This is a genomic window from Pseudomonas sp. F8002 (genome assembly GCF_013385495.1).
In the GTDB taxonomy this organism is placed as follows: Bacteria; Pseudomonadota; Gammaproteobacteria; order Pseudomonadales; family Pseudomonadaceae; genus Aquipseudomonas.
On sequence record NZ_JACAPW010000004.1, the window covers coordinates 111,967 to 159,328 of the forward strand.

The following is a 47,362-nucleotide window of genomic DNA, read 5'->3' on the forward strand; positions in this document are numbered from 1 at the left end:
CACGCCCTCCGGCGAAGCCCTGCTCAAACATGCCGAAGCCATGGAAAACGTGGCGCTGCTGGCTGAAGAAGAACTGACCCATTCCGCCGCGCCCCTGGGCAAGATCCGCCTGGGGGTGGCCGAGGGTTTGGGCGTGATGTTCCTGGCCAGTCGCATGGGCGGCCTGTTCGAACGCTACCCGGGCCTGGAAGTGGAACTGCTGGCAGTGCCACGGTTTGTCAGCATCCTCAACCGCGAAGCGGAAATCAGCATCCACCTCGAACGCCCCAGCGTCGACCAACTGGTGACCCGCAAACTCACCGACTACCGCCTGGCGCTCTACGCCAGCCGCAGCTACCTGGACCGCACACCGCCTATTGAAAAACGCGAGGACCTGGCGGTGCACGCCTGGATCGATTACGTCGATGATTTGCTGTTCAGCCAGGAATTGAAATTCCTCAGCAGCTTCTGCCGCAACCCCAAAGTGGTGTTCCACAGCACCAGCGTGATCGCCCAGCACCAGGCGGCGCGCTCGGGGTTGGGAATTGCCGTATTGCCGTGCTTCATGGCGGCGAGCGACCCGGACCTGGTGCCGCTGCTGCCGGCGGAGAGCATCCAGCGCAGCTACTGGATCAGCTCCCGGCGCGAGCTGCACAAGTCGGTCAGGTTGCGGGTGTTGTGGGATTACCTGGTGGAACTCTGCGCGCGGGAGCAAGGGGTTTTGCTGGGGGAGGGTTAGAGCTTCACCACCTGATGCACCTGCTCACCACAGGCACGGATCTCCTTGATCATTTTTTCAAACGGCGCGCTGACAATTTCATCGTGGGTCAGCCAGCGTATTTTCTGCGTCAGGACGTAGTGATAACGCCAGTCGCCCTTGACGCGCTCACCCGTCAGGTCCAGGTCGTACCACGGCGAGCGTACCTGGCAAGCCTTGATGTCCTTGTCGATCTGCCCACCCGACAGTGTGATGGTGTAATCCAGCGTCTCGGGGTTGCCTATGTACAAGTCGGCCAGTTGCCCATTGCGGCGGTAGTTGAGCAGACCGTCCCATTTCTCTTGCAGCAAGGCATCGTTGTAGATGTGGTCGTTGCCCAGCGGTTCCAGGGGCCGCATGTCCGTCAGGGTGGCGCTGACCTTGTAGCTGGCCGGGATCAAGAAGGCGGTGGCGGGGCGCTCGACCTGGCAGTCGGTGATCTGTTTGCCGAAGTTGTCGCAGATGTTCTGGTCGCTGGCGGTGGCGCCTTGCTGGCGGTCGGCGACGCTCAGTTGCATCAGCGGCATGCCGCGAAAATCAACGGTGGCCGAGACCCGGGCGGTGCCCTGGGCGTCGAAGCGCTCCTGTTTGTCGAGGATCAACGTGGGGGCGGCGGGTTGCAGCGGGATGTGTTCTTCACGTACCTGGCCCTCGGCGTTGGTCACCAGCACCCAGCGGTCCTGGATGTCGGGCAGGGTCTGGCCGGGGGCGAAGATCGGGTTGGTCGGGTCCAGCCACCACACCTGGCCATCGACTTCGGCGCGGACGATGGCGTGGTTCGGTGCGCCGGTGCCGGGAATCAGCAGCGGGTTAACCACATCGCCACGGCTGACCCAGGCGGGCTCGGCCTTGATTCCGCTGGCCTTGAGCATGGCCGCCAGCAGCGTCGAAAGGTCTTTGCAGTCGCCGTAGCCGTGCTGTTCGATCTCCGCCAGGCTGAAGGGTACATAGCCGCGATCCGAGGCGCGCCAGTCGCCCAGGTAACGGTAGTGGTCGTTGATGTGCTGCATCAGGCCGGCCACCTGTTGTGCCGGTGGCAAGCCGCGAACGGCGGCCACGGCGGCGGCGCCCTGGGGCGGCAGCTTGGCGCCGAGGATCTGGTTGTAGCGTTCGGCAAAGCCGCCGAAGTACTGCTGGCGATCCAGGGAGCTGCCGACTTCGATACGCGGGGCGTGGCGTATGTAGGCGTTGGCGGATTCATTGATGTAGCTGAGGTAGGTCGGGGCCTTTTGCACCACGTCCAGGGTCTTGCGATTGGCCGATGGCGTAATGTTGAAACCCTCCATCAATTCGCTGCGCCACTCGATCGGCCGCTCGGCGGTGAAGCGTGCCTTGAAGTGGTCGCGCCGTGCGGCGTTGGGGCCGAACTGCAAGGCGTAGTAGAACTCGGTCATCAGCGGTTTGGCCGGGTGATGTTCGCGCACCGTGTAGCGGATTTGCGTGCCGACCCGCAGGTTGGGAAACGCCAGCGAGGTCTGTTTTTCCCGGGAGAAACCCTGGTCCGGGTTGGGGGCGGTGCGGGTGTCGATTTGCGTCGGGTCCAGGGGCACAGGTTTGCCGCCGGGCTGGGTGGACTCGGCCTTGATCAGTTCGAAGCCGTCTTCTTCCTGGTAGCTGAAGTCGATCCGCGAGAGCATTTCGCGGCCGCTTGGCTTGAGGATGGTGTAGTGAAAGCGGGTAGTGCAGTCGACGCTGGCGTCGCGGTTGAAGTGGCAATGCAGCTCGGTGTCGCTGGCCAGTGGGGCTTCGGCCATTGGTTGCAGGGCGGCAAGCGCGCTGTGACTGGCAAGCCCCCAGCTGATGCAGATCAGGGGACGGTAAAACGAAAAACGGAGCATGGGCGCCTCAGGTGGAACATTGACACAAGTACCCTAGGGGTACCGAGAAGGCGCCGGATGATAATGGATCGCAACACGAATGCCTAGCATTGTCCGACAATTAATTTCGCTGTAAGGCCCGATCTAGAGCCTTCGTTAATGTTTTAAGGATTATTTTTCGAGTTCAAACTCGACGCTTCCCAGCCGCTCACCGTTCACCAGCACGTGAACCGCATGCTTGCCGGGATAGTGCTTGCGCGTGGTCAATTCACGGATATGTTGGCCACGGCTGATGGCGTGATGTTCTCCGGCACCCAGGGTAAATGCCTTGAGCTTGAACACCTTGGACGCGCTGTGACCGGCGCTTTTCACATAGTCGATGGCGTAGTCGACCACCAGCTTTTGCGACGAATCGGCAGTGGACTCCAGGCTGAAGGACAGGTTGATCCGCTCCCCCAACTTGATCGCCGCCGGCTCGACCTTGAGTTGATGGATCTTCACTTCGGCCCTGGCCCCGGCGCCCATGATCGTCAGCGCCCGGGTGTTGCCTTGCTTGATCAGGCTGCGCAGCGCGTGGCGGGCGATCCACGCGGTGTGGGGGTTATCCAGGGACCAGCCTTCGATCAGGCCCAGCACCCAATCCGGATGGTCCTTGGTGATGTCGTTGAGGTGGTTGGCCACCGACTTGCGCACGTAGAGGCTGCTGTCGGCCTTGAGATTGTCGAGGATCGAAGCGCACAGGTTCGGATCGGCCTGCACCTCGGCCAGGCGAAACGACCATGGCAGCCGTGGCCGTGAACCTTCGCTGGCGAGGCGTCGCACGTGTTCGTTGTCATCCAGCGACCATTGCTGCATTACGGCCAGGGTGCGCTTGAAATCCCTCAGCAGGAAATGCCGCACGGCAAACTCGGCGGAGCCGAAGGTGGTGAAGTACTTGAGGGCAGCCATGGAGCGCTTGAAATCATCGCCGCCGTAGCTGGCAACGTAGTGGGGCAGGAACAGGCTGACAAAGGCGCTGTTCAGCCGAGGGGCAAGGGCATACAGCAACTTCAGGGTTTGCGGATAATCCAGCGGGATCACAGCGTTGAGGCTTTCACTGACCCGCGCCATGCGCTGCATCACCGACAGGTCTGCCAACCCGGCCTTGGCGTGTTTGAGAAAACCCTTGGCGTCGAACGCCGGGTACACCGCGGTCATTTCGCTGGCGATGTGTTGCAGGCGTTCGGCGTTGAAGATTTCCTTCAGGGCCGGGGCGCTTTGGTCGGTCATGGGCAAGTCCGCGGTTAGCCAGAGATGCCCACGAGGCTAACCATCAGTGCCTAGAGATACCAGCGATATTCCCGCGCATGAATCTCCTGCTGGAATGCCAGGTGATCCTGGCGTTTGTTTTCGCAGTACACGTCGACAAACTCGGCGCCCAGGCCTTCGCGCAACGCCGGCTGATGCTGCATGGCGCGCACCGCCTCCAGCATTTCCAGGGGGAAGTCCGCGCCGCTGTTGCGGTCTTCGTTCAGCGGGGCGATGGGCTCCTTCGCTGCTTCAAGACCATGCTCAAGCCCCACCAGAATCGCCGCCAATACCAGATACGGGTTGGCATCGGCACTCGCCAGGCGATGTTCGATGCGCAGGTTGCGCGGGTCGGATTCAGGGATTCGCACGCACGCGTCACGGTCTTCAAAGCCCCAGCACGCGCGGGTTGCCGCGTTGACCGTGCCACCAAGGCGGCGGAAGGCGTTGTGGTTGGGCGAGAAGATTGGCATGCAGTGAGGCAGCAGTTCCAGGCAACCGGCCACCCCGTGGCGCAACGGTTGCTGCTGGTGGGCCGCCAGCAGGTTATTGCCCGCCGCATCGTACAGGCTGACGTGCACATGCATGCCGCTGCCGGGGTGTTGCAGGTAAGGCTTGGCCATGAAGCTGGCGCGATAGCCGTGCTTGAGGGCCACGCCACGGGTGCTGCGGCAGAACAGGGCGGCCCAGTCGGCGGCGCGCAGGCCGTCTTCCAGGTGGCCGAAATTGATTTCGAACTGGCCGGGGCCGAGTTCGGCGGTGATCACCGTGATGTCGATGCCCTGGGCCTTGGCCGTCTCGACCATATCGTCCAACACCGGCGCAAAGCGTGACAGGCGCTCGATGTGCAAGTTGGGCTGGTCGTCCGCGTCATCACTCAGCAGGTCGCGGGCAAATTGCGGCAGGCCGTCGCTGAGTTTTTTGTCGAACAGGTAGAACTCCAGCTCGAACGCGACCACCGGGTGAATGCCTTTGCTCTGCAGGCGTTCCAGCACCTTGGCCAGTACTTCCCGGGGTTCGAATTCGATGGGCGCTTCGGTGCCGTCGGAGGTAATCAACATCTGCCCCAGCGGCTGCGCCTCCCAGCTCACCGGCTTGAGGGTGCCGGGCACCAGGCGGCGGTTGGCGTCCGGGTCGCCGTCGTGGAAGCAATAGTCGCCGATCTTGAACAGGCCGCCCTGGGCACCCAGCAGCACCGCGTTCTGCGGCAGTTTCAACGGGCTGCCGGCGGCGACCTTTTCCAGCATCTCCACCGGGTAGCGCTTGCCGTAGAAATGCCCGGGAATGTCCAGGGCAATCAGGTCGACGTAGCGCACATCGGGATGGTTCTGGCGAAAGGTCCGGACTTCGGCCAAAAGCGTGGAAGCATGGCTTTTCACGGGTGTTGCTCCTAGTTGTAGACCCACAGCACGCGGGCTGGCAGGTCGGTCAGGTTGCCGTAGCGGCAGTGGGCAAAACTGGCCAGGTGGAAGCTGTCGCCGGGGCCCAGGGTGACCGATTCCGGCTCGCCCTCGACCCACAGCGTCAGCTCGCCCTCCAGCACGTAACCGGCCTGTTCGGCACGGTCGCTCATGGTTTGTTCGCCGCTGTTGGCACCGGGGGCCAGCAGGCTGTCGAGGATCGAGAACGCGCCGTGCATGCTCGGCGACACCAGGATGTCGGTGATGCCATTGGCGTAATACACCGTGCGCCGTTCGTTGGGGCGGGTGACCCAGTCCACCGCCTTGGGTTTGGACAGGCTGTAGAAATAGGTGGTGGGCACACCGAGCGCGTGGCTGATGGCCGTGAGGTCGGCCACGGTCGGGCGCGACAGGCCGCGTTCAACCTGGGACAGGAAACCCACGGAACGCTCGATCTTTTGCGCCAGTTGCGCCAGGGTGAGCTTCTTGTGCTTGCGCAGGTCGTGGATCAGGATCGCCAGGGCGTCGAGTTCTTCTTGCTTGTCCATGGGCGCTTCGTGAAATTCTTATCAGGAAATTTCATGAAAAATTACAGGATTAATTTCACGAGGGCAATGGGTATGGAGTTGGCAGAGCATTTACGCCGCCTGGAACAGGAGCTGCACCAATGCACCACCCGTGCAGATGCGGCGCGGTTGTCGGTGCTGCTGGCGGATGATTTCGTCGAATTTGGTGCCAGTGGCAATGTGTGGGGCAGCAAGGCCGAGGTGATCGAAGGGCTGCAGGATGAGGTGTTTTCAGTCCGTAGCATCAGTGACTTTGCAATGAAGGTGCTGGCCGAAGGCGTGGCGTTGGTGACGTATCGCTGCCAGCGCGCGGCGACGGATGCAAATGCGGCGGGGGAGTCGTTGCGCAGTTCGGTGTGGCGCGAAAGCGGCGGGCAGTGGCAGATGGTGTTTCATCAGGGCACGCCAACACGTCAGCGTGCACCTGTGTAAGCGCCGGCAGGTCAGGCCGTACGCTTGGCCTCGAACCCCGACAGGCTGACATCATCACGATGCCCGAGCAGCTCGGCCACCACCGAGGTCGGCGACTTGTGCTTGTAGGTGTTGTAGTTGTTGACCGAGTCGTGGAAGAGCTGGCGGGTGAACGCGACACGGCTTTCCAGGCTGGCGATTTCTGCGGTGGGTGACGAGGCATTTTGCGCCGCCGCCAATTGTTGTTCGGCCTCCTTGAATTGGCCGAAGGCTTTTTTGCAGCGATCGAGCAGGGCCACCAGTTCCCTGTAGGTGCCGAACACGTAGAGCGCGAGCAAGGTGACAACGGTCACGAAAATGATGATGACGTGGGTACCAGTCATTGGAATTCCTGAGCGGCTGGAAAAAAGAACCAATCTTATCTGATTAATCGCCGGCCCGGTCGCTGGCCGCCCATCCATCTGCCGCTTCCATCACGGCGCTGAATGATTCCACGCCGCTGCGGTCGGAATCTTTACGCGTCATTCATTGAAGGAAGTGCCCATGAAGTCCAAATCCCTTGTTGCCTGCCTGCTGGTTGCCGCGAGCCTGTCCGCCGCGAGTCTCACCGTCCAGGCCGCGGATACCCCGCAAAAAACCGTGCAGCCTTCGAATATCAATACCCGCGACCTCAAGACGGGAGACCGCGCGCCAGACATTCTGATGCGTAAGGAGTCGGCCATTGCCGACTGGAAGAAACGTGGCCTGAAGCAGCCGGAAGAAGACAGCCAGTGGGCCCGAGTGAACGACAAGTACGTATTGCTCAAAACCACCAACGGCACGATTCTCGACATCACGCCCGTTAAAAAATAAAGCGTTCAGCGGGATGGGTGATCACGCTTCATCCCGCTGCATTTGATTTTTGCATAAATGCATAAGCCAGCATTTTTTTCTTCTTGTTTTGCGTTAAGGTACGTCCGCTGCGGGCCGCAATGGTCCCTTTACCTTGACTGGAATGAGAGCAGGATGCTTGCCACAATAAGAAATTACCCGCGTACCGTGAACCTGTTGTTGTCGGCCACGCTGATCCTCACCCTGGCCAAGGCCATCACCTTCCCGTACCTGGTGATCTACCTCACCAACCACTTTGCCCTCGACATCAGCCAGGTCGGCCTGGTGATCGGCAGCTCGTTGATCGTCGGCTCGCTGCTGAGTGTCTACGGCGGTTTCCTGGTAGACCGCATCAACAGCTACAGGCTATTGCTCAGCTTGAGTGTGGTGTTTGCCCTGGGGTTTATCGGCACGGTGTTGGCCCGGGAAATCTGGTCATTCTACAGCTGCCTGATCCTGATCAACCTGGCGTACGCGGTGATCGACATCGCGATCAAGTCCGGGTTTGCCAGCCTGTTGCCGGAAGATGAGCGCAGCGAAGCGTTTTCCATCAAGTACACCCTGACCAATATCGGCTATGCCGTAGGGCCGTTTTTTGGCGCGATGGTGGCCAAGCTCGATATCAGCTTGCCGTTTATCCTGTCGGCGGTCCTGGGCTTCGGTTTTTTCCTGCTGTACTGGCGTTGGGGCGACCGCACGCTGGCCACGGTAGACACCACGCAAAAGCCGGTGTCGTTCCTCGCGGTGGGGCGTGTATTGCTGCGGGATCACCGACTGGTGTGCTTCACCGTCGGCGGCCTGCTCAGTGCCGTGGTGTTCGGCCAGTTCACCGCGTACCTGTCGCAGTACCTGGTGACCACCACTACCGCCGAATACACCTACACCATCATCAGCGCGGTACTCACCACCAACGCGGTGTTGGTGATTGCCCTGCAATACGCGATTGGCCGGCGCATTTCCCACCGCTACCTGAGCCAGTGGCTGATCTTCGGTCTGGGCATGTTCATGCTGGGGGTGATTGGCTTTGCCCTGGCGAGCAACGTGTGGTGGTGGATCCTGGCGATGGCGATTTTCACCGTGGGCGAAATCGTGGTGTTTCCGGCCGAGTACATGTTCATCGACCGCATCGCCCCGGACAACCTGCGGGGCATGTACTACGGGGCGCAAAACCTCTCCAACCTCGGTGCTGCCCTGGGGCCGGTGCTGTGCGGGCTGGTGCTGGCCAACCTGCCGGCCCACTACATGTTCTACCTGTTGGCAGCGTTCATTGTCGGGGGAGGGGTGTTCTATTTTATCGGGGCGTCGTTGAAAGCCCGCGACCTACTGTAGGAGCACGCTTGCTCGCGAAGGTCGTTAACGATAACGCGCCACGCCTGAATGAACGCGGTGCCCGGGCGTTTTTCGCGAGCAAGCCCGCTCCTACAAAGGGCGCAGCGGCAGGTCATCCAGCCTGAGTTTACCGACGGTGTTGCTCTGCAATTCGTACCGCAACTCGTCGACCATCTTTTCCACTTCCTGCGGGGTCTGCAGCTTGTTGACGCTGATCCCGGTGACCACCAAATCCACCCGGCCGCTTTCGGCGTCGAAGACCTTGAGCGTCAACGACGCGTCACGGCACAGGGTGAATTCGCAGGTCAGGGGCGACAGGGCCTCTTCGATGCAGTTGCGCAGTTGGGAGAGCGTAAACATCAGGGTTCTCCTCAGCGACGACGCAGCAACAGGCCCAGCAGCAGGCCGACACCGGCGACGATCGCAACCGTTGCCAGGGGTTTTTGCTTGGCGAAATCGCCGACGGTGTCCAGCGCGTCACCGTAGGTTTGCTGCAACTGGCCAGCGGCCTGGCGAGCGACACCCTCGGCCTGGAGACGTTCGTCACCGGTCAGATCACCCAGAAAACCTTGAGCCTTGCCGGCCACTTTTTCCACGGCGCCTTTGACTTGTTCGCTTTTCATGATGGATTCCTTAAAGGGCATGACATCTCAACGGCACAGGACCCGAAGCCCTGTGCCCACCCTTCAAGGTTAAGCAGTGCACCCCCGCGCAATAAGGCGAATTTGCACCGGTCGCACTAGTGCATTTGCACTCTATTTCGGCTTTTTAACCCGCAACTCACCGGCAAACAGCCCGCGCTCACGGGCCCACACGATGGCTGCACTACGGCTATGCACCCCCAGTTTGGAGTACACCGTGGCCACATGGTTACGCACGGTGTTGGGTGCCAGTTTCAGGCGCGAAGCGATTTCCTTGTCGGCCAGGCCTTCGCAAATCAACCCCAGTACGTCGCGCTCCCGGGCGGTCAGGTCGGTAAAGGAAATGTTCGGTACATTGGGGCTGTTGACGCTCTTGGCGTTGGCCAGTTTTTCAATCAGCGTCTGGCTGAACCATGAGGCGTCCTGCATCACTTCCTCGATCGCGGCCACCAGTTCCAGCTCGGAGCGCTTGCGTTCGGTGATGTTCATCAGCACCAGCAGGTAGCAGGGCACATCCTGGATACTGACGGTGTCGGCAGACAGCACACAGTCGATCAGCTCATTGCCTTTCTTGCGAATCTTCAGGTCGAGGCCGTCGAGGTTGCCGGCTTTTTCCAGGGTGGTGAACAGTTGCGTGCAGGCCTGGGGGCTGTCGATAAAGTCGATATCTTCGATGGATTTGCCGATCAGTTCTTCACTGGTATAGCCGGTGATGGTCATGAAGGCTTCGTTGATATCCACCACCTGGCGGTTGGCGGCGTTGCACACCAGGGTTGGCACCGGCGTCAGGCGGAACGACTTGGCGAAGCGTTCCTCGCTCTGACGCAGGGCGGTTTCGGCCTTGCGACGAGGCTCCAGGTCGGTGAAGGAAAACAGCATGCAGTCTTCCTCATTCATGTCCAGCGGCTGGCCGGCCACGATCACCAGTTTGCTGCCGCCTTCGGGCAGTTTCAGTTCGGCTTGCATCTGTGGAATGGTCGCACCTTCGCCCAGGCGCTTGACGGCCAGGTCCTTGTTTTCGGCCTGCTCCAACACGTCTAGCTCATACACCGAGCGGCCGATCACCTGGTCGCGGTTGTAGCCGGTCATCTCCAGAAAGCCCTGGTTGACCTTGATATAGCGCAGGTCGCTCAGGCGGCAAATCACCGCCGGCGCCGGGTTGGCATTGAAGGTCTTTTCGAAGCGCTGTTCGGCGCTGGCCCATTCGGTGGCGTCGCTCAGGATCAACACCAGCAATTCCGGCTCGCCCGACGCGTCGTCGAGCACCAGGCTGCGCAGGCGATGCACCCAGACTTTTTCCTCGTCGCCGGTGGGGGTGACTTCCACCACCACATCGCTGAACTCTTCACCGTCTGCCACCCGGCTCAGAGGATAATTCTCCAGCACCAACGGGTGGTTGTTGCGATACCGCAAGGCAAAGCGCGCGGCGTATTCCTTGGTGTTGGCACCCAGGTCTTCGACTTTATCCACGCCATGCATCTGCAGCGCGGCTTCGTTAGCCCAGAGGATGGTCTGGTCGGCCTCGGCGAGGATCACGCCGTCGGACAAGCCCGAGATGATCTGCTGCAGTTGGCGGCGGTTGGTTTCTTTGGCGAGGACGGCCTGGCTCATGGTTTCTCCTGGGGTGAGTCGCATGGGAAGTACGACACCTGAGGCTCAGGATAGTGCAGAGAAAGTGCCCGGCGCGGGGTGCGAATGCACCAGTGCGCCTAGTGCAATTGTGCCGAGACCGCAGGGCAGGTCCCTCGCCAAACTGGCCACCTACCCACTGTTCAAAGGATTTAACATGACCACTGTCTATGAAACCAACCGTTCGCTGTTTCGTGTGTCCTGGGGCTCGGTATTGGCCGGTAGTGCAATTGCCCTGGTGACCTATCTGGTATTGAGCGTACTTGGCACCGCGATTGGCGCCAGCGCGGTAGACCCGATGGCCGCGGGTAACCCGCTGAGCGGTTTCGGCACCGGTGCCGGGATCTGGCTGTTTGTCTCGACGCTGCTGGCAATCGGTGCCGGTGCATTCGTGGCCGGGCGTACTGCGCCGGATCGCGGCGGCCTGCACGGCGTGCTGAGCTGGACCATCACCACCTTGCTCACCACCTGGCTGCTGGCCGCGCTGGCCACCAGCGTTGTGGGAGCGGCGGGCAATGTCGTCGGCAAGGGCCTGTCGGCTGCCGGCAGCGGGATCGCCGCCGTGGCGCCGGGTATCAGCGACAGCGTCAAGCAGCAACTGAATGAGCAGGGCATCAAGCTGGACTGGAACAGCCTGCAAGGTCAGCTCGACACACTGCTCAAGCAGAGCGGCAAACCTGAACTGGACCCGGCCAACGTTGAGCAAAAAGCCGATCAGGCGGCGGCGGACGGCAAGCAGTCGGCCAACGATGCCGCGACCAACCCAGCCCAGGCTGGTGATGAATTGAAGCAGTGGTTCGAGCGGGTCAAGGCTTCCGGTGAGCCGGCGTTGAACGCGGCGGACAAGCAGGCACTGGTCAATATTGTTGCGGCCCGTACCGGCAAGAGCCAGGCTGAGGCCACCCAGATTGTCGACAACTACGCCCAGGCCTACCAGCAGGCCGTGCAGAAGGTTGACGAACTGAAGCAACAGGCTGAACAGAAAGCCCGTGAAGCCGGTGAAGTCGCGGCCAAGCAACTGTCCCGTGCTGCGTGGAGCACCTTGTTGATGTTGCTGCTGGGCGCAGCGTTGAGCTTCGGCGTGGGTCGCCTGGCGATTTCCACCCGTCGTGTACCGTTGGCCTGATCATGACCTGAGGTGATTTATGTGGCGAGGGAGCTTGCTCCCGCTGGGCGCTGCGAAGCGGCCCCAAAAAAGAGGGGAGCGCTACGCACTGGAGCGCCAGCCCGGTCCAGCGGGAGCAAGCTCCCTCGCCACGATGCTTCGCTGGCACCAAACATGCTAGTGTCAGCACTCCAACATCCACTGGCAGTGCCTGGCGATGCGCGACATCTACAGCGTCTTCAACTCCAACGGCGCCTATGAAACCGGGGCCCATGCCCACGACGAATTCATGCTGATGGTGCCCGAGCACGGCCTGTTGCGTTTCAAGGATGAAGAAAGCGGGCGCACCACCTCGGTGATCGACCGCCAGTTCGTACTGGTGCCGCCGCAATCCAGCCATTCCTCCTCGTCACTCACCGCCAGCCAGGGCCACGTGGCGTTCTACGTCGACCCCGACTACATGCACTACGCCTTGCGTGACCTGTCCGGTGATGCCAACCGCTTGCTGCGCGTGCCCACCCTGGGCATCTGGCAAACCTCCGCGCCGTTGCACCATCTGCTCCTGGCAAAAAAAGCCTTCAGCCAACCCGACCTGTACATCGACCGCCGCCGCCAGGTGGCCCAGGCCGATCACTTGCTGCTGCTCGAATGCCTGGCGATTTCCCTCAGCCAGCCGAGCCTGCAACGCTCATCTACCGAGCGCCACGGCGCCATGCTGGTGCGTGACGTCAAGGCGTACGTGGAAGGCAACCTCGAACATGCGCCGGGGCTGGATGAAATCGCCGAGACGTTTCACATGTCGCGCCGCCATCTGACCCGGCTGTTCGCGCTGCACACCGGCGAGACGGTGCTGGCGTACGTCCAGCGCCTGCGCCTGGAGCGCGCGCAGACGTTGTTGCGGCACACCCGCATGTCGGTGCTGGAGATCGCCAATAACGTCGGCTATGAGTCACCGTCACACCTGGCCCATGTGTTTCGCCGGGTGCTGGGCGTGTCGCCGGATGAGTGGCGCCGCGGCTGATACCGCCTCAACTTTTTTGATGTCCCGATCCCGCGCATGATCCGGCCCGATCCCGTGCGCCGCAAATCCGTCATCCGTTCATCCTCACCCCGTCAACAACAAACAAGTCCGGCCTACCGGACGAGGAGGGGCGGTGAGTGTAAAACCCTTTATCAGCTTCGCAGGGGTGCAAAAAAGCTTCAAAGTCGAGGGCCGCCAGTTTGTGGCCGTACGCAACGTATCGCTTGAAGTTCAGCGGGGCGAAATCATCACCCTGGTCGGCCCTTCGGGGTGCGGCAAGTCCACCTTGCTCAACATGACCGCCGGGCTCTTCGGCCCCACGGAGGGCCAGGTGCATTACGACGGCGCCGAGGTCAAGGGCGTCAACACCCGTGTCGGCTACATGACCCAGGCCGACCACTTGCTGCCGTGGCGCACCGTGGCCGGCAACATCGCCGTGCCGCTGCAAATCCGCCGCATGCCCAAGGCCCGGATCGACAGTCGCGTCGAGGAGCTGATGGCGCTGGTGGGCCTCACCGGTTTTGGCGAAAGCTACCCCAACCAGCTTTCCGGCGGCATGCGCAAACGCGCGGCCATGGCGCGCTTGATGGCCAGCGACCCGGAAACCCTGCTGATGGACGAACCCTTCGGCGCCCTTGATGCGCAGATGCGCCTGACCCTGCAGACCGAACTCTTGCGCCTGTGCCGCAAGCTCAACAAGACCGTGCTGTTCGTCACCCACGATGTCGATGAAGCCATCGCGCTGGCGGACCGCTGCGTGGTGTTCGCCGGTCGCCCGGGCACCATCGACCATGTGCTCGATATTCCCTTGGGCGGTGAACGCAACCTGGTGCAATTGCGCTCCGACCCACGCTACGTGGAACTCTGCGCCGCCCTCTGGAAACGCCTGGCGCCCGACGTCGCCGGTGCTGCCGATCCCGCCTCATTGGCTCACTCGCTGGAGGTCGTATGATCCAGGTCTATCGCTTGCTGTTCCTGATTTTCCTGCTGGTGTTCTGGGAGTGTGTGTCCCGCTGGTTCGGCGCGGAATTTTTCATCAGCCGGCCTTCGGCGGTGGCGCAAAGCCTGTGGAAAATCCTCATGAACGGGGTGTTCTTCTACCACGCCGGCATCACCACCCTGGAAGCCGTGCTGGGCTTCTTCTTCGGCTCCCTCGCAGGCTTGATCGCCGGTTTGGTGCTGGGCCGCGCCAAGCTACTGGCGGATATTCTCGACCCGTTCCTGACCGCCTTCTACAGCTTGCCGAAAGTCGCGCTGGCGCCACTGTTCATCCTCTGGTTCGGCATCGGCTTGCCGATGAAAGTCATCCTGACCGCGGCCGTGGTGTTCTTCCTGGTGTTCCTCAACACCTACAGCGGCGTGCGCAACGTGTCCCGCGAGCAACTGACCATCCTGCGCCTGATGGGCGCCAAGGAGCGCGACCTGCTGACCATGGTGGTCATCCCGTCCGCTTTCACCTGGGTATTCACCGGCCTGCGCCTGTCGGTGCCCTATGCGCTGATCGGCGCGCTGGTGGGCGAGATCATCGCCGCCAACCGGGGCCTGGGCTACCTGCTCTCGGATGCAGCTTCGCAGTTCGATACCGCCGGTGTATTTGCCGCACTGGTGGGCATCATCGTCCTCGCGCTGATCCTGAACACGGCGGTGAAGCTGGCCGAACGCAAGTTGATGCCGTGGAAGGCCAACGAAGCGGAACGTGAAGTTGCGGTTTAACCCCTTATTTTTGCGGAGCTTGATCATGTTCAAACCACTGTTCATCGCCAGCGTTTTACTCGCCTCATGCCTGCCCGCCGCGCAGGCCCGGGACCTGACCAAAGTCACCCTGGCGTTCCCCAGCGAAGGCTTCCTCTATGTGCCGATCTACGTCGCGCAGAAGCAAGGCTACTTCGCCGATGAAGGCCTGAATGTGGACGTCATCGTATTCCAGAAAGGCGGCTCGGCAGCACTCACCGCCGTGCTGGGGCGTGATGCGGATGCGTACGTAGGCCTGCCCGCCGTCGCGGTGCGCGCCCGCACCAAAGGCCAGAATGTCCAGGCGTTCGCCGCCGTGCAGACCCAGTTCGGCAGCACCGTGGTGATCGACGGTGCCTCGGCGCAAAAGGCCGGCGTGTCGGCCACCTCATCCCTGGCCGCCCGTGCCCAGGCTCTCAAGGGCTTGAAGATCGGCGTCACCGGCCCTGGCAGCACCACCGACATGCTGGTGCGCTACCTGGCCAAGGATGCGGGGCTCAACCCGGACAAAGACTTCACCATCATGCTCATCGGCGGCGCGCCAAACATGCTCGCGGCGTTTTCCCAAGGCAGCATCAACGGCTTCTCGCTGTCGCCACCCACCATCACCACCGCCGAGAAGCAAGGCGGCTTTGTGTTGATGGACCTGGCCAAGGGCGAATACAAACCCCTGGACGGCTTCCTCTTCACTGCGATGATTGCCCGTGAAGACTGGCTGGCCAGCAACAAGGTCACGGCCGAAAAAATGGTCCGCGCCCTGTGGCGTGCCGAACACCTGATTGCCAGCGACCCGGACAAGGCTCGCGAGTCGGTGCGCCCGTATTTCGCCCACACCGACGCCGCCATCTTTAATGCTGCCTGGACCGCTTCGCTGCCGTCCTACCCGGCCACGCCGCGCATCGAGAAAGACGGCGTTGAGAAAAACATCCGCTTCATGAACGCTGTGGAGAGCGACCCGGTCGAACTCGACCCGCAGCAGGTCTACACCAACTCCATCGTCGACGCCGTGGCGCCGACTGTTTCCACCCTTCAGGGAGAGGCGAAATGACGCCCGAGGTTCACCTGGTCAATGTTTTTCCCGCCACCGCCCGTGGCGGCAACCCCGCGCCAACCGTGGCCGTCGCCGATGGCATGAGCGATGCCGACATGCAGCAGGTCGCCCGCGACTATGGCCATGAGTGCGGCTTCGTGTTCGCCGCACCGGTTGGCAGCGAGTTCGATTTTGCCTTGCGCTTCTGGGTGCCCAACCACGAGATGGAAATGTGCGGCCACGCCACCGTGGGAGCGGTGTGGCTGCTGGATCGGTTGGGCATGCTGCACAAGGACCGCCTGACGTTATCGACCCTGAGCGGTCCGGTGGATGCGCGGATCACCGCTGCGGGCACCCCGGATATCCAGGTGGAAATCAGCCAGCCCAAGGGCCAGGTCGAGGCGTTGAACGATGCCGAAGTCGAGGCCGAGATTCTGTCGGTGCTCGGCATCACTCCCAACGAACTGGCACCGCTGCCGATCCAGAACGCTTGCACCAGCCGGGTGAAAACCCTGATCGCGCTGAAAAGCGTGGCGGTACTGGATAGCCTGAAACCGGATTACCGGCGGATGCAGCAACTGTGCGAGCGCATCGGCTCCACCGGTTTGTACCCCTATGCGCCATCGGATCTGGACGGGCGACAGTTTGATGCGCGGCAGTTTCCCAAGTCCTCGGGATACCCGGAAGACGCCGCCACCGGCATCGCGGCTGCCGCGTTGGCGTTTGGCTTGTTGGAGAATGGCCTGGTGACGGCAGATGATCGCCCGGTGCGCATCCGCCAGGGCCGGGCCATGGGCCGACCTTCGCAAATCTCCCTGCGGTTTCGCCGGGATGCAGCGGGGCAGGTGCAAGGTTGCTGGCTGGGTGGGCATGTGGAATTTGTCGAGGAACCGGCATGAGCGTGCGCGAAAAACTGCAAGCCCTCGGGCTGGAGTTACCCGAAGCGCCGAGCCCCAAGGGGGACTACGTGCCGGTGACGATTCATGGAGGCGTGGCGTATGTCAGCGGGCAGGTTTGTCGGCAGGGTGACAGCGTGATTACCGGGCCGGTGACGGACCAGACCTCTACGGAGTTGGTCAACGAAGCAGGGCAGACCTGTGTGCTGCGGGCCTTGAGCGTGCTGGACCAGGCGGTAGGGCTGGAGAACGTCGAGCGCATCCTGTTCGTTCGCGGGTTTGTGTTTGGTGGGGAAGGTTTCCAGGGTTTCTCCAAGGTTGTCGACGGCGCGTCGCAACTGTTGATTGAGCTGTTTGGCGAGCACGGCCGGCATGCGCGTTCGGCGGTGGGCGTGGCGGGATTACCCAGCAACGGCCTGCTGGAACTGGAACTGACGGCGGTCGTCACTGCCTGAACCACCCACCAAAATGTGGTGGGGGAGCTTGCTCCCGCTGGGCTGCGCAGCCGCCCCAAAACCGATGATCGCAGTGCCTCGGGCATACCGCGTCAACCGGTCCGGGAGCGCTTCGCGCTCCAGCGGGAGCAAGCTCCCTCGCCACAGGATTCGTGTTGCTTTCACCTCTGCAGGAACCCCGGCGAACGAGTAAACTGCCCGCCTTTTATTCTCACGACGAGACGGTGAGCTTTTGAACGCAGGAAAAACCGCAGGGCTGTTGCTGCTCACCGCCTTATTGGCGGGATGCGGCACCTCGCCACCCCGCACCCCCAACGACATCTGCGGCATCTTCCGCGAAAAAGACGATTGGTACGACGCCGCCAAGGTGACCCAGGCGCGCTGGGGCGTGCCGATCCAGGTGCCGTTCGCGATCATGTATCAGGAATCGGGCTTCCGGCAGGACGCCAAGACCCCACGCAAGTACCTGCTGTGGATCATCCCCTGGGGTCGTGTGTCTACGGCCTCCGGCTACGCCCAGGCCAAGGACGAAGTGTGGAGCGACTACCAGAAAAGCACCGGACGCTACGGCGCCAGCCGGCAGGACTTTGACGACGCCATCGACTTTGTCGGCTGGTACATGGACAAGACCTACACCATCAACGGCGTATACAAATACGATGCCTACGGCCAGTACCTGAATTACCACGAAGGTTGGGGCGGTTACCGGCAGCGTACCTACGCGAGCAAAGCCTGGCTGATGCCGGTGGCGGGGAAGGTGCAGGCGCGTTCGCAGATGTATGCGGCGCAATATGCGGGCTGCAAGAATGATCTGGGGCGTGGGTTCTGGAGCCGGTTCTGGCATTGGCTTTAAGTGCTCGGGCAGTCCTTTGCCCGGCGTAGGAGAGCGGAGCTAAACGGCTAACCATCCCACCAATGGCACTACCGCCAACGTGCTCAGCGCCATTGAGATTACGTTGCCGATATAAGGATGAAAGTGCGGTGGTAACCGTCCTGCAATCGCGCAGGCCAGTGGCGGCGCCATCAGCGCGCCGAGCAACGCACTGGACCCCATCACCATCCAGCTGCCGCCATGGGTCAATACGGCTGCCGGGACTACCGATACCAGCGGGACATACGTGGGATACCAGCCTCGTTTTATCCACTGATGTCGCCAGATCACCACGCCAAGCGCTGATGTCAGCGCTTGCGCGCCGATCAGGTGCAGTATCAGGCCGGATCCATAGGCCGGGCTCATCGGGTTCAGCGCGTAAGCCAGTAACACACCCGCCAGCAAGCCAAGGCTGGCCAGCTCATTGCCGAAGAACGGCGCTTCGGAAAAGTCAGCCAATACCCTCCGCACGCTCCACACCACACCATAAGTCGGTGGCTTCAGCGGGGCGGGTCCTTGCGGCGCTGTGTAATCGCTTCGTACCAGGACCGGCACGTGACGGCACAATACAAAGGCAATCACACTGCCAACCGCCATCCCAAGCACATTTCCGATCACCACCGGCAAGCCCAGCGGTATGCAGACGTAATTAACGATCAACAAACACATCGGCGTGACCAGTAAACCTCCCAGTACGGCGCCGTTGAGCGTCACTTTCCAGCCACCTCCGAACATCAGCACCATTGCCGCCGGCAGTGAAACAAACGCTGCAAACGTCGGTTGCCAAGTGTCAGCGGTCACCGTCCAGCCCCATAACGCGTTGCTTAGCAGCAAGCCGAGTAAGGAGCTGGTTATCAGCCACGGCCACAGCCCTGTGCCGTACGAGATAGCAAAGCCCTGCCAGGACTTGCCCGTGCGGCTGGCCCACCACGCCAGATACGCACCGCCCAGCAGGCCCAGTGACGCCAGTTCGTGTTTGTAGAACGCGACCTCGCTGATATCCCCCAACACCCAGCGCAGCCACGCACTGGGATGTGGAAGGCTGGTCACCATATCGGCATATCCCGGCCAAGGGTAAATAAGGGCTATCCATAGGATCAGCAAAGCACTGGCAAGACCCAGAACTATGACGGTGTTATCGGCCCGGGAGCGCCCTGCACGCGGCTTTTCAAAGAGGCTTTCCATGATGCACCCTCCGATCAGCGTGGCAGGGCAGGGTGCTGGGTGTACCCGAGCATCTGGTCGTAAAGATCAGCACGCCGGTCCCGCTGCAAGTCGTTAAGACTGTTCCAGATAGGCGCGCTGCGGGCACTGGTGAGATCGACATCGGCGAACAGGATCTCCTGCCGATTCGCCGACGCCACGGTACCGATGGGCCATCCATTGGTACCGGCAATCAGCGAACATCCCAGGTAACGCGCATCGCGCTCCTCGCCGATACGACTGGCGGCAGCGATAAACACGTTATTGACGTGGGCGGCGGTCATCGTGAGATACGACGCCATGCACTTCCCCGCGTCGTCGAACAACGGCGGCGGGGTCCACACCCAGTTGTTGAGGCTACAAATAATATCGGCGCCTTGCTGGCTGAGGATGCGTGGCACCTCGGGAAACCAAATGTCCCAGCAGATCAACAGGCCAATACGGCCTATGGGTGTTTCGAAAACGGGGAATCCTGTATCGCCGGGAGTGAACCAGAGCTTCTCCAGGTTCCACAGATGGGCCTTGCGGTACTTGCCAATAAAGCCATCCGGCCCCAGCAATACAGCCGTATTGAACAGCTGCATAGCGGAAATTTCGCTGAGGCCTGCCACCAGGTACACCTGATGTTTACAGGCAAAATCTGTCCAGGCCTGCACACTTGGCCCACCCGGAATGGCCTCGGCATGATCAAACGCGTCCTGACGGCTGGAGAAGAAATAGCCACAGTTAGAGAGCTCTGGCAGCACGATCAGATTGGCACCGCCGCTCACTGCTTCCGTCGCCAGCTCAAGGCTATGACGCAGGTTGCGCTCCCGGTTTTCCATTCCGACCTGGGGATCAAACTGTACGACAGCTATGCGAACAGGACTTGTTGGATCGCTCATTGCGGGTGACCTCTTATTTTTATTCAGCCAGAAGTGGCTGGATGTTTATAAGAGGCGACCTGATGTTTAAATGAAAGTCGGACGCGTCCGATAGCAATGTAGTTTGCTTCTGCCAAGGCTTTTGCATGGTGTGTTTATTTTGCTGGGGGTGAATACTCTGTTTTGTATTCTGGATAGTCTTGCATTGAGAATCCTCCATTGAAGAGGGCGCCAGTTCTATTGCAGATATTTATGACGGTATCTATTGCGCCCCTGAAACAAGGCTCTGTCCATCCGGCATCTACTGAAAAAGATTCGCCGCAGAGGTAAAGTCCAGACTTGAATGAGTAGTCCTTATTGTATTTCATTAAGCTGACAGCCTCATAGTAGGTCCCTGGTCTGTACAGTTTTGCGCATCCCAATGAGTTTTGGTCATTCATCCAGCGTTGCACGATGGCCTGCTCGTGGCCGATGTATGGAGAGATTTTTTCTTGGATGTTAGTGGATTTAACCAGGATTCTATCCAGCTCTTCTATGCACTTGGTTATTAACTCTTTGTCACTTAGTGAAGATAATTTTGTTGCGTCATCTTCCCAGGTGTAGCTCAAGAGTATGCAGTCGTAGGTGTGATGCTCGTTGTAGCGATAGGTATATACATCATGTATGAAACTGTCGGTAACGATGGCTTGCGGGATCTTCGTGTTTTTGGACAGGAAGGTTTTTTTTAACGGGGCGTACACTTTGCAGCTGGTTTCCCAGTGAGCAGTTTTATAGGCATTTATCGTGTCGTAAGGGAGCATCTCTTCATCGAAACCCTCAAGCAGTATTTGTGTTTCGATTATCCAGGAGGGGAGCGTGATGATGACCGAGTCGAAGTCGGCATGGCAGACTTCAGTTTTTTTGGGGTTACTAGCATTCCAATGATAATAAACGCGCGTTTTCCCATTTCTCAGCTTTTCCAGTTTTTTTACTGGAGAGTCAGTCAGTAATCCATCCGTCTTCTTGAGGCTGAGGTCATACACGGAGTCGCTTATTTCAGGAGTACTCATAAAGAGCAGACATTCTGCCAAGGCCCCGAGACCTTTGTAGCTGGGCTTATTAAACTCTAGTCCCCGAGAGTCAAAAACGGCCGGACTTCTCAGGTGCGGCGAGTCGACTGCCTCGCCATCCAGTTTGACCCGGCCATGAATTAGCTGGAGGTGACTGCTGAAACCAAAAATCGCAGTCCGCAGGGGATAAAGCGAGCAAATGTCATAAAATGCTCCCCAACTGCCATCGCCTATTCCAATTGCATAGAACACAGCCGACTCTTGCGTCGTCATGCCCATGCCACCGAAGTCACCGGGGCGTTCCTTGTGCCAAGACTCAATAACCGGCATTTTCACTAAATCCCTAAACGAGATGCTTTCGTACTTTTCAACTACCCTGGTCCAAAATAATTCCCATTGCTCGCTTCCGTATAATTCCGCAACTTTCTGAGTCATACGGTTCGCAAAGTTTCGCCATTTTGCAGACACTGCACTCAGGGTCTCGCCAGGTGGAGGCGTTATACCATCTTTGTTTTTCCAGATCAGCATGGTGGGCTGACTACTATTATCTATACTCCCTTCGCGTAAGTAGATCCCGGTCGATGTGACCCACGGGCTTCCCGGATTTGGGAAGTTTGAATGAACAAGATCAAACGCTTTGGTGTAATAGGCCATCATGGATCGGCCTTCAGTGGGGTTTTCATCAGATCGATTAAAAAAGGGCATACGCATCGCGCCCATTTCAAAGGGCGGTCGTCCTGTATTGTTGGAGCGCTGTCCACCAAGAACGGTAAGGTGTCTGCCTCCGATTCTGTTGGATTTCTCGATCAGGGATATGTCTTTAAAGCCGCAGCGATACAGTTCTCTTGCTGCAGTAAGGCCTGTGATGCCTGCCCCGATGATACATATTTTGTGGTCCAAATGAGGCGCCTTTGCAATTCCGCCTTTTTGCTCCACTAAGGCTCGATAATCGAAGCATAAGTCTGGTGGGCCAGGAAAACGGCCCCGCCATTTATTTCTGGTAGATCTCTTTTCTCTGGAAGCGCGGGCAGCAATATCAGCCGGGTAATTGAAGTCTGATCCTATGGTCATACAAGTCATCCTTGATGTTCTATGTTCCTGGATAGTTAGGCTGCTCGTTGTGTCGAGGAAGATAAATAGGTGGTTTGTATTTTTTTTACGTACGTTTTCGTGATTTTTTGTAGGTTGGTGCATTCGAACTGGCAGGCTATTGGAGAAAACGAGGTATGTGGGCTTGCCAAATGCGTTTGACTCTGGGAAAACGCCCATTTGGCGCGATCCGCGCATTACACAAAACGAGAAAAAATGAGCACCGAACTGGAAATCACCGACATCCGCCTCGGCGACGGCAAAACCGTGGTCAAAGGCGCCCTGATCACCACGCAATACACCGGTACTCTGGAAGACGGCACGGTGTTCGACTCCTCATGGGAACGCGGCAAGCCGTTTCAGTGCGTGATCGGCACCGGTCGCGTCATCAAGGGCTGGGACCAGGGGCTGATGGGCATGAAAGTTGGCGGCATTCGCACGTTGTTTGTGCCGGCGCACCTGGCCTACGGCGAGCGCTCGATGGGGGCGCATATCACGCCCAACAGTAATTTGCGGTTTGAGATTGAGTTGCTGGAAGTACTGACGCGGGATGATTGAGGGGCGGTGAACATGGATGTTGTTGAAGCAGGGGAGTTGCCGCGCAGTTCGATAGCGGGCATTCGGGTGGTTGAGCTGACCCTTGAGGATGAAGCCGAGTTGCAGCGCTTTTTCGAAGCAGCCCCGGAATATTTTCTCGCGGTCAACGGTGAGCCAGCCACACCCACGGAGGCTCGGGATGAGTTGACTCTTGAACTGCCCGACACCTGGAGCTACACGCGGATGTATTGGATTGGCTACCGCAATGCCGAAGGGCAGTTGGTTGCGGTGGTGAATGTGGCGTCAGATCTGTTGGCGGTCGGGGTTTGGCATATCGGGTTGCTGTTGGTGGCCACGCCGTTGCATGGCAGCGGTTTTGCGCGGCAGTTGCATGCCGATTTCCAGGATTGGGTAGTGAGCCTGGGCGCACGCTGGTTGCGGTTGACGGTGGTGGTGGGGAACGTCAAGGCTGAGCGGTTCTGGCCCCGGCTTGGGTATGTTCAGGTGCGGACTCGGGATGGCATCGAGATGGGGCGGCAGGTGAATCGGGTTTCCATTCAGGTGAAGGCGTTGGCGGGTGGGGCGATCAATGAGTATTTGGCGCTGGTGGAGCGTGATCGACCGTCTTCTGCGTAGCAGCTGTCGAGCCTGGGAGAGGCTGCGTTCGGCGACTCGGTGGAGTGTCTGGCTTGATGATCGCAGTGTGGCCGACGCAGCCTCGCTTGGGCTCGACAGCTGCTACGGGGGGGAGAGCTGCGCAGTGGTGCGTACCTGAACCCTCCCTGAAGAACCTGCCCAAACCCATCGGGTAAATTTTCCTACGGTTTACTCTCATTAATTCGGAGCGTAAGCTTCGCGCGTTTTCATCAATAGCGGAGACCCTCAGTGGGTACTTGTTCGAGTGACAGTCGTCGGCCGGTCTCGATAACCGGCACATACTTGGCAAGATAACGCGCATTTTTCCGATGCCGTTGTCTCGCCCAGAAGCGAGAAGCGGCATTTCGATGGCGGCCAGTCCTGGCCCGATTCCGAATTCCCTCTCATCGACGCTTAACAGTACGTGATGCCTTGCATCGCGGTACTGCGGACGCGCCTGTCGTTTGCGACGGGCGGGCCTGTCCTGTCGTGCCCGTGACTCAATCACGGCCCAGGATGGTCGTACCTGGCCGAAGGTTTCCTCGCGTAAGTTTGGCTGGTCATGAATAGGGAAGACGCCTATGCAAGCAATCAACAACATCAACCTCAACTCGCTGATCGACACGCTGGTCAGCCTCACCGCGGCCTTCATTCTCGGTGGCCTGATCGGGTTTGAGCGTCAGTACCGCCAGCGCACGGCGGGGCTGCGCACCAACGTGCTGGTGGCGGTGGGAGCGGCGATTTTCGTCGACATGGCCAACCGCCTGGGCGGCGCCGAAGGGGCGGTGCGGGTCGTGGCCTATGTGGTCTCGGGCATCGGTTTTCTCGGTGCCGGTGTGATCATGCGTGAAGAAGGCAACGTGCGCGGCCTGAATACTGCGGCCACGCTCTGGGCGTCGGCGGCGGTGGGTGCCTGTGCCGGTGCCGACCTGATCCTCGAAGCGCTGCTCGGTACGCTGTTTGTGCTGGCGGCCAACACGCTGCTGCGCCCGATCGTCAATAACATCAACCGCCAGCCACTGGACGTGGTGTCGGCCGAGGTGACCAACATTTTGTATGTGGTAGCCCGGCGTACCCAGCAGAAGGCGGTATTGGCCTTGCTCGAAGCCGAACTCGCTCGCTGCAACTACCCGGCCAGTGATGTGGACGTACGTCCCTTTGGTCCTGAAGAGGTGGAAATCGAGGCGACGCTGGCCGTGACCTCGGTAGACGGTGATGAACTGGATGCGCTGGTGGCGCGTATTTCCACTTCAGCCCTCGTGGTGCAAGCGTTCTGGAGTCCGAGTACCACCGACTAGGCCGCCTTCGCGCCCCCGGGGCCGGCTCTTTACTATGCTTGTGGTGAGGAAAAGTCCTACATTCAGCTGGGACTATCCCTTCAGTTGTTACGCCGTTCCATTGGTAAGGTTGCGCGCTTGCGACTAGCCAGGCACGCAGGTGCCGCCTACCTAGGGTTATGCGCTGTTCAAATGGAGGGACCCGACTGCTGCTTGTAGGACTGTTCAGTTCCGTTCGTCGGAACTGTCATTTCTCACAGGTAGATAGGTCCCGTGTGATGTGTAACGGTACTGAATCCTCCCAGGGGAGCCTTATGAGCAAAGCTTTAATCGTGGATGACCATCCATTTATCCGCGCAACCGTCCGCTATCTGCTGAAGCAGGAAGGCTTCGACACGATCTTCGAGGCCGGCAACGGCGCCGATGCCATGCAGATTGCCCGGGAGGAACGCCCCGAACTGATCATCCTCGACCTGGCGATGCCGAAGCTGGGTGGCCTGGAGGTGATCAGCCGGATCAAGGCGCTGGGCCTGCCGTGCAAGATCCTGGTGCTGACGTCCTACCTGGCGGTGTTTTTTTCCACCCGCTGCATGCGTGCCGGCGCGATGGGGTTTGTCGCCAAGACCGGCGAGCTGGATGAGCTGCAAAAAGCGATCAAGGCCGTGATGTCCAACTACAGCTGCTTTCCGAGCCTGCCCACCAGCTCGGTGCGCCGCGACGATTTGCAATCCACCGAGCAGGACCTGGTGGCAGAGCTTTCCGACCGCGAGCTGACCGTACTGCAGAAGCTGGCGCTGGGGTTGGGTAACAAGGAAATTGCCGAGGACATGTTGCTCAGCCACAAGACCATCAGCACTTATAAAACCCGACTGAAGGAGAAGCTGCGGATGTCGTCGGTGGTGCATTTGTCCAAGTTCGCCCAGCGCAATCATCTGATCTGAAATGATCAACTTTCGGGTCTTGTGGCTCAGCGCAAGTGTGCTGCTGGGCGCGCTCTGCACACAAGGCCTGGCGCTTGGCGAGCCGCGCAACCTGTATCTGTTGGGGCATTCCGTCATTGAAACGCCCGCCGTACGGCTGCATGAAACGCAGTGGAGCTGGCTGCGCGAACGGCGCCGGTTGTTGATGGGGATCTCTGGGCCCGACTACGCACCATTCGAGTTGAGCACCAGCGATGAACTCGAGGGGATTACGGCGGATTACGCGTCGCTGATCGCCGATGCGCTGAACATCACGATAGAAGTGCGCCGCTACGACAATCGCGATGAAGTCATCACCGCGCTCAAGCGTGGCGAGGTGGATTTTGTGGGATCTGCCAACGGCTACGAGGCGGCAGACCCGCAGCTGGTACTCTCGCGCTCCTATGCCATGGATCAACCGACCCTGGTCACCCGCACGGGTGACAGCCAGGGCCTGAGCAGCGACCTGGCCGATAAACGTGTGGCGATGTTTTATCACTACATGCAGCCTGACGCGGTGCAGGCGTTTTACCCCAATGCCCGGATCCAGCTGTTCCCTTCAACCTTCGAGGCCATCGGCGCGGTTGCGTTCGGCCATGCAGATGTTTACCTCGGCGATGCAATCAGCACCAACTACCTGATCAACAGGAACCACCTGAACAACGTCCGCATGGCCGACTTCTCGTCACTTGAGGTCAATCCCTTCGCGTTTGCATTTTCCCGGGACAACGCGCGCTTGCTGCCGATCATCAACGCGGCACTGGCGGTGATCCCGGTCAGCGAGCAGATGGAAATCCTGCGGCGCTGGAGTGCCGGCAACCTTGGGTTCCTGGGGCCGGACCGGTTGCGCTTGAGTGCCAGTGAACAGCGTTGGCTGGACAAGAACCCGAGGATCAAGGTCGCGGTACTCGACAAGTTCCTGCCGGTTTCATTTATCGACAAGCAGGGCGCGTTCGAAGGGTTGAGCGCCGAGGTGCTGGCCCGCATCAGCTTGCGCACGGGATTGAAGTTTGACTTCATTCCCGGCACCTCGATGCTCCGGCAAATCGACAGGGTCAACACCGGTGGTGCAGACATGATCGCGGTGGTCACCCCCAGCGTCGAGCGCACGGACAAGGTACGCATTACCCGGCCTTACCTGACCAATCCGTTTGTGTTGGTCAGTCGCATTGATGACGGCAGCCCCCTTACCCTGGAAGACATGGCCGGCAAGCGCCTGGCGCTGATTGGCAGCAATAGCCTGCAGGAGGGCATCGCCCAGGACTATCCGAGCATCAAGTTCGTGGACGTCGAGAACCCCGAGCACGGCATGGAGCTGGTGGCCGATGGCGGTGCCGATGCCGCCGTCAATACCTTGATCAGCGCCCGCTACATGATTGCCCGCGAGTACCGTGACCGGTTGCGGATCACCAGCACGGTCGGGTCCGAGCCGGCCCGTATAGCCTTTGGCGTCAACCGCAGCCAACTGGAGTTGTATTCGATCCTCGACAAGGCGCTGCTGAGTATTACGCCCCAGGAAATGGACGAATTGGCTGGCCACTGGCGTAGCGAGGTATTGGTTGAAGACAGCTACTGGGCGCGGCACCGCAATGCGATTATTCAAGGTTTCAGCCTGGCGGCGCTGCTGTTGCTGATCACCCTCGGCTGGGCGATTTATCTGCGTCAGCTGATACGCAAGCGCGTCGAGGCCGAACGGGCGCTGAGTGATCAGATGCGCTTTATGGGCGTGCTGATCGACGGCACACCCCATCCGATTTATGTGCGTGATCGCCTGGGCCGGCTGATGGCGTGCAATAGCGCTTACCTTGATGTGTTCGGTTTCAAGCTGGAGGACGTGACCGGTAAAACCGTGGTCGAGACCGACACCGGCAATCGCCCCCAGGCCGAGTCTTTTCATCAGGATTACCTGCGCTTGATGGAGCGGGGCGAGCCACAGATCCAGGACCGCGTGCTCAAGGTGCCGGGCGGTGCGGTCCTGACCATCTACCACTGGATGCTGCCGTACCGCGACGGTAATGAGCAGGTGGTGGGCATGATCGCCGGCTGGGTGGATGTCAGCGAAAGGCAGCAACTGCTCGGCCAGTTGCAGGAGGCCAAGGAGGATGCCGACGCGGCCAACCGCGCCAAGACCACGTTTCTCGCGACCATGAGCCATGAAATCCGCACGCCCATGAACGCCGTGATCGGCATGATCGAACTGGCCCTGAAAGCCGCCGAGCAGAACCGGGCCGACCGCGATGCGCTGGAGGTGGCCGCCGATGCGTCAAAGGGTATGCTGGAATTGATCGGCGATATCCTCGATATCGCGCGTATAGAATCGGGCCACCTGTCCCTGACCCTCGAGCCTTCGAACCTGCACGAGTTGCTGGCGTCGGTGGCGCGGGTTTTCGAGGGGCTGGCGCGGGCCAGGGGCCTGGTACTGCAGGTGGAGCTCGACCCGCTGATTGATCGGTACGTGCTGGTGGACCCGATGCGCTTCAAGCAAGTGGTGTCGAACCTTTTGAGCAACGCGATCAAGTTCACCCCTCACGGCCGGGTGCGGCTTGGCGCGTCCGGCTCGTCGGCGATTGCCAGCGGCTACTTGAACCTCAGGCTGTGGGTGGAAGACACCGGCATCGGCATCAGTGTCGAAGACCAGAAGCGCCTGTTCAACCCGTTTATCCAGGGCAGCAACACTGCGCAATCGGCGCGCAGCGGTTCGGGCCTGGGCCTGGTCATCAGCCGCAACCTGTGCGAGATGATGGGGGGGCAATTGCAATTGAGCAGCCTGCTGGGGCAGGGCACTCGGGTGGATGTCACCCTGGAGCTGGCAGTCGCCGACACCACGCTGATGCCGCCCGTACCGATTGCCCTGGAAACACCGCCGGCCCACGCGCTGAACATTCTGGTGGTGGATGACTACCCGGCCAACCGGCTGCTGCTGGCCCGGCAATTGAGCTTCCTGGGGCACCGGATCACCACCGCCGAAGATGGTGTCGAGGGGCTTGAGTTGTGGCTGTCCGGGCATTTTGACGGGGTGATTACCGACTGCAATATGCCGTTCAAGGACGGTTATGAGTTGGCGCGGGATATCCGCACCCTTGAGGGTGAGCGTGGCCTGGCGCCGTGCCTGTTGCTGGGGTTTACCGCCAACGCCCAGCCCGAGGAAGCCGAGCGCTGCCGGCAGGCGGGCATGGATGGCTGCCTGTTCAAACCCACCGGGCTTGAGGATTTGCATGCGGCCCTGGCGCGGCGCACGGCCACACCTTCGGTGGCGCCCGGCACCACGGATGAACTGGCGGCAGACTTTGACTTGAGCCACCTTGAGAAACTGACCGGCGGGGATATCGACGCGGTGAAGGAGCTGCTGGCGCCCTTGCTCGACAGCCTCGAGGCAGACCATGGGCAGCTGGTGAACCTGCAACGCAAGGCAGACTTTGCCGGCCTGCATGACCTGGCCCATCGCACCAAGGGCGGGGCAAAGATGGTCAAGGCCCATGCACTGATGGTTTGCTGCGAGGTATTGGAAAGCGTTTGTGAACGTCAGGCCCGCGACGAATTGGCCAGTGCCGTCGATGGCATGGATGAAGCGCTCGCGCACCTGCACCACGCGCTGTCGGGGTATTGCAATCAGACTTGACCGGTGCGGAGGGGCATTGAGCTGTTTGGGACAACTCCTACGTGAAGGTGGAACATGCCTTATTTAGTCTTCGGAATATGTCTGGAAAATAGTGCGTCCAGTCCTTCACGAGCGCTTCTTGCTCAGGTGTTCGCCATGCCAAACAAAGCACTGACCCTCCTGATCGCCGATGAACAGCATCTGCAACGACTGTACATCGAAAAAATGCTCAACCAACTGGGCTACTACCGCATCGTTCCGGTGCAGACCTTCGAAGAAGTGCGGATCCTCACGGCGATTCCGGCCAGGCCGTTCGATGTTCTGATCATCAACGCCGGGCTGGCAGACAGCGACGGCGGGGTGCTGGCCTTCCAGGAACAGCACCCGCAGATTCGCCATGTGCTGGTCTACGATATCCGCGAACTGGGCACGCCGGCCGCCGCACCAACCCTGCTGGTGCGCCTGCCGGGTACCCCGGACAGCATCAACCTTGAACACTTCATGGACATCATCGACCCGCCGTCAGCCACCGACGGGTTGCGGGTGTTGCCGTGGCTGCGGGAGTTGTCCGGCAGCCCTGCGGCTTAGTCCCAGTTCGGCGCGATGCCTTTGGGGCTGGTCAGCCGATGGCCACGCTCCAGGGCGGCGATCTGCGCCATGTCAGCGTCACTCAGGGTCAGGTCCAGAGCCTTGAGGTTGCTGGCCAGGTTGGCGCGCTTGGTCGACGACGGGATCACCGCGTAGCCCAGTTGCATGGCCCACGCCAGGGTCACTTGCGCCGGGGTTGCCTGATGACGTTCGGCGATCTGCTGGATCACCGGGTCCTTCAGCACTTCGCCGTAGGCCAGGGTCATGTAGGAAGTGATCTGGATGCCATGGGCCTTGGCAAACTCCGCCACGGTGCGGTTTTGCAGGTACGGGTGCAGTTCCACCTGGTTGGTCGCGATGTGCTCGGCACCGACGGCGGCAATTGCCTGCTTCATCAGGTCGACGGTGAAGTTGGAAATACCGATCTGGCGGGTCAGGCCCTGGCGCTTGGCTTCCAGCAACTGGCCCATGAACTCGGCGACCGGTACCTGGTCTTCCGGCGATGGCCAGTGGATCAGGGTCAGGTCCAGGTAGTCGGTCTGGAGTTTGCGCAGGCTTTCCTTGAGGCTGGGAATCAGCTGGCCTTCGGCGAAGTTGGCGATCCAGATCTTGCTGGTGATGAACAGTTCGTCCCGTGGGATGCCGCTGTCGGCGATGGCCTGGCCGACGTCGGCTTCGTTTTCGTAGATTTGTGCGGTGTCGATGACGCGATAGCCCAGCTCCAGGCCGGTGCTGACGGAGTCGATGACGACCTGGCCTTGCAGGCGGAACGTGCCGAGGCCGAATGCGGGAATGGACATGAGTGACTCCTGAAGTGGTGTGAACAATGGAGTCGAGTATCGGCCTCTCGTTCCTTCGGAAAAACCGCTGAATCCGAAAAGGACTCTTTACCAAAAGTCATGAGTGGCCGGCGGGTGGCCACACGATATCCCTCGAGAGCGGTCTTACCGGGTAGATGCGGGGGGCTGTCGGACATTTCGGGCGTTACTTGATAAGGGGCGCCTCTTTTTACCAGCAGGAGCTAGCGCAAGGACCAAATGCTCAAGGCCTTACAGCACCGAGAAACCTTGAGCAGCGGTCTGAACAGTCGAGTTCAGGGTGAACCGTCCTTGAGGGTCTGGAAGGCTTTTACGCGCTTGACCAGGCTTTTCTTGCTGGCCGAATCGGCACTGTTGAACAGGAACGAAAAGTCCGAGGCCAGGGTCGAGCTGCCGGCGATGGTCGCGTACTGATGACAGGCATTGCAGTTGTCGCCCTGGACGTAGGTCTCCAGGGTGGTGTTGGCCACCGGTACGTTGCCCTGGCTGATAAATGGCCCGTAGGACAGCGGCACTTGCGCACTGACACCCGGTTCCGGCTGGGTGGGCGGGTTGGGGGTGAGGGTCCAGAGTACGTTGATCAGTTTGTAGTACTGGAACACCGATTTGCCTTGGCTCTGTTGGGCAAAATTGGCCTGCACCGCGCCGTTAAGCGCCTGCAGTTCAGTGGGCAGCGGATGTTCCCGGGTGGTCTGCACGGGTTGGTCCCGTGGAAACGGCTCGGTGCAGTCGCGGTCCGGATGCTGCTGCTTGCACTGGATACGCGCCACGTTCGGCGTGCATTCGGGGCCGGTGCCGCAGTTCGGGTTGTTGAAGGCAAAGCTGTCGGGCGGCGTTTGTTGTGGCGGCACCTGGTCGGGTTCCGGCACGTTGTCCACTTGCTCGAAGGTGGTCCAGATGAAGTTGGGCGAGGCCTGGGTCTTGTTGATGATATGCAGGCCCACCAGGCCCACCACCTGCTGGGTGCACTGCAAGGTGGCCGGGTTTTTGAGCCAGGCGACCGTGGTCAGGTAACGTCCGTAGAGCTCGGGTTTGCCGGTGAGGATTCGCCATGCTGCCTTGACCTCCAGAGCTCCCAGTTGCTCCTGCGGCACCGGGTTGGGCGGCAGCGAGCGCATGGGTTCACCGATGGGCAAGGACAGCCCGCCGGGGTTCTGGTTGTCGAGGTTCTGCGCGACTTTCAGCTGGTTGGCCGCGTCGTACAGCCCTTTGCTGACGATGTAGTCGAACTCGGCCTTGCCCACCTTGCGTTCAAAAAACACCAGGTTCTGCGACTGGTCCGTCAGCCAGCCGCCGGAGGCCTCCATGATCGGGTCCGGAATCGAGGCCAGGGTGCCGCTGGACAGGTGAAACCCATGCCGCGCGTTGATCGCGCTTTCGGAGGTGGCGGTCATGAACTTGCGCGCCCCCACCGACATCGCCCTGAGGCTGCCCTGGGTGCTGCAATTGGACGGCACCAGGGTTTGCACGCCCCAGCCGGTGGGCGCGGGCGCGCCGGGCAGGAAGATATCGTTGGCATCCTTGTAGCTGGCCCATACCGGCGCCACGCTCATCGGCTGGCCGGAGGCAGTCGGTACGCCGAATTGCGCCAGGGTACTGTTCATGTCCGGCTCACCCGCGAGGGCAGGCGTGGCTGGCCAACCGGGATTCACCGGCCAGTTCAGGGCAATGAACAACTGCCAGCCAAAGCAATTCATGAAGCTCTGGCCGGTGGCGTTGAAGTTGTTGATCGGCAGGAAGCCGCCGCTTTTCGGGTTGAACACCAACTGTTGCTGCACGCAAGCGTCGGCGTCGGAAGTGGGGGATGCGTAGGCGGCCTGCAGGGCGAACAGGCTCAGCACCACACTGGTCAGCAGCGATAAAACACTCAAGCGTAACCTAGACATCATCGCGCTCCTTGCAAGCAGGTAAAGCCGCACCCTGGGTGGGTGCGGCTGATGGGCTGTATCAGTCAGGCGCCAGGCACCAGCGCCAATCCGGATTCCCATGGGTGTTCCGTCGCGCTGGGGTTATCGGCTTCGCCCGGGTTGAGGGCGCGCACTGTCACCAGCCCCGGTGCGGCAGTGGGGCTTACGGTGATGGTCAGCAGGTAGCCCTGGGTGCCACCGGAGTTGGTTTGCCCGGGGATGGCCGAGGCGTCGGGCAGGAACTTTGTGACCTGCGCCGTCACCCCAGGATTGGAGAATTGCACCCGCGCCGTCTCGGCGGTGGTCTTGAGGTCGGCGCCTTGCACCACCAGGGCAAACTGCCCGCTGGTGCCGGGTGCCAGCCAGGCCGGCAGGTCGGTGGGTGACTGCCCGTAGAACAGGTCCAGCGGCAGCAGCTGTACCGGCCAGGGTTGCACGCCGTTGACCCGGTCCGTCACGCACGGGCAGGAATCCGGCGTCGGGCTGATGGGCGTGGTTGTCACACTCAGGCCCACCAGCAACTGCTGGGCAATCACCCACACGTAGTCGATCGGCTGGCCGCTGATGGTGATGTCGTTGATCGAAAACCCGGCGCTGACCGGCACTTCAAACACCGCTTGCAGAATCTGGTCGGAGCCGTTGGCGGCGGACTTGGCGGTGCCACGGGTGATTTTCCAGTACTGGCTGACGTCCTGGCCCTGGGGGCCTTTCCACGCCGAGAAGTCGGTGGGTTGTTGCAGGTACAGGCCGATGGGGTTGGTCAGGGAGAGCCGGTTATTCACTGCCACGCTGTTGGCCGAGAAACCGATATGCGGATCGGAGTTGCGGTAGTTCTGCCCGTATTGCGCGCAGCAGATCAACGCCTGGGAATTCTGGCTGCTGCTCAATGGCCGCAGGATGGTCGCCGCGGCAGCCAGGTACACCTCGGCGCTCAGGGTGTTGGGGCCGGAGGTCAGGTGCATCGCACCGCCGTATTGGCCTGGCACACAGGCGGTGCCGGCGTTCCATTTGTTGACGGTGTCGTAGGCCGGTTGACCGGTGGTGGGGTCGATGACCGGGTCGCCGGCCTTACCGGTCGGGCAGTCGGCGGTGTAGCGCAGGTACAGGTCTTCGAGTTGCACCTGCGGGTCGATGTAGTCGCGATACAGCCCCAGTACAGCAGTCGGATCGATGCGCCACATGGCCAGGAAATACGCCGGGTTTTCGCAAGTGAAGGTGATCTTGCGCATGTTGCCGTCGGCATCGCGCACGATGGACCACTCGCAATATTCGTCAAGCCAGCCACGGGGGCCCGAAGGCGAGAAATCCTTGTACTTGCCTTGCCAGTCGATGCTCGGGCAGCGAGTGACGGGGAGTTGCAGCAGGGTGCCTTGCTTGTTCGGGTCGTAGAGCATGTACAGGGTATTATTGATCGTAATCTGGCCGTTGTCGGTCAGCTCCATCACCTGTTGCATGGACATGGCCTTGCCGCCCAACTGTGGAATCACCGCTGTGCCGTTGTTGTAGAAAAACGTCCACAGCCGATTGGGGAAGGGCGCCCAGGTAATCGCCGGCGGCGTGGTGGGGCCGTAGCCTTCCACCAGTGGGTTGTAATAGCCCGAGCGCGGCGCGTCATTGAGGCCCGACCACGGGTTGCCGATGATCGCGGACTGGGTCCAGCCGGTGAGGTCGTTGTTCCAGTCGGTTTCAAACTGCGGCAACTGGTTTTCCAGGCCCAGCTTGTTGTAGTCCTTGGGAGCTTGCCCGGCGGGAGAGGTGAATTGTTTGAAGGGTGTGCTCATGTCGATTCTCCAGGTGTTGTTGTGGTGGAAACGGAGCAGCAACCGGCACTGGGAGCAGGGCCGGCGACGGTTTGGCGCGGGTCGTCCCACACCAGTTGGGCGATAAAGCCAGGCAGCGGCGCGTACTCTTGCGGCGTCAACACCCGGGCACTATCGAGATGGGTCACCACCACGGATAACTGCGTGGTGTCAGTGGGGCGAAGGTTCAATGCGGCAGCAGTGCGCGCGGCATTCAGCGCGCGTGACACGCCATGGGTGATGCAGCGGCCCTTGTCATCCACCAGGCCCATGCCGATGCGACTGAAGCGCCCGACATAGTGCGGATTGTCGGCGCTCACCTGCTGCGGCGTGGCGTCGGGCTGGTTGAGGAATACGTCGATCAGGTAGGTGTCGTGGGTGCAGCGCACATGGTCGAACACCACCCACGGGCCCAGGCTTGCGGTTTGTTCCTGCGCTTGCATCGGCGTCGAACTTTGCTGGCAGCAGGCTTTTGCGGCCGGGCGGCGGGTGCCAAAGGGCGGTGCGACGGGCACACCGTAGTCATAGCCGATATGCCGACTGTCCTGGGCCATGTCCCCCAGGGTGGTGTAGCGCCAGGCGTCGGCACTGGTGAAGGTGACATCGTCGGCCTCGCTGCCGGCAAACGGCTGGAGCAGGCACTGGGTGGTGTACTGCGCTGCCGGGTGGGCGCGGATCCAGACCTCCAGCATCCGGTCGATATTGGCGTGGTAGGAGCTGAACACCGGGTCGAACGCGGTGTAGGCGTTGTCGGCCATGTCGCCGCCGATCCAGCCGTGATAGTTGTCGTGGGGCTGCTCGTAGAGCCCGTCGAAATTCAGCGCGCGGTTGGGGTACAGGTCATCTTCCTGGGGGGGATCAAACACCGGGATGTTCGCCCAGGGATAACCTGGCACTCCCTGGGGCTGGCTGAAGGTGTTGAACTTCAGGGCATCGACCACCTGTTGCTGGAAAATCCGGCTCATGCCGTACAACTGGGTGCGTTCGACGCGCTGCGTCTCGCCCCGGGTGTAGAACAGCGGGTTGCGTTGCACGAAGCGGCAGTCCACACCCGGTACCCCGGCCTTTTCACAGACCTTCGAACAGCCGTCCTTGGCAGCGGCGTAGCGCAACGGATTAGGGCGAACCTCGCCGGTGTGCGGGTGCACGTAGGTTTCATCGAGAAACGCCTGGGGCAAGCCGGCCTGGGGGCTGCCGTCGACACTGGCGTCTTCGGCCATCCAGTCCCAGTAGGGAATGGGGCAGTCGATCAGCGCTTCCAGGTACAGCAGATAGGCCCGGTGCCACAGGGCAAACGCTTCCTGGTAATGCAGGCACCAGTTGGTGTGGATATAGGCGTAACGCTGCCACGGGGAGCCGCTGTCGGCGTTGGCCACCTGCATTACGTCATCGAGGCGTGAGCGGTACAGGTTCAGTTGTTCCTGTGTCAGTGCGCGAATGTCCTGGCGCACGCGTTTGACCGGGTGAGGCAGGTCGGGTGGGGGGATGCGTTCTGCCTCGTCGAACGGTGAGGCGAGAGTGAGGCGCCAGCCCTGGTTGACCCACAGCCTGAAGGTTTCCAGCGCGTCGATGGGCCAGAACTGCTGCTGGTCGAGGGTCAGCGGCATGCTGCGGGAGGCCAGGTGCTGGTAGATGGTTTCGGACCAGGTCTTGACGGAGGCGGGGTCTTCGAGGAATACGAAGTAGGCGTTCATGCAGCCCACCCAGGAGGCGGCGACGGCGGCGCGTTGCTCTTGGGGGATCCAGTAGGGGGCGCTGAATAGGCCGTGGATATCGGTGGCCCATGTCGGTTTCGCGACTATCATAAGATCCCTCTCATGCGGCCCCGGTGCCTGATTTGGCTGGGCTGCTAAGCTGGATTGATGTTAGTGCGCCACCGCGCAGGATTTGTGCAAATTGGTGGGTGTTTACGGTGGATTCATTGCAGTTTTTTCAAGGAAGATATGGAAAAAATGACAGATGCCATGGATTTGAAGATTCTGGGGAAATTGCAAAGGGATTGCAGTCAGAGTCTGGAGTTGTTGAGTGACAGTGTCGGGCTGTCTTCAACCAGTTGTTACCGGCGTATCAGGCGGTTGGAGAGTGTCGGGATTATCAAGGCCAAGGTGGCGGTGCTGGATGAGCGCAAGCTTGGGATTCAGGTTACGGCGTTCTTCCTGATCAAGCTTGATAGGGACAGCAATGATATCGACCGCAAGATGCAGCATATCCTGGCGAGTCATCCGGAGATTCAGGACTGTTATCTGCTGACCGGGGAGTTTGATTTTGTGATGGTGGCGAAGTTTCGGGATGCTACTGAGTACACTGATTATATCTATCGGTTTTTAGAAATTTATCGGGATATTCCGATTCGTACTTATTCGTCTACTTTGGTGGTGCGGACGGTTAAGAAGTCTTATGAACTGCCGTTGCCGGGGTCTTTGGTTTGAGTACATATCCGTTTCTTCGGTAACGGCCGCTTATGGTTCCGCTCTTACAGCGGGTCACTTTTGGCAAACGCCCGGAATGCCGGCCCAGCCAAAAGTAACCAAAAGGTCTTTGCCCCACCACTCGGTGCCTCGCCTAGGCTCGGCATGCCCGCACTCCGTGGTTCTGCTTTTCTGTGGGAGCTGGCTTGCCTGCGATGCAGACAACTCGGTTTTTCAGATACACCGAGGCGATGCCATCGCAGGCAAGCCAGCTCCCACATTTGAACCGTGCCCGCTTTAACTTTTGATTTTGCTTCACAACGCTCCAAAAGTGAGCCGCTGTAAGAGCGGAACCAATACCAGCCCTGACCGCAGCAACGGATATGCCCGCCTCACCCCGCCCCAAAAAAGAAGCTTTTATGACAAAAGTTCGGTAGTCCCCAGCGACCCCCGTCTTGGCTATGTAACGCGCTCAACACCGCCAAAAAAGGCGACGTCAGAGCCGCAAGCAGGATGCCAGGAGTGGGGCGAATGGGAACTATGGAACGTTACTCGAAAGTCGGCATGCAGGAGCTCGACCAGCGCCTGTCAAAGATCGTCGAAGCCGCACGCAAAAAACCGGTCTCGGTCTACCGCTATGGCGCACCGTGGGTATGGATCGTCTCCCAGGACGACTGGCAAGGCGCGCTCAAGGAAGTCTCCAGCTACATCCCCGCAGGCCATTCGCTGGTCTTGTTGCGCCCGCAGATCGACGACATCCTCGACCTCCACCGCGACCTGCTCCAGGCCCAACCCGGCACCCAGATCGCCCCCCAGACCGTCTTGCAGATCCTGCTGCTGCAACTCCTGTACTCAGTCCCCAACGAACAGCAACTGCACGAACAACTCAACTACAACCTGCTGTTCCGCTGGTTCGTCGGCCTCGACCTGAACCAGAAAGTCTGGGGCATCAACCTCCTGCAACGCGACATCGCCACGTTCCTGAACAACCCGCAGGCGGTGCAGTTGATCCAGAAAATCATTGGTGAAGTGTTCTGTGGCGCCTTGCTGCACATGCCGGAGTTCTCCCTGAACTTCGCCCTGCTGCACACCTGGCTCGCCCGGCATGGCAACACCTCGATATCCAGCAATTGAACGGGCCAAACGCCGGGCAAACGGCGACGGCAATCATTCTTAGTAGACCAGGGGGCGGTGTGGAGCATCTGTTCAAATCAACGCTGGCGCTGTGCTGGCTGACGCTGGGTGCACTGGCGCAACCGGTACAGGCCGAAGAGCAGGGCACCCAGCCCGAGCCTCCGGCACGGCTGGTGGACGTCAACGAGTACTTCGTGCGCGGCAACACCGTGCTCGACGCTCGTGCGATCGAAGAGGCGGTGTACCCGTTTCTCGGCCCGCAAAAGACCCTCGCCGACATCGAAGGCGCCCGGGATGCCTTGCAGAAGATCTATCAGGCACGCGGCTATCAGTCGGTGTTCGTCGAACTGCCGGAGCAGAAGGTCGATGACGGAATCGTCTACCTGCAGGTCAGCGAAACCAAGGTCGGGCGCGTCCGCGTGGTCGGCGCCAAGCACTATTCGCCGGTGGAAATCCGCGACGAAGTACCCGGCTTGAAGGAGGGCGCGGTTCCGGATTTCGCCAGCGTGCAAACCCAACTCGCCGGCCTCAATCGCAGCGCCGGGCGGCAGGTCACGCCGCTGGTCCGCGAAGGCCAGCGCCCCGGCACCATGGACGTCGACCTGCAGGTGGAAGACCAGAACCCCTGGCACGCCAGCCTCGGCCTGAACAACGACTACAGCGCCGACACCAAGGAGCTGCGCAGCGTCGCGACCCTGGGTTACGACAACCTCTGGCAACTGGGCCACAGCATTTCCCTGACGTACTTCACCGCACCCCAGGACAGCGACAACGCCAAGGTCTGGTCGGGCTCCTACACCGCGCCGCTGACTGATCGCTGGAGCCTGCAGTTCTCCGGTTATCAGTCCGACAGCAACATCGCCACCATCGGCGGCAGCAACGTGTTGGGCAAGGGCCATTCCTACGGCGTGTCGGCGATCTACAGCCTGCCGGCCAGTGGCAATTGGGCCAATTCGTTCTCTGCCGGGGTCGACTTCAAGGACTTCAAGGAGCAGATGAAGTTTGGCGGCAGCACGGACGATATCCCGCTGAAGTACGCACCGCTGACCTTCGGCTACAACGGCTACCGCTACACCGAGCAGTCGCAATTGGGGCTGGGCTTGAGCCTGGTGGTGGGTACCCGCGCGTTCTTCGGCTACGGCAGCGACGCCGAGGAGTTCCAGTACAAGCGTGACAAGGCCAGCCCGAGTTTTGCGGTGCTCAAGGGTGACCTGAATTACACCTACACCTTCGGCAACGACTGGCAGTCGGCGTCCAAGGCCGGCTTCCAGCTGGCCTCGGGGCCGCTGGTGTCCAACGAGCAATATTCCGCCGGCGGTGCTACGTCGGTACGCGGGTATCTCGCCGCCGAGCGCACCGGCGACGACGGCTACCTGTTGTCCCAGGAGCTGCGCACGCCGTCCCTGGCCAAGTTTCTCGGCAGCTACGTGCAGGAGTGGCGCTTCTACGCGTTCGCCGAAGGCGCACGCCTGCGCCTGCATGACCCGCTGCCCGAGCAGGAAGACGAATACAGCCTGGCCAGTGTCGGCCTCGGCACCCGCGCCAGTTTGAGCAAGTGGTTGTCCGGCAGCCTGGATTGGGGCTACCCGCTGCTTGAAGGCCCAAATACCCAGAAACAGGACTCGCGACTGCACTTCAGTGTGCAGGCGACTTTCTGACCCCTTTTTTCGGAGACTCCTGACATGCAACGCCTATTTCTGAGCCTGTTGATCTGCCTGGGCTTCGCGCTCCCGGCCACCGCCCATGCCTGGTGGCAGGACGATTGGCACTACCGTAAACAGATCACGGTGGACACCACCTCCCAGGGCGCAGCCATCAGCCAGGCCCTGGGCCGCACCGCGCTGCTGGTGCGCCTGCACACCGGCAACTTCAGCTTTGACGGGGTCAAGGACGACGGCGCCGACCTGCGCTTTGTCAGCGCCGATGACAAGACCGTGTTCAACCACCAGATCGAAAGCTTCGACCCGCTGATGGGCATGGCGCTGATCTGGGTCGATGTGCCCAAGGTCGAAGGCGGCCAGCGCCAGGACCTATGGATGTACTACGGCAACCAGAAGGCGCCGGCCACCGCCAACGGCCAGTTGACCTTCGACCCGAACTACACCGCGCTCTACCACTTCGACGGCGCCAACGGCACGCCGCCCCGGGACACCACGGCCTACGGCAACACTGCCGTGAACGCCACCGGTGCGAGCATCGACGGCGTGATCGGCCGGGCCTTGCAGTTCAGTGGCCAGCCGTTGCTGCTGCCAGCCAGCCCGTCGCTGCAACACGCAGCGGGCGGCGCCTTCACTTTCAGCGCCTGGTTGCGGGTCGACCAGGCCAGCGGCGAGCAAGTGGTGGTGGCCCGTCGCGAGGGCGCCCACAGCCTGTTGCTGGGCTTGAACCAGGGCATGCCGTTTATTGAAATCGACGGCCAGCGCGCCGTCTCGACCCAGCCGCTGAACCCCGGCCAATGGCAGCACCTGGCGTTCACCGCCGAGGGCGACAAGGTCTCGCTGTACGTCAACGGCCGTGAGACCGCGACCCTCGCAGTGGCGATGCCGGCGTTCAATTCGCCACTGGCCATCGGTGCCGATTTGCCGGAAGCCGCCGGCGGGCACCTGCCGTTTACCGGGGCCATGGACGAACTGCGCTTGTCCAAGGTCGCGCGCCCGGCAGCCCTGTTGCTGGCCGATGCCACGGCCCAGGGCGCCGAATCGAAACTGGTGGCCTATGGCGTGGATGAAGAACAGTCGGGCTTCGGCTTCGGCAGCCTGGGGTTCCTGCTCAAGGCGGTGCCGGTGGATGCCTGGGTGATCATCCTGGTGCTGGTGGGGATGATGTTCCAGTCGTGGTTCATCATGCTCCGCAAGAACCGCCAGGTCAGTCGCGTGAGTGCTGCCAACGATATCTTCCGCGAGCAATTCGCACAGATCGGTACGCGCCTGGAGATGTACTACGACGACGCGTTGCTGGCCGAGCGCCTGACCCATTCCTCGCTGTGGCGCCTGTACCGGGTCGCGGTCAAGGAAATCCGCACTCGCCGCGCCCAGGGCGCCGACACCTCGTCGGTCTCGGCAGCCACCATCGAAGCCATCCGCTGCTCCATGGACGGCGTGCGCACCCGGGAAAACCAGCAGCTCGGCGCCAAGCTCTCGACCCTCTCCAACGCGATTGCCGGTGGCCCGTATATCGGCCTGCTCGGCACCGTGCTGGGGATCATGGTGGTGTTCCTCGGCACGGCGATGGCCGGCGACGTGAACATCAACGCCATCGCCCCGGGTATGGCGGCGGCCTTGCTGGCCACGGCCATGGGCCTGTTTGTCGCGATCCCCGCGCTGTTTGGCTACAACCGCCTGATTACCCGCAACAAGGAAGTCAGCGCCGACATGCGTGTGTTCGTCGACGAGTTCATCACCCGCCTGGCGGAGATGCACGGCGAGAGCCAGCACAGTGAAGCGGCGCACCGTCGCGACCACCACGCCCACGTCCCGGCCTGAGGAGAATCAGCATGGCTTCCGTGAATGCCTCCCACGACGATGACGATGACGCACCCGTCGACAGCATCAACATCACGCCCCTGGTGGACGTGCTGATGGTGGTGTTGGTGATGTTTATCCTCACCGCCACCGCCCAGGTCTCGGGGATCCAGATCCACCTGCCCAAGGCCAGTGCTTCGGTATCGCTGTCCGAGGCCAAGACCAAGGCCATCTCGGTGAACGATGGCGGCCAGGTGTTTCTCGACGCTTACCCGGTGACCTTGCCTGAGCTGGAAGAGCGCCTGCGCATCGAGAAAGCGCTGAACCCGGACTTCCCGGTGATCGTGCGCGGCGACGCCATGGTGCAGTACCAGAAGGTCATCGAAGTGCTCGACCTGCTGCGTCGCCTGGAGCTGTCCCAGGTCGGGCTGGTCACCGGCAAACCGAGCCAGGGCTGAGTCATGACCGCACAGATGCCGATCACGCCGACGCCGCTCAAGAACAAGCCGCCATTGCGCCCGCTGAAGTGGGGCATTGGCCTGCTGCTGGGCGCCGTGGCTGCCTGGTTTCTCTGGCAGTGGGCCAATGACATGAGTGGCGTGCGCCGTGAAGCGCCCAAGGTGCCGACGATTATTCCGTTGCCGCCACCGCCACCACCGCCGCCGGAAAAACCCAAGGAACCGGAGCCCGAGGTGCAGGAAAAAATCCCCGAGCCGGAACCCACGCCGACCCCCGACGAGGTCAAGCCCGAGGAAGAGGCACCGCCTTCGCCAGCAGACGACCTGGCCAACCCGATGCAGATCGACGGCGACGCTCAGTCCGGTACCGACGGTTTCAACATCGGTGCCGGCAAGGGCGGCGGCATGGCCGGTTCCGGTGGTGGCGGGCTCGGTACCGGGACGTTCAAGCAGTACCTGGCCGGGGTGTTCCAGCGCCTGCTGCGGGAAGACCCGGAGCTGCGCAAGAAGGCCTACACGGTGCAGGCCGACCTGTGGCTGAGCGCAGACGGCGAGGTGACGCGCGTGGAGCTCGCCAAGTCCAGCGGCGACGCCGACACCGACGCCCAGGTGCTGGCCGCGTTGCGTGCCACACCGCGGCTGAAGGAACGCACACCCGCCTCAATGACCCTGCCGGTACGCCTGTCCCTCAAGGGCCGGCGCCCGGATTGATCGAACCCTTTTTTGCAGTTTTCTACAGGAGTTGTGTGCAGATGATTTCCCACGTGAATCGATTGACCCTGGCGGTCGGCATGGTCATCGCGACCCTGGTCGGCCAGGCGACGGCCGCCGCCGCGCCTTCGGAAAACGCCACGATCAACCTGATCCGCCTGCTGGTGCAGCAAGGTGTGCTCAAGCAGGAACAGGCCGACGGGCTGATCGCCCAGGCTGAAAAAGAGGCTCAGCAGGCACGTCAGGCCAGCACCGCCACGGCAGTAGCGGCAGGTCCAACTGCGGCCCCCGGCGATGTGCGGGTGCAGTACGTGCCGGCAGCGGTGCGCGACCAGATTCGCGACCAGGTCAAGGCCGAGGTCATGGCCACCGCCAAGCAGGAAAACTGGGCCCAGCCCAACACGTTCCCGGAGTGGGTCTCGCGCATCAGCTTCGACGGCGATATTCGCCTGCGGGATGAGTCGCGCTATTTCTCGGGCAACAACAGCAATGAAATCGTCGATTACGCCAAGCTCAACGACAGCGGCCCCTACGACGTGAACAAGAACACCAACACCAAATTGCCGCCGCTGCTCAACACCCGCGAAGACCGCGAGAACCTGTTCCGCCTGCGCGCCCGCCTGGGCATGAAAGCCGTGATCTCGCCGGAATGGACCGCCGGCATCCGCCTCGGCACCGGCAACGACAACAACCCGGTGTCCACCACCCAGACCCTGGGCGGCGGCTTCGGCAAGAAAGACATCTGGCTCGACCAGGGCTACCTCACCTGGAAGACCACTGACTACATGACCCTGACCGCCGGACGTTTTGCCAACCCGTTCTATTCCACCGACATGATGTATTCCGGCGACCTCAACTTCGACGGTGTGGCGGCGATCTTCAACCACAAGCTCAACAGCGACTGGGGCCTGTTCGGCACCCTCGGCGCGTTCCCGGTGGAATACAGCCCCGACACCGCCACCACCAACGGCTTCGACAAGGACGAGAGCGAAAACAAATGGCTGTTCGGCGGGCAGATCGGCGCCGACTGGAAGATCAACCGCAGCAACAGCCTGAAGGGCTCGATGGCCTACTACCACTTCGGCGATATCCAGGGCGAACGCTCCAGCCCTTGCTCGCCGTGGGCCGGCCAGCCGGCGTGCGATACCGATGGCACGCGCCTGGCCTTCATGCAGAAGGGCAACAGCGTGTTCCTGCTGCGAGACATCACCCCCAACCCGGCAACGCCTGGCCTGACCCCGCAACCGCAATTCGTCGGCCTGGCGTCCAAGTTCAATGTGCTGGACCTCAACCTGGCGTGGGACAGCGAGCTGCCGGAAGACCTCAAGCTGCGCAGCCAGACCAACTTCATCCACAACCTGGCCTACGACAAGGGCGAGATGCTCAAGCGCAGCGAAGGCCAGATCGTCAACAACCTCAACAGCGACGGCCAGTTTGAAAGTGGCGGCAATGCGCTGCTGGTGCAGTTCACCCTCGGCAGTGCGCTGGAGATGCGCAAGAAGGGCGACTGGAACGTGCTGGCCGGCTACAAATACATCCAGCCGGATGCCTTGCCGGACGGCTTCAACGACTCCTCGTTCCACCTCGGCGGCACCAACGCCAAGGGCTATTTCATCGGCGCCAACTACGGCCTCGACAAGAACATCTACGCCAGTGCCCGTTGGCTCAGCGCCTCCGAAGTGTATGGCGCGCCGTTTGAAGTGGATGTCATGCAACTGGAACTCAACACGCGCTTCTGATGCGCCGGAGAAAGCTCATGAACACGCGAATTTGCGGCCTGCTTCTACTGCTCGTTACCACCGGCGCTTCGGCTGAGGGTATGGAGGAGCGCCTGCGCACTCAGCTGCGCAGCACCACCCAGCAGTTGCAGGCGCTGCAAAGCGAGCAGGCCCAGGCCAGTGCCGCACGCATCGCCGCCGAAACCCAGGCCAAGCAGGCCCAGGCGCAGGTCAAGCAACTGACCGCCGAACTGGAAAAGACCCGTGGCGTGGCCGAGCAACTGGTGGGCCAGCAACAGAGTCTGCACAGCCAGGCCCAGGCCCAGGTGGCCGCGAGCAATGAGCAGGTGGGCAAGTTCAAGAAAGCCTATGAAGACTTGCTGGTAATCGCCCGGGGCAAAGAAACCGAGCGCGCACGCTTGCAGGCGCAACTCACGGAACGTGACACACAAGTGCAGCAATGTTCAGTCAAGAATCAACAGATGTACGACGTGGCCCAGCAGTTGCTGACGGCCTACGAAAAAATCGACGTGGCCGACGTGATGAGCATCCGCCAACCGTTCGCCAGCAGCACCCGGGTCAAGTTCGAGGAACTCGCCCAGGGTTTTGGTGACGGCCTTTACCTTAATCGGTTCGATGCTCCACAGACCGTCACTAATCATTGATCGACAAGGAAGAGACCCCTATGAGCGACGTACAACTGATCACCAGCGTGACCCCGCAAGCCTTGACCGAGCTGCTGCAGGAAGCCGGCTACCGAGTCAACCAGACCGAGCAGAACGGCATCGTGCAATTGCTCAGCGCAAGTCAGGGCATCGGCTTCGCCGTGCGTTTGGGCAACCCGGCGGCAGAGCAGGGCAGCTACGTGGACTTCACCTACAGCTGCGCGCTGCGGGTGCAGGGCGAATTGCCCGAGGGGCTGGCCCAGGTCTGGAACGCTTCCCGACGTTTTGCGCGGTTGTCGTTGCAGGGTGAGTTCCTGCTGATGGAGATGGATGTGGTGGCCGCCGGCGTGGGTGCGCCGTACTTGCGCAATCAGCTGGAATTGTGGGATCGCCTGCTGCAGGAATTCATCGTCTACCTGCGTGAATACAGCCAGCAAGCCGCCCAGCTTCAAGCCCAGGCCGACGCCGCGCCTGCCGTCGATGCCCGTGAAGAGGCGCCTGCCCTGTGAAGAAACCAACCCTGGTGGTCGGCGCTGGCGCCCTGGTGGTGCTGGCGGTCGCGGTGGGGTTGAGCCTGCGGCCGGGCAGTGACCCGGTCGCAGCCCAGCAGCCGGCGCCGGTGGCCGTGAAGGACGGGCCGGCGGTGGCGCGCCTGGGCAACCAGCAGATCGACCTCGCCGAACTCAAGTCGGTGTTGGCCGCCTTGCCGGCGGAAACCCGCGAGCAGTTGCGTGGCAACCGCAGCGCCCTGGAAACCTGGCTGCGTTCGCGCCTGGCGCAAAAGGCCGTGCTTGAACAGGCCGATGCCCAGGGCTGGCGGCAGCGCCCGGAGGTGGAGCAACAGACCCGCGCCGCCACCGAGCAGATCGTATTTCGCGACTACATGTTGTCGGTCAGCCAGGTGCCGACGGATTACCCCAGCGCCGCTGAATTGCAGCAAGCCTATGACAGCGGCAAGGCACAATGGGTGACGCCGCCGTTGTACCAGGTCAGCCAGATTTTCCTGGCCGTGAGCGACCCGCAAACCGTCGACAATGTGCGCCGCCAGGCCCAGGAGTTGAGCCGCAAGGCGCAGGCCTCGCCGGGCGAGTTTGCCGCCCTGGCCAGCCAGTATTCCCAGGACCCCGACAGCGCCCGGCGCGGTGGCGATTCCGGGATGCAGCCATTGCAGCAATTGGTGCCTGAAATGCGCGGTGTGGTGGCGCGGCTCAAGACGGGCGGGGTGTCGGAGCCGGTGCAGAGTGCGGCGGGTTTTCACGTGCTCAAACTCACTGGGCAACAACCGGCGCGCACGGCCACGCTGGATGAACTGCGTGGCCGCCTGACCGAGGCCTTGCGTGCGCAACGCCAGGAGCAGATTGCCAAGGCCTACCTGGAAGGCATGCTCAATACCGCGACCTTGAGTATCGACGGCGCCGAGCTGAACAAGGTGCTGGAGTAAAACCGTATCACCGCATTGGATGCACAGTACCCACAAGACAGGGAGTCTCCCATGGTATTTGTTGAACCGGCTGTACCCCACGGCGTCGCGCCTTATCGTGCGTCGACCGAATCCCGCGAGGCCTGGCTGGCCCTGGCGGCCGCGATCGAGCCCGAGGTGGCGCAGTATTTCCTGATCAGCGCCCGCTGTGGGTGTTTCATGCAGGCGGCTCGCAGCCTCAACATCAAGGCCACGCAATTGCGCAAGCGCCTGGCGCAGCTGGAAGAGCAACTGCGGCGTTCGCTGTTCAGCTATCAGGGCAATGTCCTTGCCCTGAGTCGTGAAGGGCAGCAGTTGCAGGCGCAGTTGATTGCCCTGGCGCATGAGCGACGCTTGCCGGTGCTGGAGCAGCCGTTGATTCGGCTGGCGGTTGCCGAGTCGATCCTGCATGACATTCTGGGGCGGGACCTGATTGCCCTGTTGCGGCGCAATGCGAGTGTGCGGTTGGAGATCATTTCCATCGACAGCGAGTTGGGGTTGCAGGCGCTGGATGCGGATGTGGTGGTGTGGTTGTCGGGGATGGATTCGCCGGGGGCGGGGCCGAGTTTTGCCATTGGGGCGCCGGAGGTGTTGGCGCGGTTGGATTATTCGCCGCATATTGCCAAGCGGTATTCGCGGTTGGCGGTGCGGCCGGACAGCATTGAAGACCTTGCGGATTATATGTTGGTGCAGTGGCAGCCGGATCGGCAGGTGGAGGCGCTGCGGCCGTGGAACAGCCTGGTGGAGCAGCGGCTGGCGGGGGTGGTGCGGGTGGAAGCGTATCCGCTGATGCTGGAGATGATTCGGTGCAGTGCGTGTATTGGGTTGTTGCCGCGGTACATGAGTTGTTTTGATCGTGGGTTGACGGCGTTGGATGGGGTGTTTCTGGAGGGGATGCAGCGGCAGGTCTGGATGGGGGTGAGTGCTGATGTGCGGCATCCGCTGGAGGTGGGGTGGGTGGTGGAGATGATTCGGAATACGTTTCTTGAGCGGGGGGAGTGGTTTGATTGATTGATTGATTGAGTACATATCCGTTGCTGCGGTAACGGCTACTTATGGTTCCGCTCTTACAGCGGGTCACTTTTTTACAAACGCCTAAAAAAGTAACCAAAAAACGCTTTGCCCCACCACTCGGTGCCTCGCCTAGGCTCGGCATGCCCGCACTCCTGCTTTTCTGTGGGAGCGGGCTTGCTCGCGAAAAACCTGAGAGCGCCGCGTTCATCCAGAATG

At 61.1% G+C, this 47,362-nt stretch carries 44 protein-coding genes (1 of these 44 cut by a window edge); 29 read left to right on the plus strand and 15 right to left on the minus strand.

Annotated elements, in window-relative coordinates; translation table 11 throughout:
* Window positions 1–718, plus strand: the 3' portion of a protein-coding gene (locus HX811_RS06740; RefSeq protein WP_003211603.1) for a LysR family transcriptional regulator. It extends 173 nt beyond the left edge of the window; 718 of the gene's 891 nt are visible here — the last part of the coding sequence; its start codon lies off the left edge, out of view; it ends in the stop codon at window positions 716–718.
* On the opposite strand, the gene HX811_RS06745 is transcribed toward HX811_RS06740, so the two are convergent.
* From HX811_RS06745 to HX811_RS06760, 4 genes are all read right to left on the minus strand, one after another.
* A complete protein-coding gene (locus HX811_RS06745; RefSeq protein ID WP_177045292.1) occupies window positions 715–2,574 on the minus strand; it encodes a DUF3857 domain-containing transglutaminase family protein in 1,860 nt (619 codons plus the stop codon). The two genes, HX811_RS06740 and HX811_RS06745, sit on opposite strands and share 4 nt — an antisense overlap.
* A 150-nt stretch (window positions 2,575–2,724) precedes the next feature.
* Window positions 2,725–3,822 carry a DNA alkylation repair protein gene (locus HX811_RS06750; RefSeq protein ID WP_102604863.1) on the minus strand — a complete coding sequence of 366 codons (1,098 nt, stop codon included), beginning with the start codon at window positions 3,820–3,822 and terminating at the stop codon, window positions 2,725–2,727.
* Window positions 3,823–3,872: 50 nt separating this feature from the next.
* Window positions 3,873–5,219, minus strand: coding sequence for a glutamine synthetase family protein (locus HX811_RS06755; RefSeq protein ID WP_177045295.1), 1,347 nt, complete (start codon window positions 5,217–5,219; stop codon window positions 3,873–3,875).
* An 11-nt stretch (window positions 5,220–5,230) separates the two neighbouring features.
* Window positions 5,231–5,788, minus strand: coding sequence for a helix-turn-helix domain-containing protein (locus tag HX811_RS06760; protein ID WP_177045296.1), 558 nt, complete (start codon window positions 5,786–5,788; stop codon window positions 5,231–5,233).
* A 72-nt stretch (window positions 5,789–5,860) separates the two neighbouring features.
* Here HX811_RS06760 and HX811_RS06765 point away from each other — a divergent pair, with 72 nt between their 5' ends.
* Window positions 5,861–6,238: a DUF4440 domain-containing protein gene (locus HX811_RS06765; protein WP_023658940.1), complete on the plus strand. Its 378-nt coding sequence runs from the start codon at window positions 5,861–5,863 to the stop codon at window positions 6,236–6,238.
* Between the two features lie 11 nt (window positions 6,239–6,249).
* On the opposite strand, the gene HX811_RS06770 is transcribed toward HX811_RS06765, so the two are convergent.
* Window positions 6,250–6,600, minus strand: a complete 351-nt coding sequence (locus HX811_RS06770; protein WP_087694086.1) for a LemA family protein — start codon at window positions 6,598–6,600, stop codon at window positions 6,250–6,252.
* Between the two features lie 160 nt (window positions 6,601–6,760).
* Here HX811_RS06770 and HX811_RS06775 point away from each other — a divergent pair, with 160 nt between their 5' ends.
* Together HX811_RS06775 and HX811_RS06780 are read left to right on the plus strand one after the other, a co-directional pair.
* A complete protein-coding gene (locus HX811_RS06775; RefSeq protein WP_003211589.1) occupies window positions 6,761–7,069 on the plus strand; it encodes an RcnB family protein in 309 nt (102 codons plus the stop codon).
* A 153-nt stretch (window positions 7,070–7,222) separates the two neighbouring features.
* Window positions 7,223–8,416 (plus strand): MFS transporter, encoded by a 1,194-nt coding sequence (locus HX811_RS06780; protein ID WP_177045298.1) that lies wholly within the window; start codon window positions 7,223–7,225, stop codon window positions 8,414–8,416.
* Window positions 8,417–8,506: 90 nt separating this feature from the next.
* Here the strand turns inward: HX811_RS06780 and HX811_RS06785 are convergent, their stop codons facing one another.
* The 3 genes from HX811_RS06785 to HX811_RS06795 form a co-directional block, all read right to left on the minus strand.
* Window positions 8,507–8,776, minus strand: coding sequence for a DUF1652 domain-containing protein (locus HX811_RS06785; protein WP_003211585.1), 270 nt, complete (start codon window positions 8,774–8,776; stop codon window positions 8,507–8,509).
* A gap of 11 nt (window positions 8,777–8,787) precedes the next feature.
* Window positions 8,788–9,039, minus strand: a complete 252-nt coding sequence (locus HX811_RS06790) for a CsbD family protein (RefSeq protein ID WP_003211583.1) — start codon at window positions 9,037–9,039, stop codon at window positions 8,788–8,790.
* 132 nt (window positions 9,040–9,171) lie between these two features.
* Window positions 9,172–10,668 carry a PAS domain S-box protein gene (locus HX811_RS06795; protein WP_177045300.1) on the minus strand — a complete coding sequence of 499 codons (1,497 nt, stop codon included), beginning with the start codon at window positions 10,666–10,668 and terminating at the stop codon, window positions 9,172–9,174.
* A gap of 175 nt (window positions 10,669–10,843) precedes the next feature.
* Between HX811_RS06795 and HX811_RS06800 the strand changes: the two genes are divergently transcribed.
* The 8 genes from HX811_RS06800 to HX811_RS06835 all read left to right on the plus strand — a co-directional run bounded on the left by HX811_RS06800 (window position 10,844) and on the right by HX811_RS06835 (window position 17,777).
* The gene (locus HX811_RS06800) at window positions 10,844–11,812 is read left to right on the plus strand and encodes a hypothetical protein (RefSeq protein WP_177009748.1); all 969 of its coding nucleotides are present in this window, start codon (window positions 10,844–10,846) and stop codon (window positions 11,810–11,812) included.
* A gap of 196 nt (window positions 11,813–12,008) precedes the next feature.
* Window positions 12,009–12,812, plus strand: coding sequence for an AraC family transcriptional regulator (locus HX811_RS06805; RefSeq protein WP_003211578.1), 804 nt, complete (start codon window positions 12,009–12,011; stop codon window positions 12,810–12,812).
* Window positions 12,813–12,945: 133 nt separating this feature from the next.
* The gene (locus HX811_RS06810; RefSeq protein ID WP_177045302.1) at window positions 12,946–13,764 is read left to right on the plus strand and encodes an ABC transporter ATP-binding protein; all 819 of its coding nucleotides are present in this window, start codon (window positions 12,946–12,948) and stop codon (window positions 13,762–13,764) included.
* Window positions 13,761–14,525 carry an ABC transporter permease gene (locus tag HX811_RS06815; RefSeq protein ID WP_177045304.1) on the plus strand — a complete coding sequence of 255 codons (765 nt, stop codon included), beginning with the start codon at window positions 13,761–13,763 and terminating at the stop codon, window positions 14,523–14,525. Before HX811_RS06810 ends, HX811_RS06815 begins: the two co-directional genes overlap by 4 nt.
* A 25-nt stretch (window positions 14,526–14,550) precedes the next feature.
* Window positions 14,551–15,591: an ABC transporter substrate-binding protein gene (locus tag HX811_RS06820; RefSeq protein ID WP_177045306.1), complete on the plus strand. Its 1,041-nt coding sequence runs from the start codon at window positions 14,551–14,553 to the stop codon at window positions 15,589–15,591.
* A complete protein-coding gene (locus HX811_RS06825; RefSeq protein ID WP_177045308.1) occupies window positions 15,588–16,472 on the plus strand; it encodes a PhzF family phenazine biosynthesis protein in 885 nt (294 codons plus the stop codon). The genes HX811_RS06820 and HX811_RS06825 overlap by 4 nt, the downstream gene beginning before the upstream one ends.
* Window positions 16,469–16,924 (plus strand): RidA family protein, encoded by a 456-nt coding sequence (locus HX811_RS06830; RefSeq protein WP_102604868.1) that lies wholly within the window; start codon window positions 16,469–16,471, stop codon window positions 16,922–16,924. The genes HX811_RS06825 and HX811_RS06830 overlap by 4 nt, the downstream gene beginning before the upstream one ends.
* 232 nt (window positions 16,925–17,156) lie before the next feature.
* Window positions 17,157–17,777, plus strand: a complete 621-nt coding sequence (locus HX811_RS06835) for a hypothetical protein (RefSeq protein ID WP_023658938.1) — start codon at window positions 17,157–17,159, stop codon at window positions 17,775–17,777.
* Between the two features lie 39 nt (window positions 17,778–17,816).
* Here the strand turns inward: HX811_RS06835 and HX811_RS06840 are convergent, their stop codons facing one another.
* From HX811_RS06840 to HX811_RS06850, 3 genes are all read right to left on the minus strand, one after another.
* A complete protein-coding gene (locus HX811_RS06840; protein WP_177045310.1) occupies window positions 17,817–18,980 on the minus strand; it encodes a hypothetical protein in 1,164 nt (387 codons plus the stop codon).
* A gap of 14 nt (window positions 18,981–18,994) precedes the next feature.
* Entirely contained in the window at window positions 18,995–19,882 is an 888-nt protein-coding gene (locus HX811_RS06845) for a nitrilase family protein (protein WP_032899456.1), read from the minus strand.
* A gap of 134 nt (window positions 19,883–20,016) precedes the next feature.
* Window positions 20,017–21,981 (minus strand): FAD-dependent oxidoreductase, encoded by a 1,965-nt coding sequence (locus HX811_RS06850; protein ID WP_177045312.1) that lies wholly within the window; start codon window positions 21,979–21,981, stop codon window positions 20,017–20,019.
* A gap of 234 nt (window positions 21,982–22,215) precedes the next feature.
* Here HX811_RS06850 and HX811_RS06855 point away from each other — a divergent pair, with 234 nt between their 5' ends.
* From HX811_RS06855 to HX811_RS06880, 6 genes are all read left to right on the plus strand, one after another.
* The gene (locus HX811_RS06855) at window positions 22,216–22,557 is read left to right on the plus strand and encodes an FKBP-type peptidyl-prolyl cis-trans isomerase (protein ID WP_003211564.1); all 342 of its coding nucleotides are present in this window, start codon (window positions 22,216–22,218) and stop codon (window positions 22,555–22,557) included.
* A 12-nt stretch (window positions 22,558–22,569) separates the two neighbouring features.
* Window positions 22,570–23,172, plus strand: coding sequence for a GNAT family N-acetyltransferase (locus tag HX811_RS06860; RefSeq protein ID WP_134326880.1), 603 nt, complete (start codon window positions 22,570–22,572; stop codon window positions 23,170–23,172).
* A 581-nt stretch (window positions 23,173–23,753) separates the two neighbouring features.
* The gene (locus tag HX811_RS06865) at window positions 23,754–24,470 is read left to right on the plus strand and encodes an MgtC/SapB family protein (protein ID WP_003211562.1); all 717 of its coding nucleotides are present in this window, start codon (window positions 23,754–23,756) and stop codon (window positions 24,468–24,470) included.
* A gap of 293 nt (window positions 24,471–24,763) precedes the next feature.
* Entirely contained in the window at window positions 24,764–25,390 is a 627-nt protein-coding gene (locus HX811_RS06870; RefSeq protein ID WP_003211560.1) for a response regulator transcription factor, read from the plus strand.
* 1 nt (window position 25,391) lies between these two features.
* Window positions 25,392–29,027, plus strand: a complete 3,636-nt coding sequence (locus tag HX811_RS06875) for a transporter substrate-binding domain-containing protein (RefSeq protein ID WP_177045314.1) — start codon at window positions 25,392–25,394, stop codon at window positions 29,025–29,027.
* A 135-nt stretch (window positions 29,028–29,162) separates the two neighbouring features.
* Entirely contained in the window at window positions 29,163–29,594 is a 432-nt protein-coding gene (locus HX811_RS06880; protein ID WP_003211555.1) for a hypothetical protein, read from the plus strand.
* Here the strand turns inward: HX811_RS06880 and dkgB are convergent.
* From dkgB to HX811_RS06900, 4 genes are all read right to left on the minus strand, one after another.
* The gene (dkgB, locus tag HX811_RS06885) at window positions 29,591–30,394 is read right to left on the minus strand and encodes a 2,5-didehydrogluconate reductase DkgB (RefSeq protein WP_003211554.1); all 804 of its coding nucleotides are present in this window, start codon (window positions 30,392–30,394) and stop codon (window positions 29,591–29,593) included. The genes HX811_RS06880 and dkgB overlap by 4 nt on opposite strands.
* A 293-nt stretch (window positions 30,395–30,687) precedes the next feature.
* Window positions 30,688–32,298, minus strand: a complete 1,611-nt coding sequence (locus HX811_RS06890; protein ID WP_177045316.1) for a hypothetical protein — start codon at window positions 32,296–32,298, stop codon at window positions 30,688–30,690.
* Window positions 32,299–32,363: 65 nt separating this feature from the next.
* Window positions 32,364–34,100 carry a hypothetical protein gene (locus HX811_RS06895; RefSeq protein ID WP_177045318.1) on the minus strand — a complete coding sequence of 579 codons (1,737 nt, stop codon included), beginning with the start codon at window positions 34,098–34,100 and terminating at the stop codon, window positions 32,364–32,366.
* Window positions 34,097–35,923, minus strand: coding sequence for a tyrosinase family protein (locus HX811_RS06900; protein ID WP_177045320.1), 1,827 nt, complete (start codon window positions 35,921–35,923; stop codon window positions 34,097–34,099). Before HX811_RS06900 ends, HX811_RS06895 begins: the two co-directional genes overlap by 4 nt.
* Window positions 35,924–36,082: 159 nt before the next feature.
* On the opposite strand from HX811_RS06900, the gene HX811_RS06905 reads away from it, so the two are divergent.
* From HX811_RS06905 to HX811_RS06955, 11 genes are all read left to right on the plus strand, one after another.
* Window positions 36,083–36,547: an Lrp/AsnC family transcriptional regulator gene (locus tag HX811_RS06905; protein WP_032899475.1), complete on the plus strand. Its 465-nt coding sequence runs from the start codon at window positions 36,083–36,085 to the stop codon at window positions 36,545–36,547.
* A 519-nt stretch (window positions 36,548–37,066) separates the two neighbouring features.
* A complete protein-coding gene (locus tag HX811_RS06910) occupies window positions 37,067–37,660 on the plus strand; it encodes a transposase (RefSeq protein ID WP_087694077.1) in 594 nt (197 codons plus the stop codon).
* A 113-nt stretch (window positions 37,661–37,773) separates the two neighbouring features.
* Window positions 37,774–39,318, plus strand: a complete 1,545-nt coding sequence (locus HX811_RS06915; protein ID WP_371132377.1) for a ShlB/FhaC/HecB family hemolysin secretion/activation protein — start codon at window positions 37,774–37,776, stop codon at window positions 39,316–39,318.
* 24 nt (window positions 39,319–39,342) lie between these two features.
* Window positions 39,343–41,142 (plus strand): DUF2341 domain-containing protein, encoded by a 1,800-nt coding sequence (locus HX811_RS06920; RefSeq protein WP_008430331.1) that lies wholly within the window; start codon window positions 39,343–39,345, stop codon window positions 41,140–41,142.
* 11 nt (window positions 41,143–41,153) lie between these two features.
* Entirely contained in the window at window positions 41,154–41,579 is a 426-nt protein-coding gene (locus HX811_RS06925) for a biopolymer transporter ExbD (RefSeq protein ID WP_003211540.1), read from the plus strand.
* A 3-nt stretch (window positions 41,580–41,582) separates the two neighbouring features.
* Window positions 41,583–42,290, plus strand: coding sequence for an energy transducer TonB (locus HX811_RS06930; RefSeq protein WP_177009737.1), 708 nt, complete (start codon window positions 41,583–41,585; stop codon window positions 42,288–42,290).
* A 41-nt stretch (window positions 42,291–42,331) separates the two neighbouring features.
* A complete protein-coding gene (locus HX811_RS06935) occupies window positions 42,332–44,029 on the plus strand; it encodes a putative porin (RefSeq protein ID WP_177028761.1) in 1,698 nt (565 codons plus the stop codon).
* A 17-nt stretch (window positions 44,030–44,046) separates the two neighbouring features.
* On the plus strand, window positions 44,047–44,673 hold the full coding sequence (locus HX811_RS06940; protein ID WP_008430322.1) for a hypothetical protein: 627 nt from the start codon (window positions 44,047–44,049) through the stop codon (window positions 44,671–44,673).
* 20 nt (window positions 44,674–44,693) lie between these two features.
* A complete protein-coding gene (locus HX811_RS06945) occupies window positions 44,694–45,182 on the plus strand; it encodes a YbjN domain-containing protein (protein ID WP_177019718.1) in 489 nt (162 codons plus the stop codon).
* On the plus strand, window positions 45,179–46,114 hold the full coding sequence (locus tag HX811_RS06950) for a peptidylprolyl isomerase (RefSeq protein WP_177009735.1): 936 nt from the start codon (window positions 45,179–45,181) through the stop codon (window positions 46,112–46,114). The genes HX811_RS06945 and HX811_RS06950 overlap by 4 nt, the downstream gene beginning before the upstream one ends.
* Window positions 46,115–46,165: 51 nt before the next feature.
* Window positions 46,166–47,143, plus strand: coding sequence for a LysR family transcriptional regulator (locus HX811_RS06955; RefSeq protein WP_003211527.1), 978 nt, complete (start codon window positions 46,166–46,168; stop codon window positions 47,141–47,143).
* Window positions 47,144–47,362: the final 219 nt, after the last annotated feature.

Coding starts and splice junctions, on each gene's coding strand:
- HX811_RS06795 (WP_177045300.1), bottom strand. CDS start 10,668: ATGAGCCAGGCCGTCCTCGCCAAAGAAACCAACCGCCGCCAACTGCAG.
- HX811_RS06895 (WP_177045318.1), bottom strand. CDS start 34,100: ATGAGCACACCCTTCAAACAATTCACCTCTCCCGCCGGGCAAGCTCCC.
- HX811_RS06900 (WP_177045320.1), bottom strand. CDS start 35,923: ATGATAGTCGCGAAACCGACATGGGCCACCGATATCCACGGCCTATTC.
- HX811_RS06875 (WP_177045314.1), top strand. CDS start 25,392: ATGATCAACTTTCGGGTCTTGTGGCTCAGCGCAAGTGTGCTGCTGGGC.
- HX811_RS06830 (WP_102604868.1), top strand. CDS start 16,469: ATGAGCGTGCGCGAAAAACTGCAAGCCCTCGGGCTGGAGTTACCCGAA.
- HX811_RS06860 (WP_134326880.1), top strand. CDS start 22,570: ATGGATGTTGTTGAAGCAGGGGAGTTGCCGCGCAGTTCGATAGCGGGC.
- HX811_RS06820 (WP_177045306.1), top strand. CDS start 14,551: ATGTTCAAACCACTGTTCATCGCCAGCGTTTTACTCGCCTCATGCCTG.
- HX811_RS06925 (WP_003211540.1), top strand. CDS start 41,154: ATGGCTTCCGTGAATGCCTCCCACGACGATGACGATGACGCACCCGTC.
- HX811_RS06800 (WP_177009748.1), top strand. CDS start 10,844: ATGACCACTGTCTATGAAACCAACCGTTCGCTGTTTCGTGTGTCCTGG.
- HX811_RS06920 (WP_008430331.1), top strand. CDS start 39,343: ATGCAACGCCTATTTCTGAGCCTGTTGATCTGCCTGGGCTTCGCGCTC.
- HX811_RS06840 (WP_177045310.1), bottom strand. CDS start 18,980: ATGGAAAGCCTCTTTGAAAAGCCGCGTGCAGGGCGCTCCCGGGCCGAT.
- HX811_RS06785 (WP_003211585.1), bottom strand. CDS start 8,776: ATGTTTACGCTCTCCCAACTGCGCAACTGCATCGAAGAGGCCCTGTCG.
- HX811_RS06855 (WP_003211564.1), top strand. CDS start 22,216: ATGAGCACCGAACTGGAAATCACCGACATCCGCCTCGGCGACGGCAAA.
- HX811_RS06930 (WP_177009737.1), top strand. CDS start 41,583: ATGACCGCACAGATGCCGATCACGCCGACGCCGCTCAAGAACAAGCCG.
- HX811_RS06770 (WP_087694086.1), bottom strand. CDS start 6,600: ATGACTGGTACCCACGTCATCATCATTTTCGTGACCGTTGTCACCTTG.
- HX811_RS06765 (WP_023658940.1), top strand. CDS start 5,861: ATGGAGTTGGCAGAGCATTTACGCCGCCTGGAACAGGAGCTGCACCAA.
- HX811_RS06935 (WP_177028761.1), top strand. CDS start 42,332: ATGATTTCCCACGTGAATCGATTGACCCTGGCGGTCGGCATGGTCATC.
- HX811_RS06815 (WP_177045304.1), top strand. CDS start 13,761: ATGATCCAGGTCTATCGCTTGCTGTTCCTGATTTTCCTGCTGGTGTTC.
- HX811_RS06775 (WP_003211589.1), top strand. CDS start 6,761: ATGAAGTCCAAATCCCTTGTTGCCTGCCTGCTGGTTGCCGCGAGCCTG.
- HX811_RS06780 (WP_177045298.1), top strand. CDS start 7,223: ATGCTTGCCACAATAAGAAATTACCCGCGTACCGTGAACCTGTTGTTG.
- HX811_RS06865 (WP_003211562.1), top strand. CDS start 23,754: ATGCAAGCAATCAACAACATCAACCTCAACTCGCTGATCGACACGCTG.
- HX811_RS06790 (WP_003211583.1), bottom strand. CDS start 9,039: ATGAAAAGCGAACAAGTCAAAGGCGCCGTGGAAAAAGTGGCCGGCAAG.
- HX811_RS06870 (WP_003211560.1), top strand. CDS start 24,764: ATGAGCAAAGCTTTAATCGTGGATGACCATCCATTTATCCGCGCAACC.
- HX811_RS06850 (WP_177045312.1), bottom strand. CDS start 21,981: ATGACCATAGGATCAGACTTCAATTACCCGGCTGATATTGCTGCCCGC.
- HX811_RS06880 (WP_003211555.1), top strand. CDS start 29,163: ATGCCAAACAAAGCACTGACCCTCCTGATCGCCGATGAACAGCATCTG.
- HX811_RS06910 (WP_087694077.1), top strand. CDS start 37,067: ATGGAACGTTACTCGAAAGTCGGCATGCAGGAGCTCGACCAGCGCCTG.
- HX811_RS06955 (WP_003211527.1), top strand. CDS start 46,166: ATGGTATTTGTTGAACCGGCTGTACCCCACGGCGTCGCGCCTTATCGT.
- HX811_RS06905 (WP_032899475.1), top strand. CDS start 36,083: ATGGATTTGAAGATTCTGGGGAAATTGCAAAGGGATTGCAGTCAGAGT.
- HX811_RS06845 (WP_032899456.1), bottom strand. CDS start 19,882: ATGAGCGATCCAACAAGTCCTGTTCGCATAGCTGTCGTACAGTTTGAT.
- HX811_RS06825 (WP_177045308.1), top strand. CDS start 15,588: ATGACGCCCGAGGTTCACCTGGTCAATGTTTTTCCCGCCACCGCCCGT.
- dkgB (WP_003211554.1), bottom strand. CDS start 30,394: ATGTCCATTCCCGCATTCGGCCTCGGCACGTTCCGCCTGCAAGGCCAG.
- HX811_RS06745 (WP_177045292.1), bottom strand. CDS start 2,574: ATGCTCCGTTTTTCGTTTTACCGTCCCCTGATCTGCATCAGCTGGGGG.
- HX811_RS06750 (WP_102604863.1), bottom strand. CDS start 3,822: ATGACCGACCAAAGCGCCCCGGCCCTGAAGGAAATCTTCAACGCCGAA.
- HX811_RS06760 (WP_177045296.1), bottom strand. CDS start 5,788: ATGGACAAGCAAGAAGAACTCGACGCCCTGGCGATCCTGATCCACGAC.
- HX811_RS06940 (WP_008430322.1), top strand. CDS start 44,047: ATGAACACGCGAATTTGCGGCCTGCTTCTACTGCTCGTTACCACCGGC.
- HX811_RS06945 (WP_177019718.1), top strand. CDS start 44,694: ATGAGCGACGTACAACTGATCACCAGCGTGACCCCGCAAGCCTTGACC.
- HX811_RS06805 (WP_003211578.1), top strand. CDS start 12,009: ATGCGCGACATCTACAGCGTCTTCAACTCCAACGGCGCCTATGAAACC.
- HX811_RS06890 (WP_177045316.1), bottom strand. CDS start 32,298: ATGTCTAGGTTACGCTTGAGTGTTTTATCGCTGCTGACCAGTGTGGTG.